The 57,671-nt window shown below is 68.5% G+C and carries 48 protein-coding genes (2 of these 48 running past the window's edge); 25 read left to right on the top strand and 23 right to left on the bottom strand.

Annotated elements, in window-relative coordinates; all coding sequences use genetic code 11:
• Positions 1 to 895, top strand: the 3' portion of a protein-coding gene (locus BLQ75_RS18990; protein ID WP_092604085.1) for a Rieske (2Fe-2S) protein. Its footprint begins 125 nt before the window's first position; only the last 895 of its 1,020 coding nucleotides appear in the window; its start codon lies off the left edge, out of view; it ends in the stop codon at positions 893 to 895.
• A gap of 66 nt (positions 896 to 961) precedes the next feature.
• Here BLQ75_RS18990 and BLQ75_RS18995 read toward each other — a convergent pair whose 3' ends face one another.
• From BLQ75_RS18995 to crtI, 5 genes are all read right to left on the bottom strand, one after another.
• On the bottom strand, positions 962 to 2,542 hold the full coding sequence (locus BLQ75_RS18995) for an FAD-dependent oxidoreductase (protein WP_092604026.1): 1,581 nt from the start codon (positions 2,540 to 2,542) through the stop codon (positions 962 to 964).
• Positions 2,543 to 2,544: 2 nt separating this feature from the next.
• Positions 2,545 to 3,258, bottom strand: a complete 714-nt coding sequence (locus BLQ75_RS19000; protein ID WP_092604027.1) for a class I SAM-dependent methyltransferase — start codon at positions 3,256 to 3,258, stop codon at positions 2,545 to 2,547.
• 106 nt (positions 3,259 to 3,364) lie between these two features.
• The gene (gene idi / locus BLQ75_RS19005; RefSeq protein WP_092604028.1) at positions 3,365 to 3,943 is read right to left on the bottom strand and encodes an isopentenyl-diphosphate Delta-isomerase; all 579 of its coding nucleotides are present in this window, start codon (positions 3,941 to 3,943) and stop codon (positions 3,365 to 3,367) included.
• Positions 3,944 to 3,946: 3 nt separating this feature from the next.
• Positions 3,947 to 4,933, bottom strand: a complete 987-nt coding sequence (locus BLQ75_RS19010) for a phytoene/squalene synthase family protein (RefSeq protein ID WP_092604029.1) — start codon at positions 4,931 to 4,933, stop codon at positions 3,947 to 3,949.
• Positions 4,930 to 6,459, bottom strand: a complete 1,530-nt coding sequence (crtI, locus tag BLQ75_RS19015) for a phytoene desaturase family protein (RefSeq protein WP_092604030.1) — start codon at positions 6,457 to 6,459, stop codon at positions 4,930 to 4,932. The genes BLQ75_RS19010 and crtI overlap by 4 nt, the downstream gene beginning before the upstream one ends.
• Positions 6,460 to 6,945: 486 nt before the next feature.
• Between crtI and BLQ75_RS19020 the strand changes: the two genes are divergently transcribed.
• Entirely contained in the window at positions 6,946 to 7,614 is a 669-nt protein-coding gene (locus tag BLQ75_RS19020; protein ID WP_211481467.1) for a glycosyltransferase family 2 protein, read from the top strand.
• Positions 7,611 to 8,297, top strand: coding sequence for a TIGR04282 family arsenosugar biosynthesis glycosyltransferase (locus tag BLQ75_RS19025; RefSeq protein WP_092604032.1), 687 nt, complete (start codon positions 7,611 to 7,613; stop codon positions 8,295 to 8,297). Before BLQ75_RS19020 ends, BLQ75_RS19025 begins: the two co-directional genes overlap by 4 nt.
• A gap of 26 nt (positions 8,298 to 8,323) precedes the next feature.
• Here BLQ75_RS19025 and BLQ75_RS19030 read toward each other — a convergent pair whose 3' ends face one another.
• The 7 genes from BLQ75_RS19030 to BLQ75_RS19060 form a co-directional block, all read right to left on the bottom strand.
• Complete coding sequence (locus BLQ75_RS19030; RefSeq protein WP_092604033.1) at positions 8,324 to 9,376, bottom strand: NAD-dependent epimerase/dehydratase family protein; 1,053 nt, start codon at positions 9,374 to 9,376, stop codon at positions 8,324 to 8,326.
• 242 nt (positions 9,377 to 9,618) lie between these two features.
• The gene (locus BLQ75_RS19035; protein ID WP_092604034.1) at positions 9,619 to 10,320 is read right to left on the bottom strand and encodes a fasciclin domain-containing protein; all 702 of its coding nucleotides are present in this window, start codon (positions 10,318 to 10,320) and stop codon (positions 9,619 to 9,621) included.
• Between the two features lie 132 nt (positions 10,321 to 10,452).
• Positions 10,453 to 12,051, bottom strand: a complete 1,599-nt coding sequence (locus BLQ75_RS19040) for a molybdopterin-dependent oxidoreductase (RefSeq protein ID WP_092604035.1) — start codon at positions 12,049 to 12,051, stop codon at positions 10,453 to 10,455.
• 111 nt (positions 12,052 to 12,162) lie between these two features.
• Complete coding sequence (locus BLQ75_RS19045; RefSeq protein ID WP_170837571.1) at positions 12,163 to 14,043, bottom strand: helix-turn-helix domain-containing protein; 1,881 nt, start codon at positions 14,041 to 14,043, stop codon at positions 12,163 to 12,165.
• Between the two features lie 41 nt (positions 14,044 to 14,084).
• Complete coding sequence (locus tag BLQ75_RS19050) at positions 14,085 to 15,428, bottom strand: MFS transporter (RefSeq protein ID WP_092604037.1); 1,344 nt, start codon at positions 15,426 to 15,428, stop codon at positions 14,085 to 14,087.
• 65 nt (positions 15,429 to 15,493) lie between these two features.
• Positions 15,494 to 16,273 (bottom strand): SDR family oxidoreductase, encoded by a 780-nt coding sequence (locus BLQ75_RS19055; protein ID WP_092604038.1) that lies wholly within the window; start codon positions 16,271 to 16,273, stop codon positions 15,494 to 15,496.
• Between the two features lie 850 nt (positions 16,274 to 17,123).
• Positions 17,124 to 18,845, bottom strand: coding sequence for a carbon starvation CstA family protein (locus tag BLQ75_RS19060; RefSeq protein ID WP_092604039.1), 1,722 nt, complete (start codon positions 18,843 to 18,845; stop codon positions 17,124 to 17,126).
• Positions 18,846 to 18,952: 107 nt separating this feature from the next.
• Here BLQ75_RS19060 and BLQ75_RS19065 point away from each other — a divergent pair, with 107 nt between their 5' ends.
• Positions 18,953 to 19,759: a hypothetical protein gene (locus BLQ75_RS19065; RefSeq protein ID WP_139183040.1), complete on the top strand. Its 807-nt coding sequence runs from the start codon at positions 18,953 to 18,955 to the stop codon at positions 19,757 to 19,759.
• A gap of 11 nt (positions 19,760 to 19,770) precedes the next feature.
• On the opposite strand, the gene BLQ75_RS19070 is transcribed toward BLQ75_RS19065, so the two are convergent.
• From BLQ75_RS19070 to BLQ75_RS19080, 3 genes are all read right to left on the bottom strand, one after another.
• Positions 19,771 to 20,742 (bottom strand): endonuclease/exonuclease/phosphatase family protein, encoded by a 972-nt coding sequence (locus tag BLQ75_RS19070; RefSeq protein ID WP_092604041.1) that lies wholly within the window; start codon positions 20,740 to 20,742, stop codon positions 19,771 to 19,773.
• 281 nt (positions 20,743 to 21,023) lie between these two features.
• Positions 21,024 to 21,701, bottom strand: coding sequence for an MBL fold metallo-hydrolase (locus tag BLQ75_RS19075; RefSeq protein WP_092604042.1), 678 nt, complete (start codon positions 21,699 to 21,701; stop codon positions 21,024 to 21,026).
• Positions 21,702 to 21,734: 33 nt separating this feature from the next.
• Entirely contained in the window at positions 21,735 to 22,502 is a 768-nt protein-coding gene (locus tag BLQ75_RS19080; RefSeq protein WP_092604043.1) for a maleylpyruvate isomerase family mycothiol-dependent enzyme, read from the bottom strand.
• 639 nt (positions 22,503 to 23,141) lie between these two features.
• On the opposite strand from BLQ75_RS19080, the gene uvrA reads away from it, so the two are divergent.
• The 3 genes from uvrA to BLQ75_RS19095 all read left to right on the top strand — a co-directional run bounded on the left by uvrA (position 23,142) and on the right by BLQ75_RS19095 (position 29,233).
• A complete protein-coding gene (gene uvrA / locus BLQ75_RS19085) occupies positions 23,142 to 26,003 on the top strand; it encodes an excinuclease ABC subunit UvrA (RefSeq protein WP_092604044.1) in 2,862 nt (953 codons plus the stop codon).
• A gap of 331 nt (positions 26,004 to 26,334) precedes the next feature.
• A complete protein-coding gene (locus BLQ75_RS19090) occupies positions 26,335 to 27,447 on the top strand; it encodes a J domain-containing protein (protein ID WP_092604045.1) in 1,113 nt (370 codons plus the stop codon).
• A gap of 460 nt (positions 27,448 to 27,907) precedes the next feature.
• Entirely contained in the window at positions 27,908 to 29,233 is a 1,326-nt protein-coding gene (locus tag BLQ75_RS19095) for a CynX/NimT family MFS transporter (protein ID WP_211481468.1), read from the top strand.
• A gap of 17 nt (positions 29,234 to 29,250) precedes the next feature.
• Here the strand turns inward: BLQ75_RS19095 and BLQ75_RS19100 are convergent, their stop codons facing one another.
• From BLQ75_RS19100 to BLQ75_RS19130, 7 genes are all read right to left on the bottom strand, one after another.
• Positions 29,251 to 30,849 carry a beta-N-acetylhexosaminidase gene (locus BLQ75_RS19100; RefSeq protein WP_092604047.1) on the bottom strand — a complete coding sequence of 533 codons (1,599 nt, stop codon included), beginning with the start codon at positions 30,847 to 30,849 and terminating at the stop codon, positions 29,251 to 29,253.
• Entirely contained in the window at positions 30,846 to 31,742 is an 897-nt protein-coding gene (locus BLQ75_RS19105) for a carbohydrate ABC transporter permease (protein ID WP_092604048.1), read from the bottom strand. The genes BLQ75_RS19100 and BLQ75_RS19105 overlap by 4 nt, the downstream gene beginning before the upstream one ends.
• Positions 31,739 to 32,725 (bottom strand): carbohydrate ABC transporter permease, encoded by a 987-nt coding sequence (locus BLQ75_RS19110; RefSeq protein WP_092604049.1) that lies wholly within the window; start codon positions 32,723 to 32,725, stop codon positions 31,739 to 31,741. The genes BLQ75_RS19105 and BLQ75_RS19110 overlap by 4 nt, the downstream gene beginning before the upstream one ends.
• Positions 32,726 to 32,757: 32 nt before the next feature.
• Complete coding sequence (locus BLQ75_RS19115; RefSeq protein WP_092604050.1) at positions 32,758 to 34,041, bottom strand: extracellular solute-binding protein; 1,284 nt, start codon at positions 34,039 to 34,041, stop codon at positions 32,758 to 32,760.
• Between the two features lie 301 nt (positions 34,042 to 34,342).
• Positions 34,343 to 35,473 (bottom strand): lactonase family protein, encoded by a 1,131-nt coding sequence (locus BLQ75_RS19120; RefSeq protein ID WP_092604051.1) that lies wholly within the window; start codon positions 35,471 to 35,473, stop codon positions 34,343 to 34,345.
• A gap of 292 nt (positions 35,474 to 35,765) precedes the next feature.
• Positions 35,766 to 37,370 carry an N-acyl-D-amino-acid deacylase family protein gene (locus BLQ75_RS19125; RefSeq protein WP_092604052.1) on the bottom strand — a complete coding sequence of 535 codons (1,605 nt, stop codon included), beginning with the start codon at positions 37,368 to 37,370 and terminating at the stop codon, positions 35,766 to 35,768.
• Positions 37,371 to 37,465: 95 nt separating this feature from the next.
• Positions 37,466 to 38,758, bottom strand: a complete 1,293-nt coding sequence (locus BLQ75_RS19130) for an amino acid deaminase (protein WP_170837572.1) — start codon at positions 38,756 to 38,758, stop codon at positions 37,466 to 37,468.
• Between the two features lie 198 nt (positions 38,759 to 38,956).
• On the opposite strand from BLQ75_RS19130, the gene BLQ75_RS19135 reads away from it, so the two are divergent.
• The 3 genes from BLQ75_RS19135 to BLQ75_RS19145 all read left to right on the top strand — a co-directional run bounded on the left by BLQ75_RS19135 (position 38,957) and on the right by BLQ75_RS19145 (position 41,405).
• Positions 38,957 to 39,709 (top strand): IclR family transcriptional regulator, encoded by a 753-nt coding sequence (locus BLQ75_RS19135; RefSeq protein WP_092604054.1) that lies wholly within the window; start codon positions 38,957 to 38,959, stop codon positions 39,707 to 39,709.
• A gap of 25 nt (positions 39,710 to 39,734) precedes the next feature.
• Positions 39,735 to 40,124: a RidA family protein gene (locus tag BLQ75_RS19140; protein ID WP_092604055.1), complete on the top strand. Its 390-nt coding sequence runs from the start codon at positions 39,735 to 39,737 to the stop codon at positions 40,122 to 40,124.
• A 360-nt stretch (positions 40,125 to 40,484) separates the two neighbouring features.
• A complete protein-coding gene (locus BLQ75_RS19145; protein WP_244515724.1) occupies positions 40,485 to 41,405 on the top strand; it encodes an endonuclease/exonuclease/phosphatase family protein in 921 nt (306 codons plus the stop codon).
• Between the two features lie 59 nt (positions 41,406 to 41,464).
• Here BLQ75_RS19145 and BLQ75_RS19150 read toward each other — a convergent pair whose 3' ends face one another.
• Entirely contained in the window at positions 41,465 to 41,881 is a 417-nt protein-coding gene (locus tag BLQ75_RS19150) for a DUF1844 domain-containing protein (protein ID WP_211481469.1), read from the bottom strand.
• Between the two features lie 212 nt (positions 41,882 to 42,093).
• On the opposite strand from BLQ75_RS19150, the gene infC reads away from it, so the two are divergent.
• The 15 genes from infC to BLQ75_RS19225 all read left to right on the top strand — a co-directional run.
• Positions 42,094 to 42,708 carry a translation initiation factor IF-3 gene (gene infC, locus BLQ75_RS19155; RefSeq protein WP_092604087.1) on the top strand — a complete coding sequence of 205 codons (615 nt, stop codon included), beginning with the start codon at positions 42,094 to 42,096 and terminating at the stop codon, positions 42,706 to 42,708.
• 123 nt (positions 42,709 to 42,831) lie between these two features.
• Positions 42,832 to 43,026 carry a 50S ribosomal protein L35 gene (gene rpmI, locus BLQ75_RS19160; protein WP_092604057.1) on the top strand — a complete coding sequence of 65 codons (195 nt, stop codon included), beginning with the start codon at positions 42,832 to 42,834 and terminating at the stop codon, positions 43,024 to 43,026.
• A 116-nt stretch (positions 43,027 to 43,142) separates the two neighbouring features.
• Positions 43,143 to 43,511: a 50S ribosomal protein L20 gene (gene rplT, locus BLQ75_RS19165; protein WP_092604058.1), complete on the top strand. Its 369-nt coding sequence runs from the start codon at positions 43,143 to 43,145 to the stop codon at positions 43,509 to 43,511.
• Between the two features lie 80 nt (positions 43,512 to 43,591).
• Entirely contained in the window at positions 43,592 to 44,419 is an 828-nt protein-coding gene (locus BLQ75_RS19170; RefSeq protein ID WP_244515726.1) for a TrmH family RNA methyltransferase, read from the top strand.
• Positions 44,420 to 44,673: 254 nt separating this feature from the next.
• Positions 44,674 to 45,741, top strand: coding sequence for a phenylalanine--tRNA ligase subunit alpha (gene pheS / locus BLQ75_RS19175; RefSeq protein ID WP_092604059.1), 1,068 nt, complete (start codon positions 44,674 to 44,676; stop codon positions 45,739 to 45,741).
• A gap of 70 nt (positions 45,742 to 45,811) precedes the next feature.
• Positions 45,812 to 48,304 (top strand): phenylalanine--tRNA ligase subunit beta, encoded by a 2,493-nt coding sequence (pheT, locus tag BLQ75_RS19180; protein WP_092604060.1) that lies wholly within the window; start codon positions 45,812 to 45,814, stop codon positions 48,302 to 48,304.
• A gap of 304 nt (positions 48,305 to 48,608) precedes the next feature.
• A complete protein-coding gene (gene argC, locus BLQ75_RS19185) occupies positions 48,609 to 49,634 on the top strand; it encodes an N-acetyl-gamma-glutamyl-phosphate reductase (protein ID WP_092604061.1) in 1,026 nt (341 codons plus the stop codon).
• 163 nt (positions 49,635 to 49,797) lie between these two features.
• Positions 49,798 to 51,018, top strand: coding sequence for a bifunctional glutamate N-acetyltransferase/amino-acid acetyltransferase ArgJ (gene argJ / locus BLQ75_RS19190; RefSeq protein ID WP_244515729.1), 1,221 nt, complete (start codon positions 49,798 to 49,800; stop codon positions 51,016 to 51,018).
• Positions 51,015 to 51,938, top strand: coding sequence for an acetylglutamate kinase (gene argB / locus BLQ75_RS19195; RefSeq protein WP_092604062.1), 924 nt, complete (start codon positions 51,015 to 51,017; stop codon positions 51,936 to 51,938). The genes argJ and argB overlap by 4 nt, the downstream gene beginning before the upstream one ends.
• On the top strand, positions 51,938 to 53,149 hold the full coding sequence (locus BLQ75_RS19200; protein WP_092604063.1) for an acetylornithine transaminase: 1,212 nt from the start codon (positions 51,938 to 51,940) through the stop codon (positions 53,147 to 53,149). The genes argB and BLQ75_RS19200 overlap by 1 nt, the downstream gene beginning before the upstream one ends.
• Positions 53,149 to 54,075, top strand: coding sequence for an ornithine carbamoyltransferase (argF, locus tag BLQ75_RS19205; RefSeq protein ID WP_092604064.1), 927 nt, complete (start codon positions 53,149 to 53,151; stop codon positions 54,073 to 54,075). The genes BLQ75_RS19200 and argF overlap by 1 nt, the downstream gene beginning before the upstream one ends.
• Entirely contained in the window at positions 54,072 to 54,575 is a 504-nt protein-coding gene (locus BLQ75_RS19210) for an arginine repressor (RefSeq protein ID WP_092604065.1), read from the top strand. Before argF ends, BLQ75_RS19210 begins: the two co-directional genes overlap by 4 nt.
• A gap of 62 nt (positions 54,576 to 54,637) precedes the next feature.
• Positions 54,638 to 55,834 carry an argininosuccinate synthase gene (locus tag BLQ75_RS19215; RefSeq protein ID WP_092604090.1) on the top strand — a complete coding sequence of 399 codons (1,197 nt, stop codon included), beginning with the start codon at positions 54,638 to 54,640 and terminating at the stop codon, positions 55,832 to 55,834.
• 86 nt (positions 55,835 to 55,920) lie between these two features.
• Positions 55,921 to 57,387: an argininosuccinate lyase gene (gene argH / locus BLQ75_RS19220; protein WP_092604066.1), complete on the top strand. Its 1,467-nt coding sequence runs from the start codon at positions 55,921 to 55,923 to the stop codon at positions 57,385 to 57,387.
• A gap of 99 nt (positions 57,388 to 57,486) precedes the next feature.
• On the top strand, positions 57,487 to 57,671 hold the 5' portion of the coding sequence (locus BLQ75_RS19225) for a DNA-3-methyladenine glycosylase (protein ID WP_425286472.1). Its footprint extends 430 nt past the window's final position; the window shows 185 of its 615 coding nt (coding positions 1-185); the start codon lies at positions 57,487 to 57,489; the stop codon falls past the right edge of the window.

Raw genomic sequence — 57,671 nt, forward strand, 5'->3', positions numbered from 1 at the left:
GCTCAAACGCGCCCAGGCCCGCCCCTCGGGGAACTGGTTCGTGCTGGCGGGCAGTCGGGAGATCGGTCGGAATCGCCCCTTCTCCCGTACCGTTGCTGGGACCGAGGTGGTCGCCTGGCGAACCGAGGACGGTGCGCTGCACGCGGGACCGGGTGCCTGCCCCCATCTGGGAGCTCCGCTCGGGCAGGCGGCGCTGGACTGCGGGCAGCTGGTCTGCCGGTGGCACGGGCTGCGGCTGGACGAACGGGGCGGGCCGTGGTGGACTCCGTTCCCCGCCTGTGACGACGGGGTGCTGGCCTGGGTGCGCCTGGACGACGTGGGCGGAGAGCAGCCGTTGGAGTGCCCCGTGGTGCCGCGCCGTCCGCCGCTCCGGGACAGCGTTTCGGAAGTGGCCACCGCGACCGGTGTCTGTGAGCCCGAGGACGTGGTGGCCAATCGCCTGGACCCCTGGCACGGTTCCTGGTTCCATCCGTACTCGTTCGCCAACCTCGGTGTACGGCGAGCACCGGAATCCGGCAGTTCCGAGGAGGACGACTTCTTCGAGGTGGTCGTCTCGTTCCGGTTGTCGCGCCGCATCGGGGTGCCGGTGACGGCCACTTTCCACTGCCCGGACCCGCGCACCGTGGTGATGCGCATCGTCGCGGGGGAGGGCACGGGCAGCGTCGTGGAAACGCACGCCACGCCGCTCGAGAACGACTCCTCGGGCAGACCGCGTACGGCCGTAATCGAGGCCACGGTGGCGTACTCCCAGCGGCCCGGTTTCCGCATGGCGCTCCCGGCCGCGGGCGTGCTGCGTCCGTTGATGCGGCGAGTGGCGCTGCGCCTGTGGTCCGACGACCTCGCCTACGCCGAACGGCGTTACGAACTGCGCAGCACCGGCCGGTTCCCGGGCTGATCGGTTTCCCGTTCCGTTTCCCCGCGTCGGGCCGGTGTCGGTTCCCGGCAGTGGTCGAGTCCCCTCCTATCCGGTCCGCCCCAACCGGTGCAGCAGAGCCGACCGACCGCGGTCGGGAACGCTCCACAGGGTGTGGCCCCGCACGCGCCAGCCGCGCAGCAGCTCGTTGGCCGCGCGCATCCCGGTGGTGGCCGCGCGTTCCATCAGGGCCACCGGAAGGTCGATGCGCACCAGGTCACCGGCCAGCACCAGATTCGGGTCCGGAGTGGTGATCCCGGGACGTTCGGAGAAGCCGCCGGGTGGGAACAGTGGACAATCGTCCCGCAGTTCGTGCCGTTCGTCGACGATGCCGGCGACCTTCGTCTCCGGGTAGATCCTGGCCAGTTCGGCCAGCATCCGCGAGCGGACGCGCGCCACGCTCGGTTCCCCCGCGAGCGCGTAGCCGTGCAGCTCGATCACTGATCCGCCGCGTTCGCCCGCCCAGCGTGCCGCGTCGCGCTCGTAGCGCTCCAGCACGCTGATGTTGTCCAGCGGTCCGTAACCACTCGTCCCGAGAAAACCCGGTCTGTCCCCGCGGACCGGTCGGTCCAGCCACAACCTGGACACCAGGAACGGTGGTGCCTGCCGCAGTGCCGCTATCCGCTCTCGCCAGCGCGCCGTTGCCAGGCCCGGCGAGTTGCCCACTATCCCGCGTAGTCCCGCGGTGTCGGTGGCCAGCACCACCGCGTCGAACTCCCCCGGGGCGGCGGCCTCCGAACGCAGCACGAAGCGTCGCTCGTTCCCCTGCTCCAACGCGGTGACGGCGGTGCCGGTCGAGATCGTCACCCCCCGAGCGCGCAGGTAGTCGGCCAGCGGGTTCCACAGCGCTTCCGGGAACGAGTCCGCGGCCACGTCGAACAGCAGTCCCTCACTGGAACCGAGAAAGTAGATGTGAAACATCGTCGCGAGCTCGGCCGCCGACAGCTTCGTGGGATCAGCGAAGAAACTTCGCGAGAACACCTCGAACGCCAGGTGCTTGGCAGCGGCGGGGAAGCGTATTCGGCTCAGTAGGGTGTCCGCGTCCAGATGGTCCAAGCGTTCGTAGATCTCCGGCACCGAGACCTGCGCCAGCGGCAGCGCCGCGCGAGTCCCGAGACGCGGGAGGTCGCGCCAGTTGAAGGTGGGGCTGCGTGCGACGAACGCGAAGGCGTTCCACGGTGGTGTGCGTGGCAGTCCGGCGAAGGTGTCGCGGTAGCCTGCACTGTGCACCAACGGGTAGTCCGGCAGAGCGGTCAGCCCCGAAAGTCGCGGGTCGGCACGGCTCAGCAGGGCCCGAAGGTTGTAGTACTGCCGGAAGAAGGCGTGGAAGCCTCGGTTCATTCCCACGTCGGAACCATCGGCGAGAGTGGTCCGCCAGCCGCCGACCCGACCCCCCAACCGCTCCTGCCGTTCCAGCACCGTGACCGACACGCCGCGTTCGGCGAGGCAGGTGGCCGCGGCGAGTCCCGCGATCCCTCCGCCGACCACAGCTGCGCGGGGAGTTCCGGCGAGGTGCTCCGTGTTCGGAGCGCCGTCGTGCGGTGGGTGCTCCACCGCTTTGCGGTCCCGCCCCGGCGTTTCACGCGAGGCGGCACCGCTCGTTCCGGTGCTCGGGAAACCGTTGGTCATGATCACCGTCCCCCCGGTCGTTGCCCGGTCACGGTGTGCACGATGCCGTGCTGCCAACCCGGCATCGTCCCGAGCCGGAGCCCGACGAGACCGTTCCGGCGCATCCGGGAGGCGAGCTCTCCGGTCGAGTCGAACCGGAGGACGCTGCGCCACAGGTAGGGGTGGATTCCCGACCCCCGGGTGCTCAGCTCACCGGCCGGAATGATCACACTCCAGCACACCGCCGTCCAGACCAACCGTGCGAGCGGGCGCCTCCGCACGGAGAACTCGTGCAGTGCCAGGCGGGCACCGGGACGCAGCGATTCACGCAGGATCCGCAGCCCGCTGTCCGGGTCGGAGAGGTTGCGCAGCAGGTAGGCCGCCATGACTCCGTCGAACGGTCCGCGCACCCCGGCTCGTTCGAGCTCTTCCAGCGGTGCGTGCACGAATTCGACCGTGTCCGGCCACTCCTTCCGACGAGCTCGCGCCAGCATGTTCGCGGAAGCGTCCGTCGCGACGACACGCGCGTGCGGTGCGGCGCGCAGCAGCGCGGCGGTGGAGGCCCCGGTTCCGCAGCCCGCGTCCAGCAGCCGCAGTCCACGTCCCCCGTCGGGCAGGCGCAACCGTCGTGCCGACAGTTCCAGTGCTCGGTGGTAGCCGGGGTTGAGTCCCACCAGGCGGTCGTACTGCCGCGCGCTCTGCTCGAAACCGTGCACCACGGGGTATCGGAAATACATGAGCAGTTCTCACTCCGCTGGTGTGACAGGGGGACCGTCCGAGCCCGATTCGGGACGCCGGGCCCGAGCCGCGCCTCCGCGGAGGCGGCGGGAATCACGTCCTCCTCTAGCGGGCCGGATCAGGGTCCTCCCGTTCCGGTTCGCCGAACCGGCTGCTCAGCAGTGGAATCTGCTCGGCGGCCCACGGGCTGATCGCCCAGGGGGTTCTGGTCGCCAGCATCGCGAAGTCCTCCCAGGCCACCCACTTCCAGTCCGCGATCTCGTCCGGATCCGGACGTGGTGTCTCACGCGTGACGGCTGTGTACACCGGACACAGCTCGTTTTCCACCACTCCCGTCACGTCCACGGCGCGGTAGCGGAAATCGGCCAGCCGCAACCGCAGTTCACCGAGGTGGACCCCGAGTTCCTCGCCGACCCTGCGGTGCACCGCGTCCGCCATGGACTCGCCGGGAGCCGGGTGTCCGCAGCACGAATTCGTCCAAACTCCGGGCCAGGTGCGTTTCTCCAGCGCGCGTCGGGTGATAAGAAGTCCGCCCTCCCCGTCGAACACATAGCAGGAAAAGGCGAGATGCAGTGGTGTGGCACTGTGATGAACTTCGGATTTCGGCGCCGTACCCACCGGCTCACCCGAGTCGTCGAGCAGGACCACGAATTCCCCGTCGGAAACGGGCGAGGCCGAATTCAACGGCTACCTACCACCCAACATCGAACTAGACGACACATCTTCACATCCGTCCGGCAACCGTGCCCGGAGCCGCGCCGTGGCCACAGCTCCGCAGCCGCTCAGCGCCACCCCGAGTCCCCGGGAGCGGGACACCGAGACACGATTGGCGAACACGTCGTACCCGGATTCCACTATCCGGTCCAGTATTTCACCGTAAAGCGTGTAAGCAGTGGAAATACACGGTCGCGAGATCGGATCCAACATCGCGATTCCCGGTGCGGCCCGGCGGTAGACCGCTCTGGTGCGGGCAACCTGATCGGCCAGTGCCCGGCGAACCCGACGGTCCGGTAAACCCCCGCGCAGGCACTGTCGCAACCGGGATTCGTCGACGTCGAACGCGGCCAGCTCGTCAGCGGGGAGATAGACGCGCCCCCTGCGCAGGTCCTCTCCCACGTCCCGGAGGAAGTTGGTGAGCTGGAACGCGTTACCCAGCGCCGCCGCGTACGGTGCGGCCTCCTCGGCGGGGCACCGCGTCCCCAGCACGGGCAGTACCTGCAAGCCGATGACCTCGGCGGAGCCGTAGACGTAGTCGTTCAGTTCGGCCCGGTTCCGGTACGCGGAAACCGTGAGATCCTGGCGCATCGAGGCCATGAAGGAGTGGAAGTAGTGCTGTTCGATCCCGTACCGGTTCGCGGTGTCGACCACCGCGCGGACCACCGCGAGCTCACTCTCCTCACCGGCGAAAGCCCTGGTCAACTCAGCGGCCAGCTCGTCGAGACCGGCGCTTTTGTCTCGCTCGTCGAGTGCGTCACCCGGATCGTCGACGATGTCGTCGACCTCGCGCGCCAACCCGTACAACGCGTGTATCGCCGGACGGCGCGAGGGCGGCAGGAGCCTGGTGGCCAGGAAATAGGTGCGTCCGTGTGTCTCGTTGACCCGGCGGCAGTACCGGTAGGCGGCTCGAAGCCGTCGTGAGCGGATGCCGGCCGCGTCGAGCTCTCGTTCGCTCATCGCGCATCCGACCCGGTGCCGAGCACACGGCGTGCCGTCGGGAGGGGGCGTGGTCCCCCGATGATCCGGTGCGCGGCCAGCTTGCCCGAGAGCAACGCCGTCGGAACTCCTACTCCCGGGGTGGTTCCGCACCCTGCGAGTACCGCGTTCTCCACCCCCCGGACCAGGTTTCTCGGTCGGAAGGGCCCGGTCTGGGCGAAGGTGTGAGCGGCGCTGAAGGGGGTTCCTGCCAGCATTCCCAGCTCGGCCCAGTCAGCGGGTGAGACGATGCGGCTGACCTCGACGGAGGCGTCGAACCCCGGCATGACGCGCCGCTGCAACGAGTCGATCACCTCTTGCGCGTATCCCCGTGCGATGGCGTTCCAGTCGAACCGCGCGAGGTCGAGATTGGGGCAGGGGACCAGTATGTGGTGCAGATGTCTGCCCGGCGGGGCCAGGGACGGGTCACTGCGGGTCGGGTTCGTGATGAGCACCGAGGGGTCGCTCATCAGGGTTCCCTGCCGGGTCAGCTCGTCGAAGGTGCGCTTCCACGAGTCCCCGAAGGAGAGCGTGTGGTGACTCAGCTCCGGCTGGTCCCGGTTGGTTCCGGTGTGCACCAGCAGCGCGGAGGGAGCCGCGCGCAGCCGCAGGGGGCGGCGGGGGGTGCGGCCCAGTAGCCGGTACGAGATCGGGAGGTCGGGGGTGAGGACCACCGAGTCGCACGGGATGCGTTCTCCGTGCTCGGTGTGCACGGCGGTAACCCGCGTTCCCCGGCGCTCCAGACGTGTCACCGAGCTGCCGTACCGCAGGTGTGCTCCGGCCTCGGCGGCGGCCCCGGCCAGCGTGTCCGGTACCGCGCGCATTCCACCGCGCGGGAAGTAGACCCCGCGAACGGTGTCCATGTAGGAGATCACCGCATAGGCGGCCAGGGCGTTGTGCGGTGCCACGCCCGCGTACAGCGCCTGGAACGAGAACACCTTCCGCAGCCGCTCGTCCCGCAGGAACCGGCCGATCGCACGGTGCAGCCCGCCGAAACCCCCGAGCGCCGCCAGCCGGGCCAGGTTGGGGTCCAGCAGATCCCGTGGCGAGTCGAAGTTGGCGTCGATGAAGGTCTCGTACTGCGCCGCGTAGAGGCGGGTCAGCCAATGCCGTAACCGCCGGTACCCGTCCGCCTCGGTCGGCCCCGCGAACTCCCGGACCCGTTGCTCCATGGCCGCCGCGTCGGTGCTCACGTCGATGCTCGAACCGTCCGCGAAGCGGGCGCGGTAGGCCGGATCCAGCTGTATCAGGTCCAGGCGGTCCCGCGTCGATTCGCCCACCGCCGCCAGCGCCTCGTCCAGCAGTTCCGGCATGGTGAGCACCGTCGGTCCGGTGTCCATGCGGTACCCCGCGATGTCCATCCGGCCCGCGCGTCCCCCGGGGAAAGGGGCGCTTTCGACGACGGTCACCTCGCGTCCCGCACCGAGCAGGTGAAGCGCCGTGGTCAGGCCGGAAAGCCCCGCCCCCACTACCACCACCCGATCGGTGGGGCCGGTGACTGTCCGCATGCGGTTTGCTCCTCGGGGTGTCGGGCGGGATGGTTTCGGTCGGGGTGAGTCAGACCGTGTGACGGCGGAACCGTCCGTCGCGGCTCAGTCTAGAAATCCACTCGGGTCCCTTCAAATCCGCGAGATCACTTTTTCGGGTGAGGGTCCGTGAACACGACGCGCGGAGGGGCGCTACGAACGCTATACACGACTGTGCCGTCGCGGTGGGGCGCCGCGCTCCGGAGTTCACCCATCGGTGGGCCGGGGAGGCCTGCAATCGGTCGCTCCCGTACGACCTCCCGCCGCTCGGGCCACGAATCGCCACCAATCCCTTCCCGGCCGGGCTCCGAACACTGTTCGGCGGGGTGTGTGGTCGCGCGCCCCGAGCGCTCCGTTGCCGGTAGCGACGACAGAGAACATTCCGATTACGAGGAGTCAGGCACAGTGATCCAGGATGGTCCTACGAGTGATGCCGACCACGCCGTTCGGAGCCCGAACATGCCGCCGTTGAACGAAACCACCGATGTAGAGGTGGTGCTGCCCTGCCTCGACGAGGCCGTAGCTCTACCAGCTGTGCTGGACTCGATCGTCGGCGGGCTCTCGTTGCCCGTCCTGTTGGTGGACAACGGTTCCAGCGACGGTTCCGCGGAGGTCGCGGCCAGGCACGGGGCACGAGTCGTCCACGAACCGAACCCGGGCTACGGAGCCGCGGTGCACGCGGGAGTGTCACACGCTCGCGGGCGGATCGTCTGCGTGCTCGACGCCGACGGTTCCGTGGACCCGGCGGAACTGCCGAACCTGATCGGGCCGGTGTCCTCCGGGGAGGCCGATCTCGTGGTGGGAAGGCGGGTACCGACCGTACGCGCGGCCATGGCGTGGCACGCACGAGCGGGCAACGCCGCGATCGCGGCACTGGTCCGCCGCCACGGAGTGCCGGTGCACGATCTGGCACCGGTGCGGGTGGCCGAGCGTGAGAAGCTGCTCGACCTGGGGATTCGGGACCGCGCGTTCGGGTATCCGCTCGAACTGCTGCTGCGGGCGGGGCGTGCCCACTGGCGCGTGCGCGAGCTGCCGGTGCGCTATGCCCCTCGGGCCAGCGGCACGCGGTCCAAGGTCAGTGGCTCGGTGAAGGGAACCGCACGCGCGGTGCGCGACATGATCAAGGTGCTGCGATGAACCCGACCGTCGTACTCGTGGTAGCCAAGGCTCCCGAAACGGGGGTGGCGAAGACGCGACTCACCCCGCCGCTTGCACCGGAACGGGCCGCTGCGGTGGCGGCGGCCAGTCTGCTGGATACGCTGGCCGCGGTCGGTGGGATGTCCGCCATCCATCCGGTGGTCGCCTGGACGGGTGAACTCGAACGGGCCTGTCGACATGACGAGGTGCGCGCGGCCATGGCCGGTATGGACCTCCTGTGGCAGCGCGGGGGCCACTTCGGCGAGCGACTCGCCGCGGCGCACGCCGACGTGGCCGAACGCTATCCGGGATGCCCCGTGCTGCAGATCGGGATGGACACGCCGCAGGTCACCCCCGAACTGCTCACTGAAGCGACGAGGACGCTGCGTCGTTCCGGCGGGCCCGAGGCCGTCCTGGGACCCGCCCACGACGGCGGGTGGTGGGCTCTGGGACTGCGCGATCCGCGTGCGGCTGAGGTGCTCGGTGTGGTTCCGATGTCAAGGTCGGACACCGGCGAGTTGACCGGCGCTGCCCTGACGCGACACGGTCTGCGCGTGGTGCGGTTGCCGGAGCTCTCCGACGTGGACACCGTCGAGGACGCGCGCCGGGTGGCCGAGCTCGTGCCGAACTCGCGCTTCGCCGGGGCGTTGTACGCCGAAGCCGGGCGGGAGAACGTGGGGTGACGGTGACCGGGGCAGTGCCGTTCGGCTCACCCCTCGGCCGCGTCGCGTTGTGCCGCGTTCGCGAACTCGGTGATTCCCTCTCCGAACCCCACCCGGGCCCGGAAACCGAGTTCCTTCGCGGCCAGCTCCGGGTCCGCCACGATGTGGCGCACGTCCCCGAGGCGGTACTGTCCGGTCACGATCGGAGCCGGTCCACCCGTCGCGGTGGCCAGTTGCCCCGCCATCTCCCCTATGGTGCGGGCCTCGCCCGAGCACACGTTGTAGGCCGCGAAACCGTTCGGCGGGTGTTCGAGCGCCGCGAGGTTCGCCTCGGCCACGTCGCGCACGTGCACGAAATCGCGGCGCTGCCCGCCGTCCTCGAACACGCGGGGTGCCTCCCCTCCGGCCAGCGCGGAGCGGAACAGCGCGGCCACGCCCGCGTACGGGGTGTCACGCGGCATGTGGGGGCCGTAGACGTTGTGGTACCGCAGCGCCGTGGCGTGTCCCCCCGTCTGCCTGGCCCAGGAGGCCACCAGGTGTTCCTGGGTGAGTTTCGTGGTGGCGTAGACGTTGCGGGGGTCGGTCGGAGCGTCCTCGGGAACCCGCCCGGACTCCAGCAGCCCGCCACAGTGCGGGCAGCGGGGCTCGAACACGCCCCGGTCGAGGTCCTCGGTGGCCCGAGGCCCCGGGCGGACGACGCCGTGGACGGCGCAGTGGTAACGCCCCTCGCCGTAGACCACCATGGAGCTCGCGAGCACGAGTCGCGTGACGTTCCGCTCGGCCATGGCCGCCAGCAGCCGTGCCGTTCCCAGCTCGTTGTGCTCCACGTAGGCGGGAGCGTCCGACGGGCCGGTCTCCAGTCCCACCATCGCCGCGTGGTGGCAGACCGCGTCGACACCGGACAGCGCGGTTCCGAGCGCCTCCGGGTCCCGCACGTCGCCGACGAGGAGCTCGTCCCGGTGACGACGTTGCCGAGCACTTGGTCCGTGCGCGGTGGGCAGCAGGTTGTCGAGCAGCCTGGTCTCGCCTCCCGCGGCGGCGATGCGTTCCGCGACGTGGGAGCCGATGAATCCGGCTCCTCCGGTGACCAGTACCCGCATCTCGACCTCCCGAACTGACGACTACCGCGGCAACGGTTCGTGATTGTCCAACCGCTCTGGAGTGACTCCGCCCATGGGGTGGAACTCCGTGCGGAACGGAACCCTCCGGACCACTGGGAGCCGCGTTCCGATCCGCACGGTCCCCGGGAGACGCGCGACCGGACCCGTTATCCGGCGAACCGGTTCTCGGGCCGGTGAAGACGCTGCCCACCGACCCGAGAACCGTGCGTCCTCCGCCTCGCTCAGGACTTCGGCGGCATCAGAACCTCGTCGATGACGAACACGGTGGCATTGGCGGTGGGGACGTTGCCGACCTGAACATTCGCCCCGTCGATTTCGATGTTCTCGCCGCTGCCGCTGATGGGGACCGTTTCTCCGTTCACAGTTTCGACCTCGCCGGCGTTTCCGAGCTGCTCGGCGCTCATCCTTTCCGGAACCACGTGGTAGGTGAGAATATTGGTGAGCTGTTCCTTCTTCGCGGGATCGTTGAGCAACGCGTCCAGCGTCGCGGGATCCAGCTTCTCGAAGGCGGAGTCAGCGGGGGCGAACACGGTGTACTCGGCGTCCGGCTTGTTCAACGTGTCCACCAGACCCGCCGTTTTGACCGCCTTGGTCAGGTTGGTCAACAACGGGTTGTTGCTCGCTGCCGTCGCCACCGGATCGTCAGCCATGCCCTGGGCGGAACCTTCGTCACCGGGGTTTGTGGGCACCTTGGAGGCCGCCGGACCGTAGATGTCGTCCACGGTGGTGACGCCCTGCTCGCTCATGCCGTCCCGGCCGGACCCATCCTGCCCCGAACCGTCGCCACCCTGCTGTGACTGCGACGGTGCCGACTGGTTCCGCTCGTTCTGGTCGCCGTTCTCGGCGCCGCCGCAAGCGGACAGCAGCAGGGCCATGGAAGCCACGGCACCGGTCACGACGGTTTTCACACGGGTGTTGCCCATAAGGATTCGTCGATACCTTTCTTCTCGTTCCTCGGAGAGGTGAAAGCGAGGTGCTTTCCCGGGAATTCGGAGCGCGGTGACACACCGATTGGTCGTTCCGCGAGTTTTTCCCTCTTTTTCGGGTGACCGTGGTCACCGCGCCGTGAAGAAGACCGAGTGCCACCCCGTGGCACCGTCCGGGACGGTGGGAGCCCGTTTCGCGGTCTGCGTGTAACCGGAGCGGTCGGTTGCACGGGACTCCACGGTGTGCCCGCCGGGAGGCAGGTCCAGGTCGATCCGCCACATCCGCCAGGTGTCCTTGTTGACGGGCTCGGACAGCTCCGCGCGCCGCCAGCTTCCCTCGTCGACGCGCACCTCGACCCGTTCGACACCGGTGTGCTGGGCCCACGCGACCCCGGCCACGGTGATCCGCCCCGCGGGGATCTTCTCGAAACCCGTGGGGCGATCGATGCGTGACTGGGTCTTGACGGGAGCACGCAGCGCCCAGCCGCGCTTGGCCCAGTACGGCCGGTTGTCCCAGGTGGTCACTTCCAGGTCGGTCAACCACTTGGTGGCCGAGACGTAGCCGTACAGACCGGGAGTGACCATGCGCACCGGGAAGCCGTGCTCGACGGGCAACGGCTCGCCGTTCATCCCCACTGCCAGCAGGGCGTCCCGGTCCGGGTCCGTGAGCGCCTCGATCGGCGTTCCCGCCGTGAACCGGTCCACGCTGGTGCTCAACACCTGTTCGGCACCGTCCCGCACACCCGCTTCGGCCAGCAGGTCACGCACCGGAACACCGAGGAACTCGGCGGTCGAGACGTAGGAACCACCGACGGGATTGGAGACGCAGGTCATGGTGATCGGTTTTGCCAGCAGTCGACGACTCGTCAGCTCGTCGAAAGTGAGTTCGATCTCTCGTTCGACCATGCCGTGCACCCGCAGCCGCCATTCCGAGGTCGGTACGCGCGGCACGCGCAGGGCGGTGTCGATGCGGTAGAACTCGCTGTTGGGCGTGATGAAGCTGGGGGCTCCCGAGCGCGCGAAGTCGGCGCCCTCGGGGATCGGAGGTGCCTCGACCTCCGGACGCGGCAGTTCGACAGCTTTCCGCGATCGGCTGACCCCGCGGGCGTCTCCCAGCAGCTGTCCGGCCGTGCCGGCAGCCCCCGAGGCGAGGGCGACCGAGGCGCCCGAGACGAGGAAGCGCCTGCGCCCGCTGGTGGTGCCCACGAGCCCGGTCGTCCCGTCCTCTTCCGCGTGTCGGCGTGGTTCGGTCCGCGCCGCTTCGCTATCCGGGGGGACCGACGGAGCCGTGCGGTGGAGCCAGCCGAAGACCCCGAGCCCCGCCAGCGTCGCCGCCAGCGGAGCCGTCAGGGCCAGCGGATCCGGGCCCACGCGGGAGGCGGCGGCCACCAGCCCGAGCACTCCGAACCCCGTGATCAGCACGCTGCCCGGAAGCGGAGTTCGCCGCGATGCCAGCCCACCCGCGGTGGCCAGCAGTACGATCACGAGACCCATGCCGACCAGCAGCGCGAGTTTGTCGGAGGTGCCGAAGAGGTCGATCGCCAGTTCCTTCACCGGCCGCGGTGCCAGGTCGATCGCCACGTTGCCCACCGCAACGTGCGGGGAGGCTCGCGGCTCGGTCAGCGCGGCGACCAGGTGTCCCGCCGTCAGGGCCGCCGCGACCGAGAGCAGAGCTGTGACCACGGCGGCGGTGTTGCCCAGCCGATGCCGGTGACTCGCACGGTTCATGACCGTTGTTCGGAGCCGCCCCCGAGCGGGACTGCTCGGCCATGTGATCGGCTCGGTTCCCGGCGAGACCGCGGACGGGTGTGCTCGGTGGGGAACGGTGTCCGGGTGGGATCACTCCGAGCCGGACAACCGGTGCAGTCGTAGCGCCACCTGGATCTCCAGGCCGCGTTCCGCGGACCACCAGTCCGTCCCGAGCAGTGTGGACACGCGCTCCAGCCGTTGGGAGACGGTGTTCACGTGCACGTGAAGCGCCCTCGCGGTCCGGCTCAGGTTGGCGCCGTGGTCGAAGTAGCTCCGCAACGTCTTCACCAGCTCGGTGCCTCGCCGGGAATCGTAGTCCAGCACTGGCCCGACAGTGCGACGCACATACCCGGAGAGGTCGTCTCGGTCCCCCAGCAGCACCCCCAGGAATCCCAGCTCCGCCAGGGCCGCCCCCTGACCCTCGCGTCCCAGGGCCAGCAGCGCCTCCAGGCACCGGCACGCCGCTCCGTACTCGTCCGCTATCTCGTCGAGTCCCTCCACCGGTCCGGAACCCCCGACGGTGACCGGCCGCGCCAGGCTCGTCCCGAGCGCACGGGCAGCGTTCTCGGCGGCACAGCCCGCGTCCGTACCGGGAAGCACGAGCACCAGGTGGTCGAGATGGGGCCCCGCCAGACCGTGCCGCTGTCCGGCGTAACGCGAAGCCGCCGAAGCCAGCCGCTCGCGGTCGACCTCGCCCGCGGGAGCGACCAGCACCACCTTGCTCCCACCCGGGTCGAACCCGACTCGCCGTGCTCGGGCCGCCAGACCGCGGTGCGCCCGCTCGGGAGCACCGAGCAGCTCGGTGATGAGCTCTCCCCGCACGCGCTCCTCCGCCTCGGCCGTTCGCCGTCGCAGCAGCAGCACCAGCGCGGTAACCACTCCGGCGCGTTCGAACAGGCGTCTGTCGGCGTTGGTGGGTTCGCGACAGCCGACCAGCGTCAGGCTGCCGAGCAGCTCGGGACCGGCCAGCGCCGCGCACACCAGGTTATCCCGCCACGGCACCGAGCGGCCACTGCCTCGGGACTGCCGGACAGCGTCCCGGGGCCACGGCAGGGGGGACGCCCCGGCGCGCGCCAGTTCGGTGCCGTCCTCGTCGTGCACCACGATCCCGCCACCGAGTACTTCGGCCACGGCTTCCGCGATGTCTTCGAGGTTTCCGTCGCGCAGCACCAGGTCGGTGAGGCGGTCGTGGGCCCGTTCGGCCCGCCGCATCGCCGAGTTGTGCTCGCGAATGGTCTCGTGCGCGGTGTTGAGCTCCACCAGCGCGTCCCGCGTCTCCTCCAGCAGCCGTGAGTTGTCGATGGCTATGGCGGCGTGATCGGCGAGTGAGGACAGCAGTGCCACCTCGTCGTGCGAGAAGTCGCGCGGTGTCCGGTCCGCCGCGTAGAGAACCCCGATCACCGAGCCCCCGACCGACAGCGGGACTCCCAGGATCGCCACGAGCCGCTCGTCGCCGACGGCGCGGTCGATCTCGTCGGTGTGGGTGAACCGTTCGTCCTCGAAGTAGGCGGGGGTGGCGTAGGGGCGGGCCGTCTGCGCCACCAGCCCGCCCAGTCCTTCGCCCATGCCGAGACGCACCTGCTGGAACAACGCAGACGCGCAGCCGTCGGTGACCCGCATGTAGGTGGTCCCCGCCCACGAGTCGTTCAGACTGAGGTAGGCCACATGGCTGCCCAGCAGCATCCGCGCACGATGGACGATGGCCCGCAACACCGCGTCGGGGTCACGCACCCGGGCCAGATCCCCCGCGGTGTCGAACAGAGCGGCCAGCTCCGACTCGTGGCGGCGCCGCTCGTCGAGCGTGTGGCGCACCCGCAACGCCAGCTTCCCGGCGCGTTCCACGCGCTCGAGCTCCGGTGTGGTAAGCCCGGCGGTACGTGCCTCCACCGGAACCTGGGCGAGCTGCTCGCTGGTGCCCTCGCCCGCGAGCAGCTCGAACAGGTGCAGCAGGTAATCCGAGCAGGTGCGCATGGCCGTCATCCTCGGGTTCGGCCATCACCGCTGACAACCATTCAACCGGTCTCCCCGGCGGTCGCCGGGCTCTCCTCCGTGAGCAGGGAACTCCCTCTGGTCTCGGTGGCGAACAGGATCGCGACCGAGGTGATCACCGCACCCAGCGCCACGTAGACCGCGATGGGCACCCAGCTGTCGAAGGCCGCCAGCAGTCCGGTGGCGACGGTGGGGGCGAGCCCGCCCGCGACCACCGATGCCAGCTGATACCCGATCGAGGCTCCCGAGTACCGCACGCGGGTTCCGAACAACTCGGACATGAAGGCGGCCTGTGGACCGTACATCGCGGCGTGCAGCACCAGACCCACCGTCACGCCGAGCGCTATCAGCACGAACGAACCGGTTCCCAGCAGTGGGAAGAACGCGAAGATCCAGAGGCCGGTTCCCACGGCACCGATCAGGTAGACGCCCCTGCGTCCGAACCGGTCGGACAACGCCCCCCAGATCGGGATGACCACGAAGTGCACCACGGACGCGATCAGAACGGCGTTGAGAGCGACGGACTCCGACATCCCCAGCTGCTCGATGATGTAGGTCAGCACGAACGCCGTGATCACGTAGTAACAGACGTTCTCGACGAAACGCGCTCCGGAGGCGATCAGCACCGCTCGCCACTGCTCGCGCAGCACCCGCACGATGGGAGGTTGCTCGGGAGCCGTCCGTTGCCGCGCGCGTTCGGAGGCCTCCAGGAACACCGGTGACTCGCTCACCGACAGCCTGATCCACAGCCCGACCAGTACCAGCACACCCGAGATCAGGAAGGGGATGCGCCATCCCCACGCCAGGAACGCCTCCTCCGACTGCACCGCCGACAGGATCGCCAGCACCGCGGTGGCCAGCAGGTTTCCGGTGGGGACCCCGGCCTGCGGCCAGGAGGCCCAGAAACCACGACGCGCGTTGTCGGTGTGTTCGGACACGATCAGCACCGCTCCGCCCCACTCACCTCCCAGGGCGAACCCCTGGACCACGCGCAGCAGGGTCAGCAGTACGGGTGCGGCCACCCCTATCGTGGCGAAGGTCGGCAGCAGTCCCACCGCGAACGTGGCGCCGCCCATCATCAGCAGACTGATCACCAACAGTTTCTTGCGCCCGAGTCGGTCGCCGAAGTGCCCGAACACCAGGCCACCCAGGGGGCGGAACACGAAGCCGATCGCGAAGCTCGAGAACGCGAGCAACGTGCCGATGAGCCTGTCCTCGGATGGAAAGAAAGCCTCGTTGAACACCAGCGCGGCCGCCGAGCCGTACAGGAAGAAGTCGTACCACTCGATGGTGGTGCCGATCATGCTGGAACCGACTATCCGGGCCAGCGATCTCCCGGAGGGCGGGTCCGACCGTGTCACGCTCATGTTTCACTCCTGGTTGTGCCGGAACACGAGAACAGCTGGGGGAGGAGGCGGTGACGGAACCGGCTTCACCGGGCCGTCCAGGCCCCGTCGATCGGTATGGCGGCCCCGGTGAGGTAGTCGGAATCCGGCCCGCAGAGCCAGCCGACCACCGCGGCGACCTCCTCCGGCTCGATGAGTCGTTTGATCGCGCTGTGCCGGAGGAAGACTCGTTCGGCGACCTCGTGCTCGGGGATGTCGTTGCTGCGCGCCTGGGCGGCGAGTTGCCCCTCCAACAGCGGGGTGCGCACGTAACCGGGGTCTACACAGTTGCTGGTGACCCCGTGTGGGCCACCTTCCAGCGCGGCCACTTTGCTCAGCCCCTCCAACGCGTGCTTGGCGGCCACGTAGGCCGACTTGTCGGCACTGGCCCGCACCCCGTGCACGCTGGAGATGTTGATCACGCGCCCCCACCCCCTGACGTACATGTTCGGCAGGCAGTGGCGCATCAGCAGGAACGGCGCGGTGACCATGACCCGCTGGATGCGGGTGAAGACGTCGGTGGGGAACTCGTGGATCGGTGCCATGTGCTGCAGGCCCGCGTTGTTGACCAGGATGTCCACCTCGGCGGGCAGCCGAGCGATTCCGGACTCGTCGACCAGATCCAGCACGTGCGCCCGCCCACCGACCTCGGCGGCGGCCGCGGTCGCCGCGTGCTCGTCGTGATCCAGCACGTGCACCAGGCAGCCGGCGGTGGCCAGTCGTCTCGCGCAGGCGAGCCCGATCCCGCTGCCCGCTCCGGTGACCAGTGCGGCCGAACCGGAAAGATCGACGCGTCCAGTGGGGTCGTCCGCGAACTCCCTCGTCATGCCGGATCACGCTAGCCGCCAGTCCCGGCGTGATCGATGTGATGATCGGACACAGCTGAGTACTTCGAAGTGTGCGGGGCGCATATTGTCCGCCCATCCGTGCGCCGACGGCGCCGGGATTCTCCGGCGAGGCTCCGGTCGAGGGCGTTCGGGACGGGGTGACGTGCCGAGGCGACCTGCTCGCTCAACGGGCGGTCCGGGCCTTCGGCCACGGCGGTGAGGGCCTCCCGGTGCAGCAGGTACTCCAGCGGGGGTTCCAGGCGTAGAGAATTCCGGTTGTCGCCATGGCGGACACCAGCGGGCGGAGAGCAACCCGCCCAGGAAATGCGCCCGCCACGACACCGGCCGTAGCGCCGCGCGGTGACGTGTGGTTCTTTCCCTCCTGCCGCGAACACGGGAAGGACTGTCGGGGAAGTCGGATGATCGTCGGGACACGCTGGCTCCTGTCGTCGGCGACCGGGGAGTTCTCCGACCGGTCGCGTGAGGAATGTGCGGGTTCCCGCCATCACCGGACTGTGGATCGACACCATTCTGGGGGTCCGCTCCTCCGGTGTATCGATTCCGGAGTGATCGGAGGACGTCACCGCGGATTTCGGTGCTTGACCACGAACCGAGTTCCCCGGGGGCGGGCCTCCGGAGGCTGCTGGCGCGGTGACCCGGTGCCGTGGTCGAGGTGCGGCACCACCGGACCTCCGGTGGTGCCGCACCGGTTCGTTCCCGGTAACGGGTGGCGAGCCGGTCGCGGCACGGATTCGTTCCTGCCGGGGTTACGGGTTCGCTCGCGGGGCCCGGCCACGACGGGAGCAGGAGCGGAGGACGACCGTTTCCGGTCGGTCCTGCCCGGCCCCCGTCATCCCTCGGTGGCGTACTCGCTTTCGGACGTCTCCATGGCGTTCCGGGTGTGCACCGCCCTGCGCAGCGCCACGGCCGCTTCCACGATCAGCCAAACCGCCAACAGGAAGATGATCACGTCGAGCGGTGCGAGCACCCACTGCTGCTGGTTGACGAATTCGACGAGGTTCAGCGTGAGCGCCCACGTGGTCATCACCAGCAGGAACACCAGGGGAATCAGCACGGCCAGCGGGTTGCGCCTGTTCTTGGTCACCCAAACGGCCACCACGGCCAGCGCGAGACCGGCGGTGAGCTGGTTGGTGGTGCCGAACAACTGCCAGAGCACACCGAAGGTGTAGCCCTGTTCGCCGCCACCCGGCAGCAGCGCCATCGCCAGCGGGATCACCACGGCCACCGTGCTCGCCAGCGTCATGTTGCGAGCCAGCGGGCGAACCCTGGTGATCTCGCCGATCTCCTGCACCACGTAACGCTGCAGCCGAACTCCGGTGTCCATCGTGGTGGCGGCGAAGCTGATCACCATGATCGTGGCGAACACCAGCCCGAAGCTGACCGGAAGCCCGAGGTTGTTGGCGAATCCGGCCACTCCCTCCACGAAGTTCTGCGTGGCGCCGTCGGAGGCCTTGGCGAAGCTGGAGTAGAGGTTGTTCCACTCCACGGTCGATCCCACGGCGCCCGCGGTGACCGCCAGCACGGCGGCCAGCGCGAGGGAGCCCTCACCGACGGCTCCCATGTAGCCGATGTAGCGAGCGTCGGTTTCCTTGCCCAACTGCTTGGACGACGTTCCCGACGAGACCAGGCTGTGGAAGCCGGATACCGCTCCGCAGGCGATGGTGACGAACAGGAACGGGAACCAGCTCGGAGAACCGGCGGGCACGTCGTTGATCGCGGGGGCGACTATTCGGTCGAAACCGACGAGGACTCCCAGCAGGATCACGGCGAGTCCGATGAACAACTGGTGGGAGTTGATGTAGTCCCTGGGCTGCAGCAGGACCCACACCGGGAGCCGGGAGGCGACGAAGGTGTAGGCGAACAGGAACACCACCCACAGTGTCCTGGGCTCCACCCCGAGCGTGGCCGCGAGCGGGTCCAGTGACACGGGGAAGGCCATCCCCAGCAGAATGGTCAGGTACAGCACGACGACCCCCACGATCGAGGGTAAGAAGGCCGACGAGCGGGTGTGGTAGACGTACTGACCGATCCCGATGGCCAAGGGTACCTGCAGCAGCACGGGCAGCACGGCAGCCGGGTTGGCTACGAACAGGTTGGCTATGACCACGGCGAACACAGCGTTGACCAGGGTCAGCAGAAAGAAGATGATCAGCAGGAACAGGGTGCGAGCGCGCTTGCTGATCACGTCACGGGCCAGTGTCCCGATGCTCTCCGCTCGGTGCCGCACCGAGACGACCAGGGAGCCGAAGTCGTGCGCGCCCGCCGCGAAGATCGTGCCGAGGGTGATCCACAGCAGTGCCGGTCCCCATCCCCAGAACACCGCTATGGCGGGTCCCACGATCGGTGCGGCGCCGGCCACCGAGGTGAAGTGGTGTCCGAACAGCACGTGCTTGTTCGTCGGTACGAAGTCGACTCCGTCACCCTTGTGGTGAGCGGGGGTGACGAACTCGGGATCCAAACCGTACACGCGGCGCGCCAGATAGGCCGAATAGTATCGGTATCCTAGAGCGAAGATCCCCAGAACGACCAGGGCCGGAACGATCGCGGGCATGTCTCACTCCTCCGGCGTGGCTGCGGCGTCCGACAACGTGGTATAAGCCACCCACGGAGAGTATCTCCCATTCAGGGGTCACACACCAGGTTGAAAGGGCGGAGTCGTTGCGGCAGATCCGTTCAGTGTGGCGCGAGGCGCTGACCGGCGAACTGTGCTGGGTGGACTCGGCGGGGAGTCCGAACGGGATCGCCGTGACACCGCTACTGCGTGGTGAAGCCCCCTGCGTGGCACTGCCGTACTCCTGTAGCGCGACGATCGACCTGCTGGAGACGGCTCACGAGATCGGGTTCGCCGTCACGGATCGGCGTTCGTTGCGCGAGGGGAGGGACGGGCTCACGGCCTTCGGCCCCGTCCGAGTGACACACGATCTGTCGGGTTCGGTGTTCGGCGGGGAGATGCTCGAACAGGAGCTGCGCAAGTACCCGCCCTCGCGCGCGCTCGCCGACAGCCTGTTGCTGCGTCGGGAGAACTGGTGGTGGATGCCGCGAGTGATCGTGGAACTGTCCGCGGTGAACCGTCTCGTCGAGTCCGCTCCCCGCAGCGATCCGGCTCGTCACGCGTTGTTGGTTCACGGTTCGGAACGAACGGAGATGTCCACGGTCGAGGTGGGCGACCGGACGAACGATCGAACGAAACTCACCCCGTTGGATGATGTGTCCTTGCCCGACGGAGTGAGAGGAACGGTGTTCGGCTACGATTACACCAGTGCTGATCTCGAACGATGGGAGAGCTGGCGGTTCTCCGGTCGGGTGAGCGCGGGGGAGCTGGAGGTTTCCGAGAGCGAGGGAGAACCGGGCGAGCGGTTACGCCCGCTGGGGCTGCTGCGGCGGATTCGCCGCAGGCACGGGACGGCCAAGGCCTGCCGCGCCGGGATCATCGCCGCCGAGCGCTGTGTGGACGCGCGTTCCTGACGGTTCGCCGTTCAGGGAAGGCGCGAGAACCTTTCCGAGCCGCCGCAGTGCGGCACGAGGTTGCTCTCGGCCCCTGGGTTCGGGGACTTCGCGGTGGTGCCGCCCCTCCCGACGCGGCGCGTCGGCGAGGTCCGCTCCGCTGGGCCGACCGTCAGGTCCGCGGTCACCGGTAGGTGGTCGGAGGCAGTGCTGGACACTACTTCGGAACTGTCGATCCCGATTCCGGCCGAGACCGCTATGTGGTCGAGCCGAAAAGCGGGGTGTCGAGCGGGGTAAGTGGCCGCGCCGCTGTGCCCGGCCACGTCGCGCAACCGCGTCCAGAGCGGTGTCAGCTCCGGCGCCCGCGAGGCCGCGTTGAGGTCCCCCAGCAGCACCTGGGGATGCCCCGGGTGGTCCCGCGCCAGGGTGGCCACGATCTCGCGCGCCTGGATCCGGCGCGTTCCCGGCTCCTTCCGATGGTCCAGGTGAGCCGCGTACACGTGGAGGGGAGTACCGGCCACGTCCACGACCACTTCGGGGAAACCCGGCAACGTGACGGGGGAATCCGACGGGTGTTGGGTGCTCCGTCTGGACATCGGGTGGTTGATCGTGGCGATGACGGGTCGTTCGCTTAGCACGGCCAGGCCGAACCGCCGTTTCGGTGCCCCTTCCCGGGTGGGGGGAAGGGAGTAGACGGGTGCGAAGAAGGCATGGACCCCCAGCGCACCAGCCAGTACTCTCACCTGATCGCGCCATGCGCTGCGTTCCGACCAGTGCACGTCCACTTCCTGCAGCGCGACCACGTCGGCGTCCGCCCGTTCGATCACCGAAGCCGTTCGCTCCAGGTCCAGCCGCCCCCGCCCGTCACGGCCGGAGTGGATGTTGTACTGCATCACTCGTACGTGGCGGCTCGGCTCGGCGCACCGGTCGGTCCGCTTCGGCGGGGAAACGCCCTGGGGCAGTACCAGCAGCACGCCAAGCAGTGCGATGGTCAGACGGGGCACACCAGGCAGTCTGCCGCCCCGGAATTCCGCGAGCCCCCGCCCGGATCCGGTGTGTCGTCGGATCCACGTCGGGCCGACGGAAGCAGCGGGCCCCGGTGGTCGGAGCCCGGGGGCGGCGGTTCCACTGTCCCGGCGCTCTCGGGAGTCACCTCGGCGACGACGGGCGCGACCCGGTGGGACGTACCCGTCCACCGGTGGAGCTCGCTTCTACCGGGGTGCGGGCGGCGAGTTCCCGAACGGGCGATCACGGCCGCGGTTACAGTGCCCGGCCCGTTCGGTTCTCACCAACCGCGTGCGCGCCATTCGGCCAGCTTCGGGCGCTCCGTCCCCAGCGTCGAGTCGTCCCCGTGGCCTGGGTAGAACCACGTGTCGTCCGGAAGTACGCCGAAGACACGGTTCTCCACGTCGTCGATGAGCGAACGGAAGTCCTCCGGCGAGCCGGTCTTGCCCACCCCACCGGGAAACAGCGAGTCGCCGGTGAACAGGTGGGGGTGGCCGACCGGATCACGGTAGAGCAGCGCGATCGAACCCGGTGTGTGCCCACGCAGGTGTATGACCTCCAGGGCGGACTCGCCGACCTGGATGTTGTCGCCGTGCTCGACCTCCCTGTCCGGTGGTACCGGCAGTGGTTCCGCGTCCTCGGGGTGGGCCACAGTGTAGGAGCCGGTCTGACCGGCGATGGAGCCCAGCGCCTGCCAGTGGTCCGGGTGCCGGTGCGTGGTGACGATGGTGCGCAGCCGTGGCCGGTCCTGGTCGTGGCCCAGCAGATCGGTCAACCGCTCCGGCTCGTCGGCCGCGTCGACCAGCAACGCGTCCCCGGTGCGTCTGCACGTGAGCAGGTACGCGTTGTTGTCCATCCGTCCCACGGAAATCTTGGTGATGGTCAACGCGTCGAGCCGCCGCCGGGCGGCGTCACCGCCCGGCCGTACGTGTCCGGTGTAGTTCTCCTGGATCTCCACGACCCGAGCCTAACCGGTACCGACAGCGGTCGATCACAGCCACGGCGGCAGCTCGGGCGGATCTCCGGAGAGGCCGTCGGCACTCGTCCTGCCCAGTAGCCACCCCAGAGCCGTTCCGGCGTCGCCCCGAACCCGGTGTTCGGACGAGCCCGGCGTACCGAGCCGCCACGTGGCACCGCTGCCGTCCGTGAACTCCACGTCGAGCGCGAGTGGAGGTACGTCGGGGCGACCGCCGAGCTGACGAACGGTGTCGTTGAGCAGCCATTCGATCTCGTGGCGCGGAATGTCGTCGAATCCGAAGCCGAAATCCAGGTCCACCGAGTGCACCCGCACCTCGTGCAGCCGGATTCGCGGTATCTCACGTGCGGGCACGGGTTTGCCGGGGGCCACCTCCACCTCGAAGAGCCACGACGGGGACGGAAGCGTGCGGAACGCCTCGGCCAACCGGCCCGAGGCCGCGGCGAGGTCTTCCACCAGCAGTCGGTGACCACGCCGTGCGCCCTCGGATATGTCCGCGTCCCTGTCCTGCCTGCTGGCGTACATGGTGTGCTCCACCCCCGTGCGCGCCCAGGTGAGCAGGTTGGCGCACCCGTCGGCGTTGCGAGCCAGGTGCGAGATCACGTGAGCCCGGCTCCAGCCGGGCAGCAGACTGGGCTCGCGTACCGACAGGTCGTCCATGTCTTCGAGCATGGTCAGTAGCCTCGCCGTGGCCCGCTCCACGGCCGCCAGCGCTCCTTCGGGCCGCGGGCGATTTCGTACCACTTCCTCGTCGGCGTGGTGGTCGAACTCGAGATCGGTCATGTCTCCCCGCCTTCGCGCAGCCTCGATGTCGTCGTTCCGAGCCATCGGGGCGCGGCCTTGGAGTTCACAGCAGTGTTTCCGAGCCGAGCGCTCGGCCGCCGGCGCGGAGCGAGGTGCGCCGCGTCCCTCGGGCAGGCCTCGGGCAGCGGCGCGGCCCCCGCCCGAGCTCATCGCGAGGCATCGCCCCGCCTGCCGGTACTCGGGCGGGCACGAGTCCTGCTGTGTTTTCGGGCCGTCGCGGTCGAGGATAAGCGTCCTCATGTCCGTGGCGGTAGTCTCGTGGCGTCGTCACATCGGTGTGCGGCCGCGTGGACTCCGCGTTCGTTTCACATATATCACTCGTAAGTGTGAGGCAGCTCGGTCGCGTTCCGAAACCGAGGCGGTTCGGAATGTGTGTCCCGGTCACAGCGTTGCCGAGGAAGGCGGGTGAGCCCCGGATCCCCGTACCGGGGTGACCGTGTCCGGCCGTACTGTCGGTCCGCTGCAATAGCATGGGTGGGACCGCGCCCCGCGCCCACCGAGCTGCGGCGTTCGGTTGTCGGCAGCCGCGGGCGGGGACCGTGGTGAAGCGGTGATGACGGCGGCCGCTGCACCACGACGTGCATCCGCAGACCACATACTTTGTGAAGGGATCTTCGAGTGGCTGACCGCCTAGTCGTGCGCGGCGCGCGTGAGCACAATCTCAGCGGAATCGATCTCGATCTGCCGCGCGACAGCCTGATCGCTTTCACCGGGCTGTCCGGCTCCGGCAAGTCGAGCCTGGCGTTCGACACGATCTTCGCCGAGGGCCAGCGTCGCTACGTGGAGTCGTTGTCGGCCTACGCCCGGCAGTTCCTCGGCCAGATGGACAAACCGGACGTGGACTTCATCGAAGGGCTGTCTCCGGCCGTTTCCATCGACCAGAAATCCACCAGCAAGAACCCCCGGTCGACCGTCGGCACCATCACCGAGGTCCACGACTATCTACGGCTGCTGTTCTCCCGGGCCGGCAAACCGCACTGCCCGGAGTGCGGCGAGGCCATCAGTAAGCAGACTCCGCAGCAGATCGTCGACCAGGTCCTCGCGATGCCGGAACGTACCAGGTTCCAGGTGCTCGCACCCGTGGTTCGGGGGCGCAAGGGCGAGTACGTCGACCTGTTCGAGCAGCTACAGACCCAGGGGTACGCGAGGGTGAGGGTGGACGGCGTCGTCCACCCGCTCGACTCGCCTCCGACCCTGAAGAAGCAGGAGAAGCACGACATCGCGGTGGTCGTGGACCGGTTGACGGTCAAACCCGGTGCCAAGCAGCGGCTCACCGACTCGGTGGAGACAGCGCTGCGGCTGGCCGACGGCCTGGTCGCGCTGGAGTTCGTCGACGTCGAGGAGCAGGATTCCCAGCGGGAGCGCAAGTTCTCGGAGAACTTCGCCTGCCCCAACGGCCACCCCTTCGGCGTCGAGGAGCTGGAGCCGCGGGCCTTCTCCTTCAACTCCCCCTACGGTGCCTGCCCGGACTGCGCGGGGCTCGGCATCCGGAAGGAGGTGGACCCGGAACTGATCGTGCCCGATGAGGATCTCTCGTTGTCGGAGGGTGCGATCGCACCGTGGTCGGGAGGCAACACCGCCGAGTACTTCACCCGTATGCTGACCGCCCTGTCGGAATCGGTCGGTTTTCGGATGGACACGCCGTGGAAGCGGTTGTCCACCAAGGTCAAGAAGGCCGTGCTGCACGGCAGCAACGACCAGATCCACATGCGCTACCGCAATCGCTACGGCAGGCAGCGCTCCTACTACGCCGCCTACGAGGGCGTGATCCCTTTCCTGGAACGTCGGTTGGACCAGACCGAGTCCGACTACGCGCGGGAGAAGTACGAAGGCTACATGCGCGACGTTCCCTGCCCCTCCTGTGCCGGGACGCGGCTCAAACCGGAGATCCTGGCCGTCACCGTGCACAACCCCGAGATGGGGGAGATGTCCATCGCCCAGGTGAGCTCGCTGAGCGTGCGGGACTGCTCGGCGTTCCTCGACGGGCTCGTGCTCGGGGAGCGGGAGCAGATGATCGCCGGCCGGGTTCTCAAGGAGGTGCAGGCCAGGCTCGGTTTCCTGCTCGACGTGGGGCTGGACTACCTCTCGCTGGACCGCCCCGCGGGCACGCTCTCTGGAGGCGAGGCACAGCGCATCCGCTTGGCCACCCAGATCGGTTCCGGGCTGGTCGGCGTGCTCTACGTGCTGGACGAACCCTCGATCGGTCTGCACCAGCGGGACAACCATCGCCTGCTGGACACGTTGAACAGGCTCCGCGATCTCGGCAACACCCTGATCGTGGTGGAGCACGACGAGGACACGGTGCGCAACGCGGACTGGGTGGTCGACATCGGTCCCGGGGCGGGCGAGCACGGAGGACGTGTCGTGCACGCCGGACCGGTGAACGAGCTGCTCGCCAACGAGGAGTCGCTGACCGGTGACTACCTGGCCCGGCGCAAGCGTATCGAGCTTCCCGCCGAGCGCAGGTCCCGTGATCCGAAGAACCAGCTGACCGTGGTAGGCGCCAGGGAGAACAACCTCCGCGAGATCGACGTATCGTTCCCGCTGGGTTGCCTGATAGGGGTGACCGGCGTCTCCGGTTCCGGAAAGTCCACCCTGGTCAACGACATCCTGGCCTCCTCCCTGGCGAACAAGCTCAACGGTGCCCGTACGGTTCCCGGCAGGCACAAGCGCATCAGGGGGATCGACAACGTGGACAAGCTCGTTCAGGTCGACCAGTCCCCGATCGGGCGTACCCCTCGTTCCAACCCCGCCACCTACACGGGGGTCTTCGACCGGATACGCAAGTTGTTCGCCGCCACCACGGAGGCGAAGGTCCGCGGCTATCAGCCGGGCAGGTTCTCGTTCAACCTCAAGGGCGGGCGTTGCGAGGCCTGCGCGGGTGACGGAACGCTCAAGATCGAGATGAACTTCCTGCCCGATGTCTACGTCCCCTGCGAGGTGTGCAAGGGAGCCCGCTACAACCGGGAGACCCTCGAGGTCCACTACAAGGGCAAGACCATCGCCGAAGTCCTCGATCTTCCCATCGAGGACGCCGCGGAGTTCTTCGAACCGATCACGGCCATTCACCGCCACCTCAAGACCCTGGTCGACGTCGGGCTCGGTTACGTCCGGCTGGGGCAGCCCGCCCCGACGCTGTCCGGGGGCGAGGCCCAGCGGGTCAAGCTCGCCAGCGAGCTGCAGAAACGCTCCACCGGTCGAACCGTCTACATCCTCGACGAGCCGACGACGGGACTGCACTTCGAGGACATCCGCAAGTTGCTCGGTGTGGTCAACGGTCTGGTCGACAAGGGCAACACCGTGATCGTGATCGAGCACAACCTCGATGTGATCAAGATGTCCGACTGGCTGCTGGACCTGGGGCCCGAAGGGGGCAGTGGTGGCGGCACGCTCGTCGGGCAGGGGACCCCGGAGCAGCTCGCGGAGGTGGAGGAGAGCTACACGGGCAGGTTCCTGGCTCCGGTGCTGGCCGAACACTGAATCACCCCTCTCGCCTCCCGTACGACGGTGGGCGGGACGGTCCCGGCTCGGTGGGAGCCGAAAGTGCCCGCCTCCGGAGCGTCTCCCGCCCACCCAGCGAGAACTACGCCGGTGTTCGGTTCGGTGCCCGTTGGTGCGGGCTGATCACCGGCACGAGCGGAACGAGGCGAACCGGACCTCGACGGAGATCGGACACTGTGTACTCTTTTCCCCCGCGTGCCGGTGTGTGCCGCCGTGCGGGGCCGACCCGTGTCTCGTTCGGCAGCCCGCGGAACGCCGCCGAGCACACCCGCGTCGTCACAGTGTCGGAACGGAAGGTGGGCGCAGCAGCGTGAGCGGGGTCGACTACTACGAGCTGCTCGGGGTGTCTCGCGAAGCCTCCGCCGCGGAGATCAAGTCGGCCTACCGGTCGCTTGCCCGTGTCATGCACCCCGACGCCGGCGGAACGGCGGGAACCTTCCGCTCCCTGCAGGAGGCCTACGAGACCCTCAGCGACCCCGTACGTCGTGCGGCCTACGACCGGGGCGACACTTCCACCGCCACTGGACGGGACAACCACGGCGGTCCGGTCCGCCGTCGCCGTCAGTCCAAGGGACGTGGGGACAGACGTGATTTCGGGGCCGATCCGAACTTCGTGCCTCCGGCTCCGGAGCCCGACGTCGAGCGGCTGCGGTGGTGGAACGAAGTGAACCCGGAACAACCGGTCCGCTATGTTCCCCGCGCCGTGTACCGACGAGGCGAGGTACTGGGCACCATCGGTGGATGGGCGCTGCTGCTGCCCGTGGTGTTGATGAGCGATGCCTGGCCGCTGTTACTGGTGCTGTGGCTCATGCCGGCCGTTGCCGTCGCCGGGGTCTACCGCCGTGCTCCCGAGTATCTCCCCCCTGCCGAGGAGGACCGGGCGTTTCTGTCCGAGTTCGGTCGTTGCGCCGTGTTCGGAGCTCCGGACGGGGTGAGGGGGGAGTCCGGTGAGCGCTTCACGGCCATGTTGCTGGCGGACTACTTCACCCGTATGCCGGGTGTCAAGGTGTTCCACGGGCTCTCCTGGCCCGGATCGGTCTTCGCCGACATCGACCACGCCGTGCTGTGCGGCAGGCGTCTGGTGCTGATCGAGTCGAAGATGTGGTTGCCCGGGCACTACACCGCCGACGCGGACGGCACGCTGCGCCGCAACGGCGGGAAGTTCCGGGGCGGGGGCACCAGGCTCCCGGAAGGGATCGCCGCCTACCGCGAGCTGCTCGACGACATCGAGGTGGTGGGAGCGCTCGTGATCTATCCGAGCCGGGCGGGTGAGATCACCGCGAGCGAATCCCCCACGACCGCTCCGGCGCCTCCGATGACGCCCGAGGGATTCGTCCGAGAGGTCGGCCAGTACCTCGCCCGTGAGCCCGCCGTGGTGCACCGTGACGCCTTTCGGACGGTGCTGGCTCGCGTCGTTCCCTGACGTACCGCGGTTTTCCGTCCAGCGGGGTGAGACCTCACCTCCCCGGGGCCGGTGGCACAAAAATGATCTTCCCGATTCCGCGGGTGGTGTGGTAGGAGGTTTCCTCCTCGTCGTTCGCCCGATGATTCAGCTGTGATCCGCGAACCCGAAAGGTGGCCTACCGGTTTCGGGTTCTTCGCGGGAAATGATGATCTTGATTCTGCGGAATCGGGGTTTCGTGTCCGATGAAAAACGTCGGTTTCGAGTTGAATTTCCCTCCATCTGCGGTCGCTCGGAAGCGTGATAAAGCGTTGACCGGCGACTTTTCTTGCTTCGGGGATTCTGTGAAAAATATTCATTTGATAATGTCACTCCACAATTCCCGGAAAATGAAATGTGATTCATGTTGAATGATACCACTGGAATCGCCGGGAGTGGGGCCGGCGTTCCGAAAAGGAACAAATCGAATGCCTTCTCGCTTTTGCTCTCCGCCGCGGGGATACTGATCGTCGCGATCAATCTGCGTCCCGCCATAGCGTCGGTGGCTCCCGTGGTCGGCCAGATCCAGTCGGAGACGGGGCTGTCGAACACGGCCACCGGACTGCTCACCACAGTCCCGCTGCTGTGCTTCGTGCTGCTGTCGACCACCGCCCCACGGTTGGGAAGAAGCTACGGCGAGGAGCGGACCATAGCGCTGGCGCTGTTGCTGCTGTTGGCGGGAATCCTGCTGCGCGTCGTTCCCGCCGCCGTCGCGCTGTTCGGCGGAACGGTGCTCGTGGGTATCGCCATCACCGGTGGCAACGTGCTGATTCCCACAGTGATCAAAAAACGTTTCGGCTCTCAGAGCGGTGTCATGACGGGGTTGTACACCATGGGCATCAGCATCGGTACGGCGGCCGCCGCCGGGCTGACGATTCCCTGGCAGCAGCTCGCGGGAGTCGGCTGGCGCACGGCGTTGGCGGTGTGGGCCGTCCCCGTGGGGTTGGCGGTGTTGCTCTGGCTCCCCCAACATCGTGAGGGCAGGCCCACGTCGGGAGGGACGACCGGCAGCCTCCGGGGTGGACAGGCCTGGCGCAGCGCGTTGGGGTGGGGGGTCACGGGTTTCTTCGCATTGCTGTCGTTGACCTTCTACACCGTGATCGCTTGGCTGCCCAAGATGCTGACCGAGAGCGGTATGGACCCCGCCACCGGTGGGCAGATGCTTTCACTGGCCAACCTCGTGGGAATTCCCTTCTCGCTGACCGCGCCCATCGTGGCGGCCCGGAGCAGTCGGCAGGTGTGGATCACCACCTCCTTTCCCGGACTGTTGCTCCTCGGACTGCTGGGGCTCACCCTCTCCCCCGGAGTCGGGACGGTGCTCTGGGTGCTGATCCTGGGGGTCGGCCTCGGTGGAACGATCGGGATCGGTTTCATGCTGGTCGTGCTGCGGGCGGCCGATTCTCAGGGTGCGGCCGCGCTCGCGGCGATGTCGCAGACGGCCGGCTACTCGGTGGCCGCGACCGGTCCGATCCTGACCGGCGCACTGCGCGATCTCACCGGATCGTGGACACTACCGTTGCTTTCACTGTGCCTGCTGGTCGCGATCCAGATTCCGATAGGGATGTTCGTTGGGCAGAACCGCCAGTTCGGCGGCACCGGAGGTACCGGTCAGGTCGTGCTGCGTTCCCGGGTGACGTACCCGCGGTCCTCGGGCCGAAGCTGGACATCCTTCACCGCGCGGAGGCCCGAGGTGCGGGAGGAGCCGTTCGTCCCGGGCGACGACGAGCGTTTTCCGGCGGAGGGCAGCTCGGTGACGCGGGACACCTGAATCCGCCGGGAGCTCGCTCAACGGGGATCACCGGGTACGCCGGGGCGTTTCTGCCAGGGCATCGGTCCCTCCAGCGGGCGGAACTCCACCCCGAACGCGGTCAGCCGGTCGAGGTGCTCGGACTCCAGCCGGGCACGGAAACGTGAGAAGTCCCGCACCGCGCTCCGCGACCAGGCGACCTCGGCGAAGGCGCACAGCCGGGGGAAGGCCGCGTAGTCGACCCTGGACGGTGAGTCGAGGTGCTCGGTCCACACCTGCGCCTGCGTCCCCAGGACGTGTTGGAAGACCGAACTCGGCGACTCCGCCGGTACCGGTTCGTAGGCGTAGACGTCCTCGAGCGTGCGGACGAATCCGACCGGAACCGGCTCGTCCGGATCGTCGGACTGCCGGTGGTCCAGGTACACCCGCTGTTCGGGGCACATGACCGTGTCGTACCCGGCGTCGGCGGCTCGGAGGCCGGCTGCCTCGTCCCGCCACGAGGCCACGATGCAGCCGGTCGGCGGCCGCTCACCGGAGTCGAGCGCCTCGTCCCAGCTGAGGGCGCGTCTGCCGTTGGTGTGCAGGTGATCGATGATCCGACGCAGGAACCACCCGTGCAGCCGTGCCGGTTCCGAGAGGCCGAGCGCTTCACTACGCCGCACGGATCGGGGATCGCGCTCCCACTCGTGGGGCGGCACCTCGTCCCCTCCCACGCATATGACGGGGGAGGGGAACACGCTCATCACGTGGTCGAACACTCGGCGGAAGAACTCCACCGTGCTCTCCTCCGCGTTGAGCACGTGCTCGCTGACACCCCAGCCGGTCCACACCTCCAGCTTTCGTCGCGGATCGTTCCCCAGCTCGGGGTAGGAGGCGATGGCGGCCTGACAGTGCCCGGGTACGTCGATCTCGGGAACGACGGTGATTCGGTGTTCGGCGGCGTGGGCGACGATCTCGGTCAGATCCGATTCGGTGTAGTACCCCCCGTGGGGTCGGTCGACGTAACCGGCGTGGGGGCCCGCGCCCAGCTGGGAGCCCTTTCGCCAGGCGCCGATCTCGGTGAGCCGGGGCAGCCCCGGAACCTCGACGCGCCATCCCTGGTCGTCGGTCAGGTGCAGGTGCAGCACGTTGAGCTTGTGTGCAGCCAGCAGCTCGACGAACCGCAGTACTTCGCGCTTGGGCATGAAGTGTCGCGCCAGGTCCAGGTGACAGCCGCGCCAGGAGAACCGTGGGTGGTCCTCGATCTCGCCGCACGGCAGCGGCCACGGACCCCGTCGGACCGGGGAGTCACGCCACGCGTCCGCCCCGAGCAGCTGACGCAGGGTCTGAGCGGCGTAGTGGGCGCCGGACTCGTCGTGTGCCTCGGCTCGGACGCCCCGCTCGGTGATCTCGATCCGATACCCCTCGGGAACGGCGATCTTCTCGGGGGCGATCCGGAACCGGACGTCGCCGTGTTCGGCCTCGGCAAGGGGAAGACCGGTGGCCGCGCCCACGTGCCTGCGCAACCATTCCCCGGCGGCGGTGTCGCCCGAGACCGTGGTGTTCCTGTCCAGTGTGAACGTGCCCGGTGCCGGTAGCACCCGCACGGGGCGTGGCACCACCGAGTCCAGCGGTGGCGGTGCGGTGCTAGTGCTCAAGCCTTCACCGCCCCCGCGATCCCCGAGACCAGATGACGCTGTACGAACACGAAGAACACCAGTACCGGGATGGTCATCAGCGTCGATCCCGCCATGATGGCTCCCCAGTCGTTGCCGGTCGGTTTGAAGAAGACCAGGATCGCCAGCGGCAGCGTTTGGTTCTCCGTCGCCGAGATGATGAAAGTCTTGGCGAACAGGAAGTCGTTCCAGGCGTGGATGAACGACAACACGCTCATCGCGACCAGGCCCGGTGCGACCAGCGGGAAGAGCACCTGCCAGGTGAATCGGAACCTGCCGGCGCCGTCCAGGGTGGCCGCCTCCTCCAACTCGGTGGGAACGGCCGCGACGAAGCCGCGCAGCATCCAGATCGCGAACGGCAGACTGAAGGCCAGGTGCACCAGGATCAACGAGCCGAGGTGGTTCAACCCGAACCACGGAGCCACCGAACCCACCGAGCGCATCAGGAAGAACAGCGGAATGGTCAGCGCTTCCACCGGCACCATCTGGGCCACCAGGATCATCACCAGCAGCACCGTTCTGCCGCGAAAGCGGAACCGGGTCAGGGCCACCGCGGCCAGGAACGACAGCACCAGCGAGATGAGCACGACCACTCCCGCCACGACCACGCTGTTCAGGAAGTACCTGCCGAAGTTGTCCACAGTGAATACTTGGCGGAAATTCTCCAGCGTGGGGGAGAGTGTCCACGGACGCGGGTCGGTTGACTGGATCTGACCTGCCGGTTTGAATGCCGTGAGCACCATCCAGTAGAGCGGAAAGGCGATAGTGGCCGCCACGAGCACCGTCGCGATCTCGGCCAGCGTCCTCCCGGGACGTTTTCCCGGTAGCACGCGGCCGGTGACGCCGCGTTTCGGGCCGCGCGCCGTGATTGTCATGTACTTTCCCCCGTGCCTCGTTGTAGTCGCAGGTAAATCACTGTGATCACCAACAGCAGGACGGTCATCACCACTCCGATGGCGGAGCCCATTCCGTAGTTCGAACCCGCGAACGCCTCCTGGTAGGCGTATACGTTGAGTACCAGATTCTGTCCCGCGATTCCGCCGCCGTCGGTCATCACGTATATCTGCGTGAAAATCTTGAAGTCCCAGATGATCGACTGGATGGTGGCGATCACCAACAACGGGCGCAGCATGGGCAGCAGCACGCTCCGTGTGGTTCGCCACGCCGACGCTCCGTCCAGCGAGGCGGCTTCGACGATCTCGTTCGGCACCGCCTTGATGCCCGCGTACATGGTCACCATCACGAAGGGGAAGGAGCACCAGACGACCTCACCCGCCACCAGGGCGAAGGCGGTGAACCGGTCGTAGGTCCAGGAAAACCCCGACATGCTCTGCCAGCCGAGTCCGCTCAGCACTTCGTTGACCAGTCCGAAGTCCTGGTCGAACAGGAAGAGCCACACGGTCGAGCCCGCCACGGCCGGGGTCGCCCACGCGCCGAGCGCGGCCAGGAATAGCAGCGTGCGGGGCAGCCAACGGACCCTGCTGGCCAGCACGGCCAGCACGATCCCCACCGCCAGGCTGCCCAGCACGCAGACCGCGGCGAATCCGCAGGTGTTGAGCAGCACCATCCAGAACCGGCCGTCACCGAGCAGCGTCGTGTAGTTGCCCAGTCCGAGGAACTCCAGCGGTGCTCCGCCGCTGGCCTGCGCCTGTCCGTACTCGTACAGCGACAGCTGCACGAGCTGGTAGAGCGGATAGGCCATGACCGCGATCAGCAGTATCCCAGCCGGTGCCAGGTAGAGCGCGGCGGCGCGGGCCTGTCCGTTACCGCTACCGCGCCTCGGACGACGAGCACCTCGCGTCGTCGGTGCGCCGGGTGGGTTCTTCGCGTCCGGCTCGGTGGTCAGCTCGGTTGTCATCGGCTGGAACCTGTTCCTGATGCGGGGAGGGGCTACTCGCCGAACGTGCTGTTCATGCGGCGTGCCGCTTCTTCGGTGGCCGCGCGAACGTCTTCGCCGGTGGCGATCCGTTGCGCCATCGTCGGCAGGATCTCCTGCGCGTCGATCTCGGACCACGCCGGAGTGCTCGGCACGAATCGGGTTCCCGCCTGCAGGGTCTCGATGAAGGGCTCTACGGCGGGGTCGTCGGCGGCGACCTTGTCCTGGACGTCCTCGAAGGTGGGAAGATAGCTCATCGCCTCGTACATCTCGCGCTGGTACTTCTTGCCCGCCAGCACTTTGATGAACTCCTGGGCCAGCGTGGAGTGGTTCGAGGAGCGCATCACACCGAGCAGGTTCCCGCCCGCGAAGGCCGGCGCGACCGAACCGGGCTTCCGCCCCGGCAAGGGGATCACGTCGTAGTCGTCGCCCGCGGCTCCCTCGTCGACAGCGGTGCGGTTGAAGTCGCCGCCGATCGTCATGGCCGCCTTGCCGCCGGCGAAGGCCTGCACGCTCTCGGTCCCGGTCATCTGGGAGCACTGGTCGGGTGGACAGATCGACGGGTCGAGTAGTCGGGTGTAGGTGCGGATGCCTCGGCGGGCGGCCTCGGTGTCGACGGCGGATCGCCACGAACCGTCCTCGCGTTCGGCGAGTTCACCGCCGAAGGCCCAGACGAACGGCATCATCGCGTAGGTGTACTTGCCCCCGGCCGCGATACCGTACATGTCCGGCCGCTGCGAACGGATCGTACGAGCCGTCTCCACGAGTTCGTCGAGAGTGCGCGGTGGTTCGAGGCCCATATCCTCGAAAACGTCGGTGCGGTAGTACAACGCCCTCACGCCGGTGAACCAGGGGACGCCGTAGATCTTGCCGTCCGCTTTCGCGGTGTCCAGCACCGAATCGGACAGGTCGGAGGCGGCGGGCCAGTTCTCGACCATGCCAGTGAGGTCCGACATCCCGCCCGCCGCTACGTAGCTGGCGAGGTCGGTGTTGCCGAACTCCGCGACGTCGGGGGCGCTGGAAGGGTCGTTGAAAGCTCCGGTGAATCGTTCCGATCGTGTGTCCACAGCGATATAGCGGACATCGACGGTGACGTCCTCGTGATCGCTCTCGAACTCCCGCACCGCGGCGTCGACCACTTCTTCCTTCGGCTCCCGATTGGCCTCGTCGAACAACCAGACCCGGAGGGTTCCTGTCCGGCTGTCCTCACCGGAGCCGGACTGGTCGACCTGCGGTGGGCCACATCCCACCAGCAACGTGGCCGTGATCGTGGCGGTGGCTAATTTCCAGAACCGCATGACACCTCCGTTGCTTTTCGTGCAACGTCTGTTCTGGTATGTGCAATGTGGTCGATGCTAGGTGGGCAGGGGAGCGTACACAAGGTCTAGACCTGCAGGAGTCCATCGCGGATCGAACCGCGTCGGCCGAGCACGTGCACTGAACGTGCTTTCCCCGGTTCCGGAGGGGACGCTCATCGTCGAGCGTGCGGGGCGGGAACGTGGCGGGTGCCGTCCTTCGCGGTCGGCCCCGCCGCGCCGTCCGGCGGGGCCGAACTCTCCGCCGTCGCTTCCGCGTCGAGCACCCGCACGATGAGGTCGGCTACAGCGCCACCATCGCCACACCGGGGGCCATCACCGTGTCGACCACCGGACGCAGTTCGCCCGTGACCGTGTCACGCGGCAGGCGGGTCACCGTGCCCGAGTTCTGGTTGGCCACGTAGAGCCAACGGCCGCTGCCGTCGAGTGTGCAGTGCCGCGGCCAGGCCCCACCAGTGCCGATCGTGCCCACCAGGCGCAGTCGTGTTCCCCGATCGCACACCTCGAAGTGGGCGACTTCGTCGTCACCCCGGTTCGTGACGTAGCAGTCCCCCGCGGCTGTCACGACTACCTCGGCGGGATAGTTCTCCCCCTCGGCTCCTCTCGGTCGGGTGCTGACGCTCCCACCCGGTTCGAAGGTGCCCGTCGCGGCGTCCCACGCCAGTACTGTCACCGTGCTGGCCAGTTCGTTTACCAGGTACGCGTGCCCACCGTCGGGGCGGAAGGCCAGATGACGCGGTCCGCTCCCGGCGGACACGGACAGCCGCTGGTTCTCCCGCAGCTTGCCGGATTCGAGGTCGAGTCGGTAGGTGAACACCGCGTCCGCACCGAGGTCGACCGCGACGACCCACCACCCGCTCGGATCGGTCAGGACCTGGTGGGCGTGCGGCGCGCGCTGCTCCGAGGAGTGCCGAACCAGATCGGTCGACTCCCCGATCCCTCCGTCCGGCCGCAGCCGGTGGACCACGACGGTTCCGTCGGTGTAGTTGGCCGTCAGCAGAAAGCGCCCGCTGGGGTGCACGCTGAGGTGGGTGGGGCCGGCACCCCGGCTGGAGCGGGTGTTCAGGATCCTGGGGTTTCGCGGGTCGCGCAGGCTCAGCGCCGTCACCGAGCCCTCCGGGACCAGTTCGTTGGTGGCGTAGAGCACGTGGCGGTTCGGGGAGAACGCCAGCCATGACGCGTCGGGAATCCCCTCGACCGGGTGGGTTGGTCGCAGCTCTCCCGTCCCCAGGTCGTGGGCGGCCACGTCGAACCCCCTGCCGGGCGGGTCGGTCCAGCTGAAACTGCCGAGGTAGGCGGGTCTGAGGTGGCCCTCCATCCGCGCCGCCGCGGAACCGGGCAGTACCGCGGCGGCGGTGCCCGCGGCGCCCAGCGAGGCCAGTAACGTACGCCGGCTCAACGGATTCGCTGACATGACTCTCCTGTTCTCCGTTCGGCGCCCGGAGTGGACACCGGAGGTGGGGTCCGGGCGCCGTCTGGGGGAGGCGATCTTCGTCGCCTCAGTCTGCCCCAGCTCGCCGGGGTGGACTAGACCAAAATTCGCGATGGCGTTTTTCGGACGGACTCTTGCGTGGCGCCGGGCGAACTCGTCCGCGTGTTCGTGCGGAGCCTCAGGAACCGCCGCCGTGTCGTGACACTCGGCGCGGGAGCGCGGGGCACGGGAGTGCCGCCGGGCACCCTCCGACGGAGGGAACGGGAAACCCCGATCAGTGCGGGGCGCTCGCGCCGCGCCGGAGGGCACGGCCCGGGGTGGCGTCGTTGCGTACCCCGTGTTCGAGTACGGGGACACCGTTGACCAGCACGTGTTCGATGCCGCTCGGTAGTGCGCGCGGTTGTTCGAACGTCGCGTTGTCGCGGACCTCGTCCGGATCGAACAGCACGAGATCGGCGACCATCCCCGGACGTACGAGTCCCCGGTCGCGCAGACCCAGGCGGCGGGCCGGTGCGGAGGTCATGTGGCGGACGCATTCCGACAGGTCCAGGAGCCCCAGCTCCCGGACGTAGCGAGCCAGGTACCGGGGGAACGTTCCCCAGCCACGCGGATGCGGTCGTTCGCCGGTCAGCAGACCGTCGGTGCCGACCGTGTGAACCCGGTGTCCCATGATGGCGCGCACGTTCTCCTCGTGACCGACGTGCATCAGGCAGGAACTGCCCAGCTCGTCGGAAAGCAGTGTGTCCAGGTAGAGCTCACCGGCAGCGACCCCGACCGATTCGGCCGCCTCCGCTATGCTCCTTCCCAGGAGGTGTCCCGTCCTGTCGGGGTGGCGCACTCCGTTGACCTCGATGACACTCCAGTCGATCGGCACGCCGTGCGCTCCGTCGGAGCCCTCCACCTCCAGTTCCCGCAGGATGCGTTCCCGGGTACTTGGGTCGGAAAGCCGCAGCAGCGTGGTCTCGACCCCACCGCCGAACACCCAGCTCGGAAGCAGTGCGTGCAGCGAGGTGCAACCGGCGAGGTAGGGGTAGGAATCCAGGGTGACGTCGACGCCCGAGTCCAGCGCCTCGTCCAGCATCCGCAGCAGTTCGGGTGCCCGCCCGCGGTTGACCTCGAAGTTCACGGTCGCGTGCGCGAGGTGCAGCGCGCAGTCGCTCTCCCGGCTGATCCCGATCATCTCCTCGTAGCCCGCCAGCGCTCCAGCCCCGTAGCTGCGGTGGTGGGGACAGTGGTAACCGCCGTGCTCGGCGACCACCTCGCACAGCGAGGCCAGTTCGGAGGTGGTGGCGTACATGCCCGGCGCGTAGGTCAGACCGGAGGACATGCCGAACGCCCCCTCGGACAGCGCCCGTGCCAGCTCCCGGCGCATCCGTCCCAGCTCCGAGTCCGAAGCGGGGCGGTTCTCCGGTCCCACGCACAGCATCCGCAGGGTGCCGTGCGGGACCAGATAGGCCGCGTTGGTGGCGATTCCGTCGTCGAGGCGATCGAGGTACTCGGCCACCGTGCGCCAGTTCCAGTCGAGATCGGGCGGGTCGCCGTTCCAGCCCGTCAGCTGTTTGCGCAGGTCCGGTAGCGTCCTGTCGTCGACGGGGGCGTAGGACAGTCCGTCCTGACCGATCACTTCCGTGGTCACCCCCTGCGCCACCTTCGCCGTGTGCCACGGATCGGTGAGCAGTGCCAGGTCGGAGTGCGCGTGCATGTCGACGAACCCGGGGGCCAGCACCAGGCCGTCGGCTTCGACGGTGCGCCTCCCGCGTGGCACGCCGGGGCGATCGACAGCCGAGACACGCCCGGACTCGATCGAGACGTCGGCTGCGTAGGCCGGGGCGCCGCTGCCGTCGACCACCCGGGCACCGCGAATCACGATCTCGTCCACACTCGACTCCGTTCTGTCGGGAGTTGTTCCTCGACCGGGGACCGGTTCGGCGGATCGTTCACCGCCTCGGAAAGCGCCCGTCGCGGTCGCCGGGGTCAGAAGAAAGTGCGCACCAGGTCGATGACCTCCGTACCATCGACCAGCGGTACGAGTTGCCACTTGTCGAAAGTCGTGCAGGGGTGCGAGAGGCCGCACTCCACCCAGTCCCCCACGGCGATCCCGGAGTCGGAGGGCACCGACATGAAGGCGTGCTGGTCCGCCAGCTCGGTGATGCGCGAGGCGGTCAGTGGGCGCGTGGTGCCGTCCCGCGCCAGCAGGGTGCGCGGCTGGGGTGGTTCCTGGTCGAAGGACGCGTCCCGCCTGCCCAGGGTGAGCAACGCCAGCCCGGGATCGGGGCGGGAGATCACCTGGGCGAGGATCCGCATGGCGGCCCGGAAGGGCTGCTCGGGTCCCGCCAGGCGGTGGGCGCGTCCGAACGGGGACATGGTGCGGTACAGGCCGTGGTCATGGGTGATGTACGAACCGCTCCGCAGCACGGGAATCACCGGCCGGTCCAGTTCCCACGGTGCGGTGAGGGCCTCGGCGACCTGGTCGAAGTAGGAACTTCCACCCGCCGTCACGATGATTCTCCCGGCATCGTCGAACATGCCGACCTCGGCGATGCGCGTGACCGTTTCGCGTATTCCCGCCAGGTAGGTGTCCACCGCGGTCAGATCCTCGTCACTGAGATCGTGCGAGATCGCCCCCTCGTAGCCGCTGACGCCCACCAGCCGCAGCACGGGGCTCGCCGCGACGGCGCGTGCGACCTCGACCGCCTCCGCGACGGTTCTGGCACCGGTGCGGCCGTGCTCTCCGCCGAGCTCCACGAGCACGTCGACGGGACGTCGTGGCCGTTCCTGCGCGAGGACTTCGGTCATCAGGCGCACGCCCGCCACGGAGTCCACCCAGCACCCGAACGAGAATCCCGGATCCGCGTCCAGTTCCCCGGCCAGCCAGCGCAGCCCGCTCACGTCGACCAACTGGTTGGCCAGTAGCACCCGACTTACCCCGAACGCGCGGTAGACCCTGAGCTGACTGATGGTGGCCGCGGTCATCGCCCAAGCGCCGTATTCCAGCTGCCGCTGGAACAGCTGTGGAGCCATGGTCGTCTTGCCGTGCGGTGCCAACAGCACCCCCCGGTCCGCGCACCACTCGGCCATCGTCGCCAGGTTGTGTTCCAGAGTCGGTCGGTCCAATAGCAGCAACGGACCCACGAAACCGTTCCGGGTGATGTCGGGGCGGGCCCGGAGGAACTCGGCGATCGTGCTTCCGAACGCTTCGGACGGCATCCCCTTGAAGCGCCAGTCGATCCGTTCGTCGTGAAGGGCTTCGACCTCGGCCCGGTCCATCGTCGCTGCCCGCACCAGATCTCCAATTGCGTTCAGTGCAACTGATATTGCATATATTGCTAGGATGTTGTCTAGCACCCAGCGTGATGGCCGTCAACGGAACCGGTTCCGGGGGATCGCCTCACTCACCGGCGCGGTCTGTTCGCGGTGTGACGTCGGCCGGTGAGAGTGGACAACGGGAGCGAGAGGGGCCGCGTGATGAGTCAGAGCCTGCGGCGCGGACTCGCGCTGTTGACCGAGTTGGCCGAAGGACCCCGCAACCTCGACCAGCTCGCCGAGGCGGTCGGAGTGCACAAGTCCACCGCGATGCGGTTGTTGCGCTCGCTGGAGGCGGACAGGTTCGTCAAACGCTCCGACACGCACCACTACCGGCTCGGGAGCGCCCTGTTCGAACTCGCCGATCGCGCCCTGGACGAGATCGACGTGCGGGACACGGCTCGTCCCCACCTACTCGAACTGGGGGAGAGCACCGGGCACACCGTCCACCTCGCGGTCCGCGAGAACGACCAGGTCGTCTACGTGGACAAGGTGGACAGTACCCACGCGGTGCGGATGTACTCCCGCGTGGGAGCACGGGCACCGCTGCACTGCACCGCGGTGGGAAAGGTGCTGCTCTCCGAGCTCGAACCCGTACAGCGTCGGGAGCTCGTCACCGCGTTGGACCGCCCCGCACTCACGGACAGCACCATCACCGATCCAGCGGAGTTGCTGGCCGAACTGGACCGGGTCTCACGGTCCGGTTATGCGGTCGACCGCGGCGAACACGAGGATTTCGTGCACTGCATAGCCGCCGGAGTGCGCGATCCCCGCGGTGAGATCGTCGCCGCCGTGTCGCTGTCGACGCCGAAAGTGCTCCTCGACCTCGACGGGCTGCTCGGGTTGACCGGCGAACTGTCCCACACCTGCGACCGTGTCTCGTTCGAGCTCGGTTGGCAGCCACAGGATCACTGAACCCCTCTCGAACAGGAGGAGACGAATGTCGCGGACCGTCGTGACGACTTCCAACGCCCCCACCCCACCGGCGGGAGTTCCGCTCTCGCAGGCGGTGTGCAAGGGCAACCTGGTGCAGGTGTCCGGCCAGACCGGGGTGGATCCCGCCACCGGCCGCCCGGTCTCCGACTCCGTCGCGGAGCAGACCGAGCAGGCGCTGCGCAACGTCTTCGCCATCCTGGAGGAGGCGGGAGCCGGGGTGGAGGATGTGCTCATGCTGCGGGTCTACCTCACCGACGTGACCCATTTCGCGGAGATGAACCAGACCTACGCCCGTGTGGTCGGAGAACCCTACCCGGCGCGAACCACGGTCTACGTGGGCTTGCCGCCCCACCTGCTCGTCGAGATCGACGCGTTGGCCGTGCGTGGGCAGTGAGGCGGTTCGCCTCCGAGGGGGCGGTGTCCGCCGAGACCGGCGCGGAACTCGGCCCGCCCCGTCCGGGGCGCCCGGCTGCGTTGCCGGTGGGATGTCGGTCCCGCCGCCCGGCCGCGCCGGTTCGGTGTGCGGAGACGGCGCGATCACCGCGGGGCTGCCCCACCATGAGAGGCGGAGTCACTTCCGTGCTCATGGGCTCCTCGCGCGTGTGCTCCGCCGCGTCCGCGCTCCGCCGTTCTCATCTTTTTCTTAGCCTCGGGCGTCAGACTGTCCGGGATGGCAAGGCGAACCACGCGACACGAACCCGAAACCGTCTCTGCTCCACCGTCGAACGGTACTCCGGCGCGGCGCCGTTCGGCGGTGGGAGCGTTGTTTCGCCCCTGGCGAGTCCGCGACACCGTCGTAGCCGGACTCGCGGGCCTGGTGAGCGTCGTGCTGCTCTGCCACCACCTGCTGCCGAACCCGATGGGGATCGGAACCTTGCTCGACAGTTTCGTTCCCTGGGTGGGACTCGCTGTCCCGCTGGTGGCGCTGCCCGCCTCGCTCGCGCGCTGCCGGGCCGCGGTGCTGCTGCTCGTCCCCGCGCTGGTCTGGGGACTCGTCTTCGGCCCCTCCGTTCTGCCGAGCGGGCGGTCCGGGAACGGGGGAGTGCGTGTGCTCACCCAGAACCTCTACGCGAGCAACACCGCGCCCCGCGCGACGCTGCGCGACGTCTCGAGGGCCGAGGCGGACATCGTCGGGCTGCAGGAGATCACCGCCGGGACCCGCCAGGTGGCGATCGAGACGCTGCGGGAGCGTTATCCCCATCACACCACCATGGGAACCGTCGGGCTCTGGAGTCGCTACCGCCTGACCGACGTTCGGCCGGTGGATCTCGGGCTGGGCTGGACCCGGGCCGTGCGGGCCACCGCGCACACTCCCGAGGGACCGATGGTGGTCTACGTGGCCCACCTTCCCTCGTTGCGACCGGACTCGGTGGAACAGCGTGACAAGGGGCTGCGCAGGCTCGGAGCCGCGGTGGCCGAGGAACCGGTCGAGGACGTCGTCCTGCTCGGCGACCTCAACACCGCGAGTACCGACCGGGCGCTGCGATCCCTCACCACCCGCCTGCCGAACGAGGCGGGCGAGGTCACGAGCGGCTTCGGGTTCACCTGGCCCGCCGCTTTCCCCGCCGTGCGGCTCGATCACGTGCTGTCCCGAGGAACGTCGGTGATCGACGCGGAGGTGGTCGACACGCGGGGCAGTGACCATCGCGCGGTGCGAGCGACGCTGGGCGGGTGAGCGGACCCTCGGAGCCTCGCGGAGCCGACGTGGGACGGGAAGGGGGCCGGGCTGTGACTTCAGCGGACCGGTCCGGTGTACTTCTCACCCGGCCCCTGGCCCGGCGGGTCGGGCTCGGCCGATGCCTCCCGGAAAGCGCGCTGCAGTGTCTGCAGCCCGTCCCGGAGCGCACCGGCGTGCGGTCCGAGGTACTCCACCGAGGCCGTGATCAGGCCCGCCAGCGAAGTGATCAACCGGCGTGCCTCGTCGAGGTCGCGCTCTGGGGACTCGTCGGGATCCTCCCCGGCCAGCCCCAGCTTCTCGGCGGCCGCCGACATCAGCATCACGGCGGCTTTGCTGATCACCTCGACGCTGGGAACATCGCCCAGCTCACGAACGTTGTCCGTGGTACCCGTGGCATCGAGGCCCTCCCCGGGGCGGCCGCCGTCCGGTGGTGAGACTGTTTCGGGGGACTCGGTTGGCTGCGACTCGGTCACGCCTGTTACTCTCACATGCGCGCAGCGCCCCCGGTCTTGCGGGGGCGGCAAAGTGGAGCCCCGCTCCCACCCACGTGGCCGTTTCTCAAGGTCGCCGGGTCCCGATCCCGTCGAGAACGTTGTTCGACGGCGGATTGAAGCGGTATTGCCATACCGGTTCGGTCGGTTGGAGTAAAAGGGTCTCGCGGATCCGGCAGGATGCCGCGAGGCGGCTGCATGCTCTAGGGGCGAGCTTCACGCCGCGGTGCAGCACGGAAACGCCATCGAACCGAGGAGGCCCCATCAGCTCCGAGACGCGCATCAACGACCGCATCCGTGTACCCGAGGTCCGTTTGGTCGGGCCGAACGGTGAACAGGTCGGCATCGTCCGCATCGAGGACGCACTCCGGCTCGCGGAGGAAGCGGAGCTGGATCTCGTCGAGGTCGCTCCGCAGGCGAAGCCGCCGGTGTGCAAACTCATGGACTACGGCAAGTTCAAGTACGAGAGTGCGCAGAAGGCTCGCGAGTCCCGCCGCAACCAGCAGCAGACCGTCATCAAGGAGCAGAAGCTCCGTCCCAAGATCGACCCGCACGACTACCAGACCAAGAAGGGGCATGTTTCGCGCTTTCTCGGCCAGGGTCACAAGGTCAAGGTGACGATCATGTTCCGCGGTCGTGAGCAGTCGCGCCCCGAGCTGGGGTTCCGGTTGTTGCAGCAGCTGGCCGACGATGTCTCCGAGCAGGGCTTCATCGAGGCCAAGCCCAAGCAGGACGGTCGCAACATGACCATGGTGCTGGCGCCGCACAAGACCGGTAAGGGCAACAAGAGCAAGGCGAACGCGTCGTAACGCGTAGCGCGGCAATCGGGTGCCGAAGGCGGCCGTGTATCGGGTCGTGGATGCACCCGGAACGCAGCCGGGCGGGATTCCGAGCGGGATTCTGCCCGGCGTTCGCACGAAAAGAGGATGATAATGCCGAAGAACAAGCCCCACAGCGGTGCGTCCAAGCGGTTCAAGGTCACCGGTTCGGGCAAGCTGCGCCACGAGCGTGCCGGCCGTAGGCACATCCTGGAGAAGAAGTCGAGCAGGGTGAAGCGTCGGCTGAAGGGCACTGACGAGGTGTCACCGAACGACACCCACCAGGTCGACAAGATGCTGGGGCGCTGAAGACAGCTCAGCCACGGGTGTAGCCGTCGGATGCCTCGTCGCCACACCCTCCGGACCAGCGACAGCCTTATCCGCCGGGGCGGTGCTCCGCCCCCGATGCGAGCAGGACGGAACCAATGGCACGTGTCAAGCGATCGGTAAACGCGCAGAAGAAGCGCCGCAAGATTCTCGAGTCCGCCAAGGGCTACCGCGGGCAACGTTCTCGGCTTTACCGCAAGGCCAAGGAGCAGATGCTGCACTCGCAGGTCTACTCCTACCGGGACCGGCGGGCGCGCAAGGGCGAGTTCCGCAAGCTGTGGATCATGCGTATCAACGCGGCCAGCAGGCAGAACGGCCTGAGCTACAACAGGCTCATGCAGGGCCTGAAGGCCGCCGAGGTCGAGGTCGACCGCAAGATGCTCGCCGAGCTGGCGGTCAACGATCCGCAGGCCTTCACGGCGCTGTGCGACAAGGCGCGTAGCAGCCTGCCGGAAGGCACGGTCTGATTTCGGATCGATCCGGCGCCCGGCACACCGGGGCGGACACCACGGGAGGAGAGGGACGCCCCGACGCGGCGCGTCCGCCGTTGACGGAACGCTCCGCCCGGGTGTCCTCCGCCCGCAAGCTCACGCGTCGTGCCGGGCGCGAACGTGCCGGTATGTTCCTGGCGGAGGGCGCCAACGCCGTCCTCGAAGCGTTGGCGCCGCACACGCCCGAGTCGGGCGTGTCCCCCCAAAGCGGGGTTCGCGAGGTGCTGGTCACCGCCGAGGGGCTGCGACGGGTCCCGGAGGTCGCCGAGCGCTGCGCCGCGAGCGGGGTTCCGCTGTGGACCGTCACCGAGCGAGCGGCCGCCGCGTTGTCCGAGACGGTCACCCCGCAGGGAGTGATCGCGGTCTGCGAGCTGCCCCGGACGGACCCGCAGGCGGTGCTGGCTCCCCGGCCGTCCCTGGTGGTGGTGCTGCTCGACATCGCCGATCCCGGTAACGCGGGCACGGTGCTGCGTGTCGCCGACGCCGCCGGAGCGGGGGCGGTGCTGTTCGCGGGCGAGACCGTCGACCCTTACAACGGCAAGGCCGTTCGAGCCTCCACGGGCAGTCTCTTCCACCTTCCGTTGGCGCGGGAACGTGACACGGACGCGGTGTTGGCGGAGTGTCGCCGTGCCGGATTGCTGCTGGTGGGGGCAGCCGGGGAAGCCGACTCGGATCTGCACACCGCCGAGGAGGAAGGTCGACTGGACGTGCCGACGGCCTGGGTGTTCGGCAGTGAGGCGCACGGTCTCGGTGAGTACGGCCAACGGCTGGACACGACACTGCGCGTCCCCATCTACGGCCGGGCGGAGAGCCTGAACCTGGCCACCGCCGCCGCGGTGTGCCTGTACGCCTCGGCGAGGCGCGTGCGGCGCGGCCCCGAGTGATGCGCTCCCGTCGTCCGCGCGGTGCTCGGTTCCGGCGGCCGTCCGGAGGTCGGAGCAGGCATGCGGCCGAAGGCCCTCGCCCCGGCAGGAGCGGTTCCCCGCCGCGGTCCGTGCGACCACGAGCACCCGCACGGGTCGTTTCGCGAGGTTTCCGAAACCAATCACATAGACTGTTTCCCCGAGGGAACCAGTGTTCACACGTCAAGACCGGTTCGCGCAAGCGGGCCGTCGGATACGGGAGTTACACAGCGACGATGTCTGGAGCCAACGACCCGTACGACCCGAAGGAGGTCGTCGCGCTCGCGCCGGAGACGCTGCAACGCGCGGTTGACGACGCCCGCAAAGCCTTCGACGGCGCCGCCGACCTCGACGAACTGGCGGCGGTCAAGCCCGCACACCTGGGGGAACGCTCCCCGGTGTTGAGCGCGCGGCGCGAGATCGGAGCGTTGCCCCCGCAGGCCAAGGCCGATGCGGGCAAGCGGGTGAACGAGACGCGCCAGGCGATCCAGGAGGCCTTCGACCTCCGCCACGAGCAATTGCGCGCCGAACGTGACGAGCGGGTGCTGCGGGAGGAAACGGTCGACGTCACCCTGCCGACGGATCGCGTTCCTTCGGGGGCCCGGCACCCGATCACTCAGCTCATCGAGCGTGTCGCGGACGACTTCGTGGCGATGGGCTGGCACGTTTCGGAAGGGCCGGAGCTGGAGGCCGAGTGGTTCAACTTCGACGCGTTGAACTTCGGCAGGGACCACCCGGCGCGTACGATGCAGGACACGTTCCACATCGCCCCGGAGGACTCGGGGCTGGTGCTGCGCACGCAGACCTCTCCGGTGCAGGTGCGGGCCCTGCTGGACAGTGAGCTACCGGTCTACCGCGTCTCCCCGGGCAGGGTGTTCCGCACGGATGCGCTCGACGCCACGCACACCCCGGTGTTCCACCAGGTGGAGGGCCTCGCGGTGGACAAGGGGCTGACCATGGCGCACCTCAAGGGAACGCTGGACGCTTTCGCCAGGTCCATGTTCGGACCGGAGACCAGGACCCGTTTCAGGCCCAACTTCTTCCCCTTCACCGAGCCGTCCGCCGAGATGGACGTGTGGTTTCCGGAGAAGAAGGGCGGTGCGGGCTGGGTCGAATGGGGTGGCTGCGGCATGGTGCACCCCAACGTGCTGCGTGCTTCCGGAGTGGACCCCGAGACCCACACCGGGTTCGCCTTCGGCATGGGGCTGGAACGGACCCTGCAGTTCCGCAACGGGATTCCCGACATGCGGGACATGGTCGAAGGGGACGTCCGGTTCACCGAGGCGTTCGGCATCGAATACTGAGTCCGGTCGGGTGCCCGGGCCCCGGCCCGCACCACCGACCCCACATGATCGAGAGAAGGGCTGCGATCCAGTGCGGATTCCGGTTTCCTGGCTGGCCGAGCATCTTGAGTTGCCCGAGGACACGAGCATCGACACCCTGACCGAGGCGTTCGTGCGGATCGGGCTGGAAGTCGAGGAGGTCACCCGACTCACCCCGGTCACCGGTCCGCTCGTCGTCGGACGAGTCGCCGAGATCGAGGAACTGACCGAGTTCAAAAAACCCATCCGCTACTGCCAGGTCGAAGTCGGAAAGTCCGAGACCGGTGAGCAGCAGACGCGCGGCATCGTGTGCGGGGCCACCAACTTCAGCGCTGGGTCACTGGTGGTCGTGGCCCTGCCCGGAACGATCCTGCCGGGCGATTTCGAGATCACCGCCCGCAAGACCTACGGGCGCACCAGCGAGGGCATGATCTGTTCGGCCCGGGAGCTCGGTATCGGTGAGGACCACGACGGCATTCTGGTGCTGCCTCCGGGCTCCGCCGACCCCGGCACCCCCGCCAACGAGATCGTCGGGTTGGACGATTCGGTCATCGAACTGGCCATCACCCCCGATCGCGGTTACTGCTTCTCGGTTCGCGGACTCGCGCGCGAGTTGTCCAACGCGTTCGACGTGCCGTTCGGGGACCCGGCCAACCGGGCGATCCCGGATGACGACCGTCCCTCCCGCAACGTGCGCATCGAGGACGAGACCGCGTGCTCCCGTTTCGTCTTCCGCAGGTTGACCGGGGTCGATCCGACCGCCCCGACCCCGTGGTGGATGCAGCGGCGACTGGCGCTCGCCGGGATTCGTTCTCTCTCCCTGCCGGTGGACGTCACCAACTACGTGATGCTCGAGTTCGGGCAGCCGCTGCACGCCTGGGACGCGGCCAAGCTCTCCGGGGATGTCGTGGTACGACGTGCCGCCGCGGGGGAGTCGCTCGTGACGCTCGACGGTGTTGAGCGGGAGCTCGATCCCGACGACATCGTGATCTGCGACGACTCCGGCCCGGTCTCCCTGGCCGGTGTCATGGGCGGATCCAGCACCGAGATCGGGCAGGACACCAACGACGTGCTGCTGGAAGCGGCGAACTGGGAGCCTGCGGGCATCTCGCGCATGATCCGAAGGCACCGGCTGCCCAGTGAGGCGGGCAAGCGGTTCGAGCGGGGCGTCGATCCCGCGGTGGCCGCTGTGGCGGCGGAGCGTGCCGCCAGGTTGCTCGTCGACTACGGGGAGGCCACCATCAGCGCCGGCCGTACCGATGTCGGCCAGCCGTCCCAGCCCGCTCCGGTGACGATGCCGCTGGCGTTGCCGGACCAGGTGGCCGGTGTCCGCTACGAACGCGGTGTCACCGCCAAGCGGCTCACCCAGATCGGCTGTCGGATCGAGGTGGGAACCTCCGACGACGGCGTCGGCGTGGTGACCGCCCTGCCGCCGAGCTGGCGCCCCGACCTGACGCAGCCCGCGGACCTGGTCGAAGAGGTGCTCCGCCTGGAGGGGTACCACACAATCCCCTCGATCGTTCCCTCCGCGCCCACAGGCAGTGGGCTGAGCGCGGGGCAGCGCAGGGAACGGGCCGTTTCCCGTGCTCTGGCGCACGACGGTTACGTCGAGGTGCTGCCGTTTCCGTTCATCGGCGAGGCCACCCTGGAATCGCTGGGGATCACCGAGGACGATCCGCGCCGCCGTGCGCTGCGGGCCCTCAACGCCCTGGAGTCGGACCGCGCGTTGCTCAGCACCACCCTGTTGCCGGGGTTGCTCGACTCGTTGCAGCGCAACGTCTCCAGGGGAAGGCGTGATCTCGCGCTGTTCCACATCGGGCAGGTCGTGCTGCCCGGGCCGGAACAGCCGTCCGTCCCCGAACTCGGTGTCGAGCAACGTCCCTCGGACGAGCAGCTGGCCGCGCTCCACGCCGCGCTGCCCGCCCAGCCCAGGCACGTCGGCGTGGTCCTGGCGGGACAGCGGGAACGTTCCGGCTGGTGGGGAGCGGGCCGTGACGCGGAGTGGTCGGACGCGGTGCGGGCCGCCAGGCTCGTGGCCGACACGGCCGGTGTCCCGCTGAGTGTATCCGCCGGTGACAAGGCGCCGTGGCATCCGGGCCGCTGCGCCGCGCTGGAGGTGGACGGTGCCGTCGTCGGTTACGCGGGGGAACTGCACCCCAAGGTGGTGGAGGCCCTGGAGCTGCCAAAGCGGACCTGCGCCATGGAACTCGACCTGGACGCGCTGCCGGTGACGGACGATCGCCCCGCCCCGGACATCTCGGCCTATCCGCCGGTGCGGCTCGACGTGGCGTTGGTGGTCGACGAGGAGGTCCCGGCGGCCGATCTCGCCGAAGCGCTGCGTTCGGGCGGGGGTGAGCTGGTCGAGGACATCAGGTTGTTCGACGTTTTCACCGGTGAACAGCTCGGTGCCGACAAGAAGTCGTTGGCGTTCGCCCTGCGGCTGCGTGCTCCCGACCGGACGTTGACCCAGCAGGAGGCTACCGAGGTCCGGGATTCGGCCGTGGCCGCGGCGGATCAGCGGTTCGGGGCAGTGCTGCGTGGTTAGTGGCATTCGACTTCCGTGACCGGTCCGTGTAGCCGTGTCGGAGCTCATCGCTTCGGTGCGGGGCGGTTCCGGTCGAGCGGTTGTGATCCCACCCGGGGTGGGTGGCTCGTGCGCGAGCCACCCACCCCGTTTTTTCGTGCCGCGCTTCGCGGCGGTGTTTTTCTCCTGTTCCGGAGCTCGCCCCCGCGCAGCGGCCGCGGTGTTGGCCATGTCTCGCGGAGCGGTGGCCGGGTGCGGGGTGGGGTCCGAGCCGGAATCCCGCCCCTTGTTGATTGATATTGCATACTAGTGCATAATCATTCGTATGGTTGTACGAGTCGCGGTGGCCGGTGCCAGTGGCTACGCGGGCGGTGAGTTGCTCCGCCTGCTGCTGGCCCACCCGCAGGTCGAGATCGGTGCCCTCACGGCGGGATCGAACGTCGGAAGCACCCTGGGGGAACACCACCCCAACCTCGTGGAGCTGTCCGACCGGCCGCTCCGCGAGACCGACGCCGAGGTGCTCGCCGGGCACGACGTGGTCTTCCTCGCGTTGCCGCACGGGCACTCCGAGGAGTTGGCCACCCGGCTCGGTGGCGCGGTGGTCATCGACTGCGGTGCGGACCACCGTCTCGAGGACCCCGCCGCTTGGCGGCGGTGGTACGGCGGCGAGTATCCCGGTAGCTGGCCCTACGGGCTTCCGGAACTGCCCTGGGCGCGGGAGAAGCTGCGCGGGGCGGAACGGGTGGCCGTGCCCGGCTGCTTCCCGACGGTGACCACCCTCGCGCTGCTGCCCGCGCTCCACGACGGGTTGGTGGAACCGGATCTGGTGGTCGTGGCCGCGACCGGAACCTCCGGCGCGGGGCGCTCGCTCAAGCCCCACCTGCTCTCGGCCGAGGTCATGGGATCGGCCAGCGTCTACGGCGTCGGTGGAGCGCACCGGCACACCCCCGAGATGGTCCAGAACCTCGGAACCGCGGCGGGTGAACCGGTTCGCGTCTCGTTCACACCGATGCTCGCCCCCATGTCGCGAGGCATTCTCGCCACCTGCAACGCGCGACTGCGGGACGGCGTCGATGCCGAGCGGGTGAGGCGCAGCTACGTCCGGGCCTACGAGGCGGAACCCTTCGTGCGAGTGCTGCCGGAGGGGCAGTGGCCGCAGACCTCGGCCACGCTCGGGGCGAACACGGTTCACCTGCAGGTGACCGTGGATCCCGACGCGGGCAGCCTGGTCGCCGTGGGGGCGGAGGACAACCTCACGAAGGGAACGGCGGGCGGCGCCGTGCAGTGCATGAATCTCGCGCTCGGCCTTCCGGAGACCACCGGACTGCCCACCACCGGGACGGCACCGTGAGAACGCCGCCCCGCGGACCAACCGGCGACGAGGGGTTGGCGTGTTCACGCTGTCGGCTTTCGACACCGATCGGATCCCGCCGTTGGTCGAGCGGGCTCACGGCCGCGGTCGAGGTGCGGCGCGGAGCCGGACGCACCGTGGCCGAGCATCTCGAAGGAGAACATTGAGTACGAGTGACCAGACGACCGGCACGGTCGCGCAGGAAACGAGCACCGGCACCCCGAACGGGGTGACCCGTCCCCGCGGGTTCCGGGCCTCGGGGGTGGCCGCCGGCATCAAGGCGGGGGGATCGCTCGACCTAGCGTTGGTCGTCAACGACGGCCCACGCCGGGAAGCCGCCGGCGTGTTCACCACCAACCAGGTGAAAGCGGCCCCCGTGCTGTGGTCCGAGCAGGTGCTGCGCGAACGCAGGCTGCGAGCCGTCGTGCTCAACTCCGGCGGAGCCAACGCCTGCACCGGTCCCGAGGGGTTCCAGGACACTCACACCACCGCGGAGCGGGCCGCGGAACTGCTCGACACCGGCGCCATCGAGATCGGTGTCTGCTCCACCGGGCTCATCGGGCAGCGGCTGCCGATGCGTGCCCTGCTGGACGGTCTCGGAGCGGCGGTCGACGGGCTCGCCGACACCGAGCGGGCGGGAACCGACGCCGCGACCGCCGTCCTGACCACCGACACCCGTCCCAAGCAGGCCTGCCGTACGCATCCCGACGGGTGGTCGGTCGGCGGCATGGTCAAAGGCGCGGGAATGCTGGCACCGAACCTCGCCACCATGCTCGCGGTCGTCACCACCGACGCCGTCGTCGACGGCGAGGGGCTGCAACGATCGCTGCTGGAGGCGTCACGAGGCACCTTCGAGCGCCTGGACGTCGACGGTGGGACCTCCACCAACGACACGGTGCTGCTGCTCTCCTCGGGGGCGAGCGGGCTCACCCCCGCCGAGGAGGAGTTCACCGAACTGCTCACCGAGGTCTGCGCCGACCTCGTGCGGCAACTGCAGCACGACGCTGAGGGAGCCACCAAGGCGATCGACATAACCGTGCGCGGCGCGGTGAGCGAGTCGGACGCGGTGGGCATCGCACGACTGACCGCCGAGGACAACCTGGTCTGCACCGCGCTGTTCGGGTCCGACCCCAACTGGGGGCGCATCGTCATGGCGGTCGGGCGTTCCGGGGCAACCGTGGACGCCTCCTCGCTGGAGGTCACCGTCAACGGCGTGACGCTGTACTCCCGAGGCGCTCCGGTCGCCGAGCGCGACACGGTGGACCTCTCCGGTCGCGACGTCGAGATCCTCGTCGATCTGCACCTCGGTGAGCACAGCGCCACCGTGCTCACCACGGACCTGTCCCACGGCTACGTCGAAGAGAACAGCGCGTACTCCTCATGAGCGACACGAAACCGGATGATCGGTTGAGCACCGCCGCGGCGAAGGCGGGTGTGCTGACCGAGGCACTGCCCTGGCTGGAGCGGTTCCGCGGAGCCACAGTGGTGGTCAAGTACGGCGGAAACGCGATGACCGACGAGAAGCTCAAACAGGCTTTCGCCGAGGACATGGTCTTCCTGCGACTGGCGGGGCTGCGACCCGTGATCGTCCACGGCGGTGGTCCGCAGATCACCGACATGCTCGAACGTCTCGGGATGCCCGGGGAGTTCCGAGGCGGACTGCGGGTCACCTCGCCGGAGACCATGGACGTGGTCCGGATGGTGCTGGTGGGCCAGGTGGGCCGGGAGCTCGTCGGGCTGATCAACCAGCACGGCCCCCACGCGGTGGGGATGTCGGGTGAGGACGCGCACCTGTTCACCGCGCGCCGCCGCGGTGCCGTGGTGGACGGTGAGCAGGTGGACATCGGCCTGGTCGGTGACGTGGAATCGGTCAACCCGGCTGCCGTGCTGGACCTGATCGAGACCGGTCGCATACCGGTGATCTCCACCGTCGCCCCCGACGCCGACGGGGTGGTGCACAACGTCAACGCCGACACCGCGGCGGGAGCCCTGGCCGTGGCGCTCGAGGCGGAGAAGCTCGTGGTGCTCACCGATGTCGAAGGGCTCTACACCGACTGGCCCGACCGCGAGTCGTTGGTCTCGCGGTTGGACACCGAACGACTGGCCGAACTGCTCCCCACCCTGTCCTCCGGGATGGTTCCCAAGATGGAGGCCTGCCTGCAGGCCGTGACCGGCGGTGTCCCCCGCGCCCACGTGATCGACGGCAGACTCGCCCACTCGGTGCTGCTCGAAGTGTTCACCAGCGAGGGCATCGGCACGATGGTCGTTCCTCCCGAGCAATCCCCACGAAAGGACGATGCCTGATGTCTTCCGAGGAACAGAGCAACGCCGCGGCCGCCCGTCGTTGGCGGGAGGCGATCATGCCGACCTACGGCACCCCGGGCCTGGAACTGGCCAGCGGATCTGGGTGCACGGTGACCGACGCGGAGGGCAACACCTACCTGGATCTGCTCGGTGGCATCGCAGTGGCAGCGCTCGGCCACGCCCATCCCGCCGTGGCCTCCGCCGTGTCCGAACAGATCACGAAACTCGGGCACGTGTCCAACTTCTACAGTCACGAGCCGGAACTCCGGCTGGCCGAGCGGCTGCTCCAACTGGCCGGAGTCGACGGCAACGGCAGGGTGTTCTTCTGCAACTCCGGCTCCGAGGCGAACGAGGCCGCGCTCAAGATCGCCCGGCGCACCGGCCGCCCGAACGTGGTCGCCGCTGACCGCGGTTTCCACGGGCGCACCATGGGGGCGTTGGCGTTGACCGGCCAACCGGAGAAGCAGACCCCCTTCGAACCGTTGCCCACCGGGGTCTCGCACGTACCCTTCGGGGACGCCGCGGCCCTCGACGAGGCCGTGGACGAGGACACCGCCGCGATCGTGCTCGAACCGGTCCAGGGGGAGGCGGGCGTGATCATTCCCCCCGAAGGGTATCTGCAGTCCGCCCGGGAGATCGCCGACCGCAACGGCGCGCTGCTGATCCTCGACGAGGTGCAGACCGGAATCGGACGTACCGGATACTGGTTCGCCTTCCAGCGGTGCGGAATCGTGCCGGACGTGATCACCCTGGCCAAAGGACTCGGGGGCGGACTGCCGCTGGGTGCCTGCATCGGGGTGGGACGGGCGGCCTTCCTGCTCGAAGCAGGCCAGCACGCCACCACCTTCGGCGGGAACCCGGTCTGCTGCGCCGCCGCTCTCGCGGTGCTGCACACCATCGAGTCCGAGGGACTGCTGGAACACGCCTGCCGGGTGGGCAAGGAGATCATCGCCGCCATCGAACGGCTCGAACATCCCGCCGTCAAGGAGGTCCGCGGCCTGGGAATGTTGTTGGCCGTCGAACTGGACGGCGACATCGCCGCCGCGGCAGCGGAAAGCGCCCGTGAGCGCGGCTACCTCATCAACCCGGTTCGTCCGGACACCCTGCGCCTGGCACCCCCACTGATACTGGACGAACAACGCGCGAACGAGTTCGTCCGCGATCTCGCCGAAGTGCTCTCCGAGGCGCACGGCGGAGAAGGGAAGAACTGATGCCGCGTCACTTTCTGCGCGACGACGACCTCACGCCCGCCGAACAGCGCGAGATCCTGGATCTCGCCGACGACTTCAAGCACCGTCGCGTCGACAGCACACCGCTGGCGGGACCGAAGTCGGTCGCGGTCATCTTCGAGAAGACCTCCACCAGGACACGGCTTTCCTTCGAGACCGGCATAGTACAGCTCGGCGGACATCCGGTGGTGGTCGACGCGCGCACGATGCAGCTCGGTCGCGAGGAGACGATCGAGGACACCGCGCGAGTGCTCACCCGCTACGTCGACGTCGTCGTGTGGCGCACCTTCGCCCAGGCGCGCATCGACGCGATGAGTTCCGCGTCCGAGATCCCGGTCGTCAACGCCCTCACCAACGAGTTCCACCCGTGCCAGGTGCTCGCCGACCTGCAGACCGTCCGGGAACACCACGGCACCCTCGCCGGTCTTACCCTCACCTACCTCGGTGACGGGGCCAACAACATGGCCCACTCCCTGCTCGTCGGCGGCGCCACCGCCGGGATGCACGTACGGATCGCCGCCCCCGAGGGCTTCGAACCGGAGCAGTGGGTTCTCGACGCGGCACGCAAACGCGCCGTCGAAACCGGAGGCTCCACCGAAGTGTTCACCGCGCCGGAGGAGGCCGTCCGGGGAGCGGAGGTCGTCGCCACCGACTCCTGGACCTCCATGGGCCAGGAGAACGACGGCAAGGACCGCGTGAGCCCGTTCCGACCGTTCCGGCTCGACTCCGCCCTGCTGGGGGCCACCGGGAAGGCGGACACCACGGTGCTGCACTGCCTGCCCGCCCACCGGGGCTGGGAGATCACCGACGAAGTGCTGGACGGCCCCTCCAGCGCCGTGTTCGACGAGGCCGAGAACCGCCTGCACACCCAGAAGGCACTGCTGACTTGGCTGGTGCAACGACGATGACCACACGAGTGGCGCGCCAGGCACGCATCGTCGAACTCGTAACCGGCACGGAGATCCGCAGCCAGACCGAACTGGCCCGGCTGCTCGCCGCCGACGGTATCGACGTAACGCAGGCCACCCTCTCACGGGATCTCGACGAGCTGGGCGCTGTGAAGCTCCGTGCGCCCGACGGTGGACAGCCCGTTTACGTCATTCCCGAGGACGGCAGCCCGGTCCAGGGAGTACAGGGTGGAACCGCGCGGTTGAGCCGGCTGCTCGGCGAACTGCTCGTCAGCGCCGAGGGCTCGGGAAACCTGACCGTGCTGCGGACCCCACCCGGTGCCGCCCAGTTCCTCGCCAGCGCCATCGACAGATCGGCGATGGAGGAGGTGGCGGGCACGATAGCGGGCGACGACACGCTGCTGGTGGTGGCCCGCGAGCCGCTCACCGGTGGAGAACTCGCCGATCGGTTACGCGAGCTCGGCGTGCAGCAGCCCGAATCGACGGCGGAGACGAGCTGAGACGGCGCCGTCACCCAGCACCGCTGACGAACAACCGGACAACACGTACTAGGAGCATGATCATGAGTGACCGGGTCGTACTCGCCTACTCCGGCGGGTTGGACACCTCAGTGGCCATCGGCTGGATCGCCGAGGAGACGAATGCCGAGGTCGTCGCGGTGGCCGTGGACGTCGGCCAGGGAGGCGAGGACCTGGAGACCATCCGCAAGCGTGCATTGGCCTGCGGAGCTTCCGAAGCCGTGGTCTCTGACGCCCGCGCCGAGTTCGCCGAGCAGTACTGCCTGCCCGCGCTGCAGGCCAACGCCATGTACATGGACCAGTACCCGCTGGTCTCGGCGTTGTCTCGGCCTCTCATCGCCAAGTACCTCACCGACGCGGCCCGCGAGCACGGTGCGGACACCGTCGCTCACGGATGTACCGGCAAGGGCAACGACCAGGTCCGTTTCGAGGTCGGCATCGGGGCGCTCGCACCCGAGATGCGGGTGCTCGCCCCGGTGCGCGACTTCGCCTGGACCAGAGAGAAGGCCATCGACTGGGCCGAGCGGCACGGCCTGCCGATCGATGTCAGCAACAAGTCTCCGTACTCGATCGACCAGAACGTGTGGGGCAGGGCGGTCGAAACGGGCTTTCTTGAGGACATCTGGAACGCTCCCGTCGAGGACGTCTACTCCTACACCGCCGATCCCGCGCAGCCGCGTGAGGCCGACGAGGTGGTGATCACCTTCGAACAGGGTGTGCCGGTGGCCATCGACGGCCACACCGTCACACCGCTGCAGGCGGTGACCGAACTGAACCGCCGCGCGGGAGCCCAAGGGGTGGGCAGGCTCGACATGGTCGAGGACAGGCTGGTCGGCATCAAAAGCAGGGAGATCTACGAGGCTCCCGGGGCGTTGGCGCTGATCACCGCCCATCGTGAGCTCGAGGCGGTGACTCTGGAGCGCGACCTCGCCCGTTTCAAGCGTACGGTCCAGCAGCGCTGGGGCGAGCTCGTCTACGACGGCCTGTGGTTCTCCCCGCTGAAGACCTCCCTGGACTCCTTCATCGCCGACACCCAGCGTCACGTCTCCGGACAGATCCGGATGACCCTGCACGCGGGCAGCGCCGTGGTGACCGGCCGCGGCAGCGAGCAGTCGCTGTACGACTTCAACCTCGCCACCTACGACGAGGGCGACAGCTTCGACCAGGGGTTGGCGAAGGGCTTCGTGCAACTGTGGGGTCTGCCCAGCAAGATCGCGGCCAAACGCGAGCAGTACCACTGAACGATCCTCTCGGGTGCGGGGCCTCGCCGAGGTACCCGCACCCGGCGTCTCGTCCGTACCGCTTCGCGTTTCCCGAGGAAGACCTCATGCCCCGACAAGATGACTCCACGACCGGCGACAGCTCCTCGGAGCCGACAAAGCTCTGGGGAGGGCGGTTCACCTCCGGTCCCTCGGAGACCATGGCCGCGCTCAGCCTGTCCACTCATTTCGACTGGTCACTCGCGCCGTACGACATCGCGGGTTCGAAAGCGCACGCCAGAGTACTGCACCGGGCGGGGCTGCTCACCGAGTCCGAGCTGGAGCACATGCTGTCTGGGTTGGACACGCTCGCCTCCGACGTGCGTACCGGACGGTTCCAGCCCGCTCCGGAGGACGAGGACGTGCACACCGCGTTGGAACGCGGGCTGCTCGAACGCGTCGGCACCGAGCTGGGCGGCAAACTGCGTGCCGGGCGTTCCCGCAACGACCAGGTGGCCACCCAGTTCCGGATGTGGTTGCGGGACGCGGTCCGCGGCATCGTCTCGGCGGTGCTCGACGTGATCGAGGCACTCGGTGCCCAGGCGGCCGCCCATCCGAGAGCCGTTCTCGCGGGCCGCACCCATCTGCAACACGCCCAGCCGGTACTGCTCGCGCACCATCTGCTGGCGCACTCCCAGGCACTGCTGCGCGACGTCGCACGCCTGCGTGACTGGGACGAGCGCACCGCGGTCTCCCCGTACGGCGCCGGTGCGCTGGCGGGTTCCTCGCTCGGGCTGGATCCCGACGCCGTCGCCGAGGAACTGGGATTCGAGCACGGCGTGGACAACTCGATGGACGGTACCTCGGCGCGGGACTTCGCCGCCGAGGCGGCGTTCGCACTGGCCATGCTCGGAGTGAACCTCTCGCGCATCGCGGAGGAGGTCGTGGTGTGGAACACCGCCGAGTTCGGCTACATCACGCTGGACGACGCCTGGGCCACCGGCAGTTCGATCATGCCCCAGAAGAAGAACCCCGACGTGGCCGAACTGGCTCGTGCCAAGTCGGGGAGGCTGCTCGGCAATCTGACGGGGCTGTTGACCAGTCTCAAGGCGCAGCCCCTGGCCTACAACCGTGATCTGCAGGAGGACAAGGAACCCCTGTTCGACTCGGTGCACCAACTGCGCCTGGTTCTGCCCGCTATGGCCGGGATGCTCGGCACGCTGACCTTCCACACCGAGCGGATGGCCGAGATGGCCCCGGCCGGATTCACGTTGGCCACCGACGTGGCCGAGTGGCTGGTACGTCGTGGGGTGCCGTTCCGGGCCGCCCACGAGGCCTCGGGTGAGTGCGTCCGGGTCGCGGAATCGCGCGGTGTGGGGCTCGCCGAGCTGACCGAGGAAGAGCTCAGCCGGGCACATCCGGAGCTGACGCCCGAGGTCCGCGAGGTGCTCACGGTCGAGGGATCGGTCTCGGCACGCGACTCCCGTGGTGGCACCGCGCCGCGGCGGGTCGCCGAGCAGGCGCATCGCGTCGATGAACTCGTGGCGCGACATCGTGAGTGGGTGAACGGCGAGTCGCTCCACGATCCAGGGTGAGCCCTCCGGCGGGCGGCCGGGGCCTGCCCTTGCGAGATCCGGCCGCTCCGCTTCGACTTCCGGGGGCGGGCGACCGGTAGTGTGCTCCTCGTGGCTGAGTTGACACGTTCCGAGATAGCACGTGACCCGCTCCGGGTGGCGCGTTTCCTGCTCGGTTGTGAGCTGGTCTCGATTTCTTCCGAAGGAGTGGTTCGCGTACGGCTGGTCGAGGTCGAGGCCTACCGAGGTGCGGACGACCCGGCATCGCACTGCTATCGCGGGCGTACCGAGCGCAACGCGGTCAT

The sequence above is a fragment of the Actinopolyspora xinjiangensis genome, from assembly GCF_900104475.1.
GTDB lineage: Bacteria > Actinomycetota > Actinomycetes > Mycobacteriales > Pseudonocardiaceae > Actinopolyspora > Actinopolyspora xinjiangensis.

Coding starts and splice junctions, on each gene's coding strand:
- BLQ75_RS18995 (WP_092604026.1), bottom strand. CDS start 2,542: ATGACCAACGGTTTCCCGAGCACCGGAACGAGCGGTGCCGCCTCGCGT.
- BLQ75_RS19000 (WP_092604027.1), bottom strand. CDS start 3,258: ATGTATTTCCGATACCCCGTGGTGCACGGTTTCGAGCAGAGCGCGCGG.
- BLQ75_RS19010 (WP_092604029.1), bottom strand. CDS start 4,933: ATGAGCGAACGAGAGCTCGACGCGGCCGGCATCCGCTCACGACGGCTT.
- crtI (WP_092604030.1), bottom strand. CDS start 6,459: ATGCGGACAGTCACCGGCCCCACCGATCGGGTGGTGGTAGTGGGGGCG.
- BLQ75_RS19025 (WP_092604032.1), top strand. CDS start 7,611: ATGAACCCGACCGTCGTACTCGTGGTAGCCAAGGCTCCCGAAACGGGG.
- BLQ75_RS19030 (WP_092604033.1), bottom strand. CDS start 9,376: ATGCGGGTACTGGTCACCGGAGGAGCCGGATTCATCGGCTCCCACGTC.
- BLQ75_RS19035 (WP_092604034.1), bottom strand. CDS start 10,320: ATGGGCAACACCCGTGTGAAAACCGTCGTGACCGGTGCCGTGGCTTCC.
- BLQ75_RS19040 (WP_092604035.1), bottom strand. CDS start 12,051: ATGAACCGTGCGAGTCACCGGCATCGGCTGGGCAACACCGCCGCCGTG.
- BLQ75_RS19045 (WP_170837571.1), bottom strand. CDS start 14,043: ATGCGCACCTGCTCGGATTACCTGCTGCACCTGTTCGAGCTGCTCGCG.
- BLQ75_RS19050 (WP_092604037.1), bottom strand. CDS start 15,428: ATGAGCGTGACACGGTCGGACCCGCCCTCCGGGAGATCGCTGGCCCGG.
- BLQ75_RS19055 (WP_092604038.1), bottom strand. CDS start 16,273: ATGACGAGGGAGTTCGCGGACGACCCCACTGGACGCGTCGATCTTTCC.
- BLQ75_RS19060 (WP_092604039.1), bottom strand. CDS start 18,845: ATGCCCGCGATCGTTCCGGCCCTGGTCGTTCTGGGGATCTTCGCTCTA.
- BLQ75_RS19080 (WP_092604043.1), bottom strand. CDS start 22,502: ATGACCGATCTCGAGTTCGACCACCACGCCGACGAGGAAGTGGTACGA.
- BLQ75_RS19105 (WP_092604048.1), bottom strand. CDS start 31,742: ATGACAATCACGGCGCGCGGCCCGAAACGCGGCGTCACCGGCCGCGTG.
- BLQ75_RS19110 (WP_092604049.1), bottom strand. CDS start 32,725: ATGACAACCGAGCTGACCACCGAGCCGGACGCGAAGAACCCACCCGGC.
- BLQ75_RS19115 (WP_092604050.1), bottom strand. CDS start 34,041: ATGCGGTTCTGGAAATTAGCCACCGCCACGATCACGGCCACGTTGCTG.
- BLQ75_RS19120 (WP_092604051.1), bottom strand. CDS start 35,473: ATGTCAGCGAATCCGTTGAGCCGGCGTACGTTACTGGCCTCGCTGGGC.
- BLQ75_RS19130 (WP_170837572.1), bottom strand. CDS start 38,758: ATGGACCGGGCCGAGGTCGAAGCCCTTCACGACGAACGGATCGACTGG.
- BLQ75_RS19135 (WP_092604054.1), top strand. CDS start 38,957: ATGAGTCAGAGCCTGCGGCGCGGACTCGCGCTGTTGACCGAGTTGGCC.
- BLQ75_RS19140 (WP_092604055.1), top strand. CDS start 39,735: ATGTCGCGGACCGTCGTGACGACTTCCAACGCCCCCACCCCACCGGCG.
- rpmI (WP_092604057.1), top strand. CDS start 42,832: ATGCCGAAGAACAAGCCCCACAGCGGTGCGTCCAAGCGGTTCAAGGTC.
- rplT (WP_092604058.1), top strand. CDS start 43,143: ATGGCACGTGTCAAGCGATCGGTAAACGCGCAGAAGAAGCGCCGCAAG.
- pheS (WP_092604059.1), top strand. CDS start 44,674: ATGTCTGGAGCCAACGACCCGTACGACCCGAAGGAGGTCGTCGCGCTC.
- argC (WP_092604061.1), top strand. CDS start 48,609: ATGGTTGTACGAGTCGCGGTGGCCGGTGCCAGTGGCTACGCGGGCGGT.
- argB (WP_092604062.1), top strand. CDS start 51,015: ATGAGCGACACGAAACCGGATGATCGGTTGAGCACCGCCGCGGCGAAG.
- BLQ75_RS19200 (WP_092604063.1), top strand. CDS start 51,938: ATGTCTTCCGAGGAACAGAGCAACGCCGCGGCCGCCCGTCGTTGGCGG.
- argF (WP_092604064.1), top strand. CDS start 53,149: ATGCCGCGTCACTTTCTGCGCGACGACGACCTCACGCCCGCCGAACAG.
- BLQ75_RS19210 (WP_092604065.1), top strand. CDS start 54,072: ATGACCACACGAGTGGCGCGCCAGGCACGCATCGTCGAACTCGTAACC.
- BLQ75_RS19215 (WP_092604090.1), top strand. CDS start 54,638: ATGAGTGACCGGGTCGTACTCGCCTACTCCGGCGGGTTGGACACCTCA.
- argH (WP_092604066.1), top strand. CDS start 55,921: ATGCCCCGACAAGATGACTCCACGACCGGCGACAGCTCCTCGGAGCCG.